Raw genomic sequence first — 57671 nt, 5'->3', positions numbered from 1 at the left:
GAAATTTTGGCTGGTCAAAAAGGCCATGTTAATTTTGATGTGATTCCGGGTGTTGTTTATACCCAGCCAGAAGTTGCGTCTGTTGGTAAAACGGAAGAAGAATTAAAAGCTGCTGGCATTGAATACAATGTCGGTAAATTTCCATTTACTGCTAATGGTCGTGCACGCTCGATGCAGCATACAGACGGTTTTGTAAAAATCCTAGCTTGCAAAAAGACCGACCGGGTTCTTGGTGGTCATATTCTTGGTTATGGTGCTGGTGAAATGATCCACGAAATTGCCGTGCTCATGGAATTTGGTGGCTCATCAGAAGATCTTGGCCGTACTTGCCACGCACATCCAACCATGTCGGAAGCAGTACGTGAAGCAGCGCTTGCTACATTTGCTAAGCCTTTGCATATGTAAATTTTAAAAATGCTTAAACAAAAGCCCCTTTGGTTTTGCCAAAGGGGCTTTTATTTTTAATAGGGATTTTTTACAAATAAGGAGTGGCTATCGGCACAATTTTACCTGAGTCAATAACGATAAACCCACCCATCAAATGCCCAATACAACCATAGTCTTGTATTTTTCAAACACCCCATTGCCCCAGAGCAAAAACTCTTCAGCAAAGTTTAAAAATTCTTTTCGCGTTTTTTCAAAATATAATTTTTGATAAAAACCATCATCCTCAAAACGATTGAGGCTAGCCATGACATCTATTATGCTTTTAGCGTTTCGCCAATCACTAACCACATCCTTCACTGCGGTGACGATGATCTCCCATTCCTCGTTATCAATTTTTGTTATGCCCCAATGGCAATAATTATCACGCACATTTTCAGCGATACATCTTTCAATAAACCCAAAGGCAGTTTCGTTTATGCATATTCCATCATCATAATAGAAATTCTCCATTTCATTTACATAGTCGACAATTCCTTGCTCAACGGGTACCAGCGGCATAGTTAAGCCACCTGTTAAGGACGAGCCGTAGTTGACTTCAAAATTAACTGCTTTTTTGTTAGACATTTTCTACCGTTTACGCATTTATGGATAAAGATTGCCGCCGCTAAATTTCATTTCTAGCTAATCATCGCCTCTCTTTTATGCATTTTTCATTAAAGCCAATTTGGGTTTTGGCACAACATGCAATTACCCAATATTTGATGAGCCAGCAATTTTAACAATATCAAATATCATTACAAATGCGGCAAAAGGGTGTATTGTAATTAAATGGGATATATGTAAAAAATTATGGTACTTTATAACGCAGTTTAACGGCTTTTAAGCCTATATTATAAAAGGGGTATTTCCTTGCGCAAAATTCGTAAAGCGGTTTTTCCTGTTGCCGGTCTTGGCACTCGTTTTCTTCCTGCAACGAAGACAGTGCCTAAAGAAATGCTGACTGTTGTTGATAAGCCCGTTATTCAATATGTGGTTGATGAAGCACGCGCCGCTGGTATTGAGCATTTGATTTTTGTTACCGGCCGTAATAAGGCGGTGATTGAGGATTATTTTGATGCGCAAGTTGAATTATACCAAAATCTTGAATCGCGTGGCAAAAAAGAAGAACTAAACCATTTGCAAGAGTTGCAACCTTTGCCGGGCACAACGTCTTTTACCCGCCAACAAGATCCCCTAGGTCTTGGTCATGCTGTATGGTGCGCGCGCGAACTTGTTGGCAATGAGCCATTTGCCCTTTTATTACCCGACATGATCATGCAATCTCAACAAGGTTGCCTATCTGAAATGGTGCGCCTTTATAATGAAACGGGTGGCAATATTATTGCGGTGCAAGAATGCGCTGCAGAAGAAGCCCATAAATACGGTATTGTTGGCAAAGGCAACAACATTGCCAATGGTTTTGAAATTACTGAAATGGTTGAAAAGCCAGCACCTGGTAGCGCCCCATCAAACTTATTTATTAATGGCCGTTATATTATTCAGCCTGAAATTTTTGATATTCTTGCCCACCAAGAACGCGGTTCAGGAAATGAAATCCAATTAACCGATGGTATGAAAAAGCTTGCAAAAAACCAAGAATTTTATGGCTATCACTTCCAAGGTAAAACCTTTGATTGCGGCTCAAAAGTTGGTTTTATTGAAGCCAATGTCGCCTTTGGTTTAGAACGTGATGACATGCGCAATAGGATTATAGGTCCGCTAACCGAATTATTGAATAATGCCCAAAAATCATAATTGTAAATCAGCCCTCTTGATTTACAATATATCGGCTTGATTTGTTAAAGTCAGGGTAGCTTTAATTTAGCTGCTTCCTGACTTTAATTTTTTAAATGGCGGCTATATTTAAATCGAAAAACTACAGCACTGAAAGCTGTTATCGATAATTTTATAGACGGCGATAGAAATTTAATTTATTTGATATTATCATGGAAAAAATTGCAGACACAACAAGCATCGACAAGCAATCTGTTATTCATTCTGCGCTCAAAACAGTGCAAAATGAAAAGGCTGGGCTTGAAGCGCTAGAGCAAGCTTTAAAAAATGGTCTTTCAGAGCCATTTTTAACCGCAGTACAAACTATTGCCGGCATAAATGGTCGCGTGGTTGTAACAGGACTTGGCAAAAGCGGCCACATTGGCGCAAAGATTGCAGCCACCCTTGCCTCAACTGGAACACCGGCATTTTTTGTTCATGCAGCAGAAGCCAATCACGGTGATCTTGGCATGATTGGCCGCAATGATGTCATTCTTGCGCTTTCTTGGTCTGGTGAAACAACAGAACTTAAAGGCATATTAAACCATTCACGTCGCTTTAAAATTCCGCTGATTGCATTGACCTCCGGTGAAGATTCAGCCCTTGGTCGGCAAGCTGATATTCTTTTGTTGCTACCAAAAGCTGAGGAAGCTTGTCCGCATGGCCTTGCGCCGACAACATCAACCGGTATGCAATTGGCGCTTGGCGATGCTTTGGCTGTGTCTCTACTTGAAGCACGACATTTTTCGGCAAGTGATTTCAAGATTTATCATCCAGGTGGTTCGCTTGGCGCAAGTTTAAGCTTTGTACGTGATATCATGCATAAAAATGACAGTATACCACTGGTAAAGTTGGGCACACCAATGCCGCTTGCTATGCAAGAGCTTGCGGCAAAGCATTTTGGCTGTGTTGCAGTTATTGATGATAATGGCAAACTCAGCGGTATCGTGACTGAGGGTGACCTTGCGCGCAACTGTAACCGCGACCTTTCACAATTAAAGGTTGATGATGTTATGACAAAATCACCGAAAACCGTAAATCCAGATGCGATTACTGCATCAGCAATGGCCTTACTTAATGAATATAAAATAAGCGCCTTATTGGTGGTGGAGAATGATAAACCGATTGGGATTTTACATTTCCACGATTTATTGCGCCTTGGCACATTGTAATTTGCCCAAAGACTTAATTCTTGTTTATTTAAACATTTTTTACATAAAACATAAAAATAGAGCTTTTAGGCAAACTTGAAAATGAGCCAAATGTTCTATTTTTTGTTTACCAATAAAAGCATATTGCCCAAAGCACAAAGAATAAGCACAAAAGCGGTAATAAAAAATACGGGCTCCATACCAAAATAGCCCCCAATATAGCCCCCCATTAACGGCCCTAAAACCTGCCCAACATATTGGCAAGAAACCGATAGACCTAGCACGGTTCCAAGCTTATCATCACTAATATTTTGCCGTAAACTAGCGGTAATGCATGGAATAAGTCCGCCTAAAGCAACACCTAAGAAAAAGCGTAAAATTGCAAGCTGCAAGGGTGAGGTAACAAAGGCCTGCGGAATAAGCAAAAGCCCCGCACAAAGCATCGCGATAATCAAAACCGGTTGATAGCCAACTTTATCGGCAAGGCCACCTAATCGTTTAGCTGATAATGCACTACCAAGGGCCGTCACCGACATAATAATACCAGCCCAAAAAGTCACGCCCTGTAAATGAGATTGTGGCAAATCACCAACATCAACAGTCATTAATTGTTGAACATAAAGAGTAATAATTGGCTCAATTGACATATTTGCAAACATCAATAACATTGCGGTGGTCAAAGCAATAATCACTGGTACAGTCATAACGCTACGCCAAGGTTTACTTTGCGCCTTATCTGGTACATCACGTTTTTGAAATAGGCTTTTATTTTCTCTTAACATGAATGTCGTTGCCAAAAAGGTAATAAATATAACCAAACCAACAACCCAAAAAGAGGCTCTGATGCCAATATAAATTGGTAAAATACCACCAATTAATGGCCCTAAGAAATTACCAGCCATAATACCTGATGAAACAAGGCCAATCGCCCATCCGGTTTGATCGCGCGGTGCTTGTGTTGCTGCTAAAATAGCTGCACCAGAGGCATAGCCGCCAGCAAGACCAGTTAAAAGCCGCAAGAAAAATAATTGCTCAATTGATGTTGCCATGCCCATTAAAGCAATGGAAATTGCCATGCCAAAGCTTGCCCTCACCAACATCAATTTGCGGCCATAAAGATCACCAAGCCGCCCCCAAAGTGGTGCGACAAGAGCTGCGGCAAAATAGGTTATGCCATAGGTAATACCTGACCATGATGCAATGGAAGATGGTTTATCAACACCAAGATCAGCAATATAGAGCGGCAATATTGGCAGCAGCAATGTCATACCGACAATGGTGGTAAAAGCACCAAGGGTGACGATAATAACATTGCTTTTCCAATAAGGGTCGGCTTGCGCGCTCATTTTTATCTCTATCTTGTTGTTGCCATGTCTTGATCGTTAAAAACTGCGATGCAGTTTTTGTAACATCTGCATTAGCAAATGTGCTGTGCCGCAAATATGATTTTTTCATTTTTACATGCAGGATAATATGACAGTTAATTTTCAAAAATCTTTTAATAGGCTTCATTGATAAGTCTATGGTTCATACATAAATATGTCATGAACTTCAAATAATTATAACTGATATGAATGTGGTTGTTTTAGCAGAGTTCCAATAAAACCATCAAGGGAGTTTTCATCATTTGGAGCAAATGGATAGCATATTTGACTTTTTAAAAATATTTTTGCTGATTGTAATTATTATTGCACTCGCGTCCATTCTTGCCGTCTATACTTATGGTCGCTTTGCTAAACAAGCACGCGGCGAACCCTCTTATGCTTTGCCTTTGGAAGAAAATGCAACCCAGATAGATCAATTGGTGCAAAAAATTGCCCATGAGCGTAATGGCCTTGGCGTAAGTTACAATGCCCTGTCGCTATTGATTAATAATCTTGATGCTTTTGCCGCCCGCGTTCTTGCAGCACGCATGGCAGAGCGCAGCCTTGATATGATGTATTATATTTGGGACGATGACGTAACGGGGCGGCTCTTGCTTAACGAAATTGTTGAAGCGGCAGATCGCGGTGTCAAAGTGCGGCTCATTCTGGATGATATTAATGCGCAAGGCCGTGATCGCGCTTATGTAGCTCTTGACCAACATCAAAATATCGAAATCCGCATGTTTAATCCTTCGCGTACCCGTCAAAATGGTTTGCAACGTGGATTAGAAATGGCCCTGCGCGCCTTAACTGTAACACGGCGTATGCATAATAAGGCTTTTATTGCCGATGGTCGCCTTGCCTTTGTTGGGGGACGCAATATTGGTGACGCCTATTTTGGTGCGGGGCAGAAGTCTAATTTTCGTGATCTTGATCTCATACTCATTGGACCAGAGGTACGCAATGCTGAAAGCATTTTTGATACATTCTGGAATAGCGAAGTGGTTTTGCCAATTCATGCCCTAACCCTACCGCGCACGCTTAAAAACCCTGATAAATGGAAAACAAAATTGCGGCTTTTCCGCAAATCGGCAAAGGCTCGCCCCTATCTTGATTATTTGCACCATCATTTGGGACTTCATCATTTTTTAGAAAAAAATGGTCGTCTCATTGCGGCTGATATGGTGAAAGTCATTTCAGACCCACCAGAAAAAGCCCTTAATAAAGGCGCAGATAATTGGCTTATGGAAATTTTAATGCCCTTTATCAATGAGGCAAGCACCAATTTACAAATAACATCGCCCTATTTTATTCCAGGTATTGCAGGCAGCGAGCATTTAACCAAAATTGCAGCTGATGGTTGTGATGTGCAAATTCTCACCAATTCCCTATCAGCAACCGATGTCGCTGTAGTGCATGGCGGCTATATGTGCTACCGCAAAAAACTATTAAAAGGCGGCGTTAAGCTTTATGAGTTAAAGGCCGATAGTGGTCATCACCATTTGCGGCTTTTTGGTTCAGGCCATGCAAGCTTACATACCAAAGCTTTTTTGATCGACCGTGAGCGTGGCTTTGTTGGCTCATTCAATTTTGATCCACGCTCGGCATCGCTTAACACCGAAATGGGCATTTTATTTGATTGCCGTGAAATCGCTATCATGATGGATCAACTTTTTTGCGAAGAAATCAATGATGATATGAGCTATGAAGTGATGCTTGATAAAAAAGACCGTTTAAATTGGCATGACATTGAAGATGATAAGCTTGAGATTTATAAACACGACCCCAAAACATCAATTTGGCGGCGACTTTTTGTGCAGCTTATTAGTTGGCTGCCGATTGAATCGCAATTATAGTATTATAATTCTAATTTTGTCGACTTGCTTAAAATATCAAGCATCTGTGTTTGATTAATGCAACAGCCATTTTTTTTATCAAAGTGCGCATTGTGAGCCGCTATTTCCTGTGATAAAATTCGCGCCATGAAACATTGGTATACTGCCGACCCGCATTTCGGCCATAAGAATATTCTTCATTATTGCGATCGCCCCTTTGAAAATACAGATGATATGGATGCCGCCTTGCTGCAAAATCTGCAAGACTGTGTCATGCAAGACGATCATCTTTGGATCATTGGCGATTTTTATTGCGGCAAAAAAAACAAAGATGCCGCATTATTAAATGCCCTTTTCAACTCTATTCCCGGGCAAAAACATCTCATCATTGGCAATCATGATCACAGCAGCGTCAAGCGCCTGCCATGGGCAAGTATTCATGATCTTTTTGAGCTGAGCGATGGTGAAACCAAATTAGTGCTTTGCCATTATCCACTTTTAAGCTGGAACGGCGACCACCATGGTAGCTTACATCTTTTTGGTCATGTCCATGATAAGTGGCAAGGCACCAATAAAAGCATCAATGTCGGTGTTGACTTATGGGATTATAAGCCAACAGATCTTGAAGCGATAAAGCAACGCACTAAAACCTTGCCGCCGTTAAAGCTTTGGGGCAAATAAGTCATTTTAGCGCGGTGGTGTGCCATTTTGGTTTAAGGCGTCACCTGCAAGATAAAGCGAGCCGCAAATCAAGATAAGGCTGCGTTTGCTTTCATCATTTATAGTTGCAATTTCCTGCAAAGCTTCATCAATCGAACCAGTTGCTGTTGCATCAAGCTTAGCAGCTTTTGCCATTGCAGCCAGATCCTTTGGATCAATACCCGCATCGGATGATTGCACCGGCACAGTAAAGACCATTGGCGATAGGCAAGCAAAATTTTCAAAATAGGATTGGCTATCCTTGGTGTTGATCATACCAGCAATGAGATAAAGCCGATCATATTGATTGCTCATAATTTTCTTTAATGCCGCAACCGTAACTGCGCCAGCTGCAGGATTATGACCGCCATCTATCCAAATATCGCAATTTTTTGCAGCATGATCGAGCAATGCACCTGATACTAATTTTTGCATTCGCCCCGGCCAATAAACATGACGTAAAGCGTTAGCAATTTGCTCATCTTGAATTGCAAAGCCGGCAACTTTTACCGCTTGAATAGCACTAGCCGCATTTTGAATTTGATAAGCACCATTTAATTGTGGCAATGGCAAATCAATCAAGCCTTGTTCATTTTGAAAAGCCATGCGCCCATGTTCTTCATAAGCGGTAAAATCTTGGCCAAAAATATAAGTCGGTGCGTGATTTTTTTGGGCAAGAGTAGTTAAAACATCTAAAGCCTCATCGCTTTGTTGCGCGCTAATCACCACCGGACAATTTTTCTTGATAATGCCAGCCTTTTCACCGGCAATGGCAGCAATTGTATCGCCCAAAAAGGCTTGATGGTCTAACGATATTGGCATGATCAGCGAGACGGCTGGGCTTGCGATGACATTAGTGGCATCAAAACGACCACCCAATCCCACTTCCAATATAATTGCGTCGGCAGGATGCTCGGCAAAAAGCAAAAAGGCAGCAGCAGTCAATATTTCAAAAACAGTAATCGCTGCACCGGCATTTGCCGTGTTAATACGCTGCAAAACATCGGCTAAAACGCCATCATCAACAAATTGGCTACTTGTTTTTTGACCATTTTGGCTAGCACGCGTATTTTGCGCAAGGCGATAACGCTCATGCCAATGGACAAGATGAGGAGACGTATGGACATGGACACCATAGCCGGCTTCTTCCAATAGCGATCTTAAATAGGCACTGGCAGAACCCTTGCCATTAGTGCCAGCAATATGGAAAATTGGCGGCAATTTATTTTGCGGTGAACCTAATTTTTCTAAAAGATCACTAATGCGCCCTAAAGACAAGTCAAAGCCTTTAGGGTGATGGCGCATAAATTCTTTGATAAGATCATCAGCCGTTTGACGCGTTGTCATATTTTATCTCTTAAGCAAGCAAAACTATAAATTTATAATGGTGAATAGAAGCCAAAATTTTCGCATTAGACATGGTTTGAAAACTGCAGATGCGCTAAACGGGCATAAAGACCCGACTTTTCAACCAGTTCTTCATGCTTTCCTTGTTCAACGATGTGACCATTTTCCATAACCATAATGCGATCAGCTTTTAAAACGGTCGCAAGGCGATGGGCAATGACCAATGTAGTGCGCCCTTCCATTAATTTTTCCAGTGCTTTTTGCACAAGCATTTCACTTTCTGCGTCAAGGGCTGAGGTTGCTTCATCTAGCAGTAATATTGGTGCATTACGCAAAATAGCACGCGCGATGGCAATGCGCTGCTTTTGCCCGCCTGACAAAGTAACACCGCGCTCGCCAACTTCAGTATCAAAACCATTGGGCAATTCATGAATAAAATCATAAGCATTGGCAGCTCGCGCTGCATTCTCAATCTCTGCCATACTGATATCAGGGCGGCCAAAGGCAATATTATCACGCATCGTACCATCAAAAATAGCAACATCTTGTGGAACATAAGCAATATGGTCGCGTATATCAGTAGGATCAGCTAGGGTAAGCTCTTGACCATTTATAAAAATCTTACCGCTTTGTGGATCATAAAAACGCAACAAAAGCGCAAAAATTGTGCTCTTACCAGACCCCGATGGCCCAACAAAGGCTACATTTTCACCCTGCTCCACTGCAAAACTCAAATGATGAGTGGCTTGGAAATCCGGTCTTGTTGGATAGGTAAAGGAAACATCATCAAAACGCACACTGTCGCCCATATCCTTAACAATGGCGCGCGCATTTTGTGGCTTGGTAATATCAGACTTTTCGTCCAATAATTCAGCAATACGTTCAGCCGCGCCCGTTGCTTGGGCAAGTTCGGCGCCAACTTCGGATAATTGCCCAAAGGAGCTTGCTGCAAAAACCGCATATAACACAAATTGACCTAAAGTGCCGCCGCTCATTTTGCCGGCAAGCACGTCATTAGAGCCAATCCATAAAACAGCAACGACGCTGCCAAAGACGAGAAAAATAGCAAATCCGGTTAAAAAAGCTCGTGATTGCACCGATTGGCGCGCCGCATTAAACGCCTTATCAACCAGTTTCTTAAATTGCGATGAAACAAAATTTTGCGCATTAAAAGCTTGTACTGTGCGGATTGCCGCAATTTGCTCACCCGCCAAAGCATTAGCCTCTGCTAGCCTATCCTGTGCTTTACGGGTTCGTACACGCACTTTACGGCCAAAAGCAATAAGCGGAATAACAATGATGGGAATGGTGATTAATACCAGTGTTGATAATTTCGGGCTAGTGATAATCATCATAATCACGGCGCCCACCGCCATAATAATATTGCGCAAGGCGACAGACACGCTAGCACCCACAGCGGATTTTATTTGGGTTGTATCGGCTGAAAGGCGCGAGACGATCTCACCAGAATGAGAGCGATCATAAAAACCCGGCGACAAATCAACCACATGAGAAAAAACATCACTACGTAAATGATTGACGACTTTTTCACCAAGGGTAATAACAAAATAATAACGCGCTGCAGAGGCAAGACCTAAAATGGCTGCTAAGGCTAGCATCATGACAAAATAGGAATTAATCATTTCGCCGCTGCTATCGGAAAAACCGTGATCCAGCATACGACGAATGGCAATAGGTAATGCCAACATAACAAGAGCTGCAACAATTAATGAAATAAGTGCGCCCAAACAAATGCCGCGATTGCGCTTGATATAGGGGAAAAGTACCTTTAACGGTCGCGTCTTTTTACCATTTTTTTGGTTTTTACTGTTTTTTTCATCTTTTTTGCCGCGAAATAATGCCATTTTACTTTGTGCCCTTGTTATCGTCGTCATGCTGATGTATAGGCAGAATCTGATTTTTGAAAGCCTGTAATGTTAGATAGGTTTTCTTTAGCAAAAGATTAGTTGGTTCGCACCCCTCAAATTGGGATTAGCGGAATAAAGTTCAGGAAACGATAATGAAAGCTGACATTCATCCAAATTATCATGCCATCAAGGTTGTTATGACCAATGGTACAGAATACATGACCCGTTCAACATGGGGCAAAGAAGGCGATACTCTTAACCTTGATATCGATCCAAATTCTCATCCAGCTTGGACTGGTGGATCACAGGGTCTTGTTGACCGTGGTGGCCGCGTATCCAAGTTCAAGAATCGTTTTGGCAATCTTGGTATTTAAGCCTTTGGCGGATTTTTCAATTAAGTTACTGATATTTAATTGAAATATTTCCCTTTCTAATTCTTCTTTTGTGTTTTATTTTTAAAATATAATAAGGATATTTTAGACAATTTAAAAAAGCCGCGCATTGCGCGGCTTTTTAATTATTATTTCGCATAATAAAATTTAAAAATTAGCTCAGTGTAAAATACAGGGCATAATTATAGGGATAAGTTTAAATAAATCGTGGTATATTTTATGTTATTTATCCACATAAAACATGAAAAAAGCAACTTTATTTTTAAGACGATTTTTTAAACATCCTCCAATAAGTCAAAATGAGGTTTGGATAAATCATGGTAAAGCTCAATAAGCCAGTATTACTAGCCCGAATCGGTGCAGCCCATGGCATTAAAGGCGAAGTGCGTATAAAAAGCTTTACAAGTGACCCACTTGCCTTGGGTGATTATGGGACACTTTATGATGCTAATGGCAACAATATCAAAATTTTGTCCCTGCGCCCGCAAAAAGATATGTTGGTTGCAAGACTTGCCGGTATTGATAGCCGTGAAAAGGCCGAAGGTCTTAATGGCAAAGAAATCTTTGTTGAGCGCGATCAGTTACCTGCAGACCTTGAGGAAGATGAATTTTATCTTGAGGATCTCATCGGTCTTGCAGTCCATGATCTTGACAATACGCCAATTGGTAAAGTGCGAAGCCTATATAATTTTGGTGCCGGCGATCTTATTGAAATGAGTGATAAAACCGGTAAGCTCGTCTTTATTCCTTTTACTCAAGCAGCGATTCCAACTATTGATATTGCTGGCGGTAAAATCATTATAGACCCCGTTCTTGCCGGATTGGTGAGCGAAAAAGAAGATGAATTTACCGATGCAGAACTTGCAGAGGCACAAAAATTAGCCAATAGCTCACTTGTTAAAAACTAACCTTCAATAGCGGATCATTTGTTATGGCCTTTAATGCGCATATTTTAACGCTTTATCCTGAAATGTTTCCGGGCTTTCTTGGTCAATCATTAGCCGGCAAAGCATTGCAGCAGGAAATTTGGTCGTGCAACCCAATACAGATTCGTGATTTTGCAACAGGCCGTCACCGTAATGTTGATGATACGCCATCGGGCGGTGGCGCAGGCATGGTAATGAAAGCGGATGTTTTAGCAAGTGCGATTGATTCGACCCCTGCCCATTTGCCGCGTTTTTTAATGAGCCCACGCGGCAAACCATTTAATCAAGCCATGGCGCATGAAATTGCCTCCCTTGATGGCGCAACCTTTATTTGCGGCCGCTTTGAAGGTGTTGACCAAAGGGTCATCGATCAGAGAAATTTACAAGAAATATCAATTGGTGATTATATATTATCGGGTGGTGAAACCGCAGCTTTGGTTATTCTTGACGCAATTATCAGGCTTTTACCCGGTGTTATGGGCAATATGGAATCAGCAAGTGTTGAAAGCTTTGAAGCCGATCTTCTTGAGCATCCCCATTATACCAGACCACAAGAGTTTGAAGGCATTGCCATTCCTGATGTTTTAACCTCTGGTAATCATAAGGCGATCAATGCTTGGCGCCAACAGCAGGCCGAAAATATTACCCGAGAGCGGCGACCTGACCTTTGGGATAAATATTGTAAAAATACGAGTAAAGCTTGATTTATCACCTTTGCTAGTGTAAGGGCTACTCACAAGTTTTAGAAATCTATTTTCTAGATCCTTAAAATCAATAACGAGATTATCCGCTCCTGCCAATTGGCATAGTTTGAAGATAAATATTTATCAAACAAGTGTTTGGGCGTTCTGGCTTGTTGAGAAGAACAAGAAGGTCTTACATTATGACAAATATTATTGCTCAGATCGAAGCTGAACAATGTGCAAAGATTGAAGCAAAGCGCGTTTTGCCTGCTTTCCAACCTGGTGACACAGTTCGCGTTCTCGTACGTATTACTGAAGGTACACGTACCCGCGTACAGGCTTATGAAGGCGTTTGTATCGCTCGTAAAGGCGGCGGCTTGCAAGAAACATTTACCGTTCGCAAAATCTCTTTTGGTGAAGGCGTTGAACGTGTATTCCCAGTTTATTCTCCACTTGTTGAAGGTGTTGAAGTTGTTCGCCGCGGTAAAGTTCGTCGTGCGAAGCTTTACTACTTGCGCGGCCTAACTGGTAAGGCTGCTCGTATTGTTGAGAAAAAAGACAATCGCAATAAAAAAGCTGCAAAATAAGCTTTTATAAAGCTGAAATAAATTAAAAAGCCGGATAGTTTCTATCCGGCTTTTTTATTGGTTGATTATAAACTGTCGAAGAATATTAAACAGATTAAGCGAAGCGCCGTGCACCAAATACGCAGCCAATAACACCAATGGACACAACAACCATCATTATATCAACATGTTCATGCAAGATAACTGCTGATAATATCATGCCCATAAAGGGCTGCAATAATTGCAATTGACCAATTTTGGCAATACCGCCTTCAGCCAGTCCCTTATACCAAAAGAAAAAGCCGATAAACATTGAAAATAGGCTAACATAGGCAAGGGCAAGCCAACCATTCATCGAAATGGCACTAAAATCACTAGGGCGAAATACAATGCTTAGAACAATCATTAATGGCAATGATATAATCAAAGCATAAGAGATAACCAAGGGGCCACCAAGGCGGCGAGACAATTTAGCCCCTTCCGCATAGCCAAGGCCGGCTGAAATAATCGCGAGGAGCATAAAAATATCGCCCATCGGCGCGGCTGAAAAACCTTGTAATAATGAGTAAGCAACAATGCACAAACTACCAATAATCGCAAACAGCCAAAATATTGACTTGGGCCGCTCGCCTGCGCGCAATACCGCAAAAATTGCCGTCATCAACGGCATGAGAGCGGTAAAAACTAAAGAATGTGCGGACGTTGTATATTGGAGTGCAAGGGCTGAAAATAAAGGAAAGCCTACAACAATGCCAAGAGCGGTCAAAATAAGACTAAAGACATCACTTCTTTGTGGTAGTTTAGCTTTAAGCAAATAAACCACTAAAATTGCACAAATACCGGCAATGGTGGCACGCGCCGTGGTTAAAAAATAGGGATTCATATCCAAAACACCAATGCGAGTGGCAGGCAAGGACCCTGCAAAAATAGCCACCCCTAAAAAGCCGCTTAAATAACCATTGGACTTCTTAGCTTTTGTAACTGTTGAACCAACATTGGTAATATGAAGTGAAGCTTCAGACATTTTCTTGCCCTTATAAATTTTATGATTTGCAATTCGCTGATGAAAATTTGCCATTTTAACAAAATATCAGCGTTATTTTCTTTGTTTTTAGTCACTATTGCGCAAAATCACTAGATACAGTACAGTACAATTTAATTAAACTGTACCGTTAAAAATATAAGTACAGTTATAAAAGATAGATCACTGAACCACAGGAAAAGGCTAGCGACGAATGAGTGTCATGGCAAATATGGTTGATAAACAAAAAACAGCGCCAATAACACGGGTTGAATTTGTGATGGCTGAGATCCGAGAGCGTATCGCGACCCGCCATTTAGCCGCAGGTGAGCGTTTGCCCTCTATCCGTGGTTTTGCAGAAAAAATGGGCGTTTCCAAATCAACCGTGGTTGAAGCTTATGAGCGGCTTTGTAATGAAGGTATTATACGCGCCAAAAAAGGTGCGGGATTTTTCGTATCTGGACATAATGAGCCGCTTGACCTTGCACAGATGGGGCCGCAGCTTGATCGTATGATTGATCCCCTATGGGTATCACGCCAGTCGCTTGAAAGTGGTACAGAATTCTTAAAACCAGGATGCGGTTGGCTGCCAAGTCACTGGTTAGCCGAAGAAATTCTAGCTAAACCCTTACGCCAAATTGCTCGCGCCAAATCAACCGCTATGACTGATTATGGACCAGCACAAGGTCATATTGGTTTGCGCACACAAATTGCTCGCCGTTTAACCGATTATGGTATTGAGGCGTCGCCCGACATGATTTTACTAACTGATTGCGCGACGGGATCACTGGATTTGCTGTGCCGGTTACTTTTAGAACCGGGTGATACGGTTCTTGTCGATGATCCATGCTATTTTAATTTTCTAGCCACCTTACGCGCCCACCGCGTAAAAACATTTGGTGTTCCCTATTTAAGTGATGGTCCTGATGAAACAGTTTTTGCCCAACTGGTGAGTGATCATAGCCCTAAATTATATATTACCAATTCTGCTATGCATAATCCAACCGGAGCGATTTTGTCACCGCTCAAAGCCCATCGCATTTTAAAGATCATTGAAAACAATCATATGATGGTCATTGAAGATGACGTTTTTGCCGATTTTGAATATGAACCGGCGCCGCGTTTTTCAGCCTTTGATGGCTTAAAACAAGTCGCATTAACCGGAAGTTTTTCTAAAACTATTTCGGCATCAATGCGCTGTGGTTATATTGTTGCACCCAAAGATTGGATGAGCAAATTATCGGATTTGCGTATTGCAACGGCCATGGGCGGTATTAATTTTGCCGGTGAAGTCATTTATCAAATATTAAAAGATGGCAGTTATCGCCGCCATTGCGATAATTTACGCGGCAATCTTGCCCGTCTTACTTCGCGACTATTACCGCGCTTTGAAAATATGGGCTTTAAAATTGCCATTAAACCGCAAGCAGGCATATTTATCTGGGCGCAATTACCCAATGGTCTTGATAGTGCCGATCTTGCTCAAGATGCTTTAAAGCAAAATATCATCCTTGCCCCCGGCAATGTATTTTCACTATCACAAACAAAATCTGATTTCATGCGCTTTAATATTGCCCAAAGCGATGACGAAAAAATTACGCACTATTTGCAAAGCTGGTTGCATAAAAATGGGCATAAGCAATAAGGGAATCATTTATCTATTGAGCATCTGGATAAGTTAGATTTAAACGGCTAAACTTTCGTGCATTTTGATGGTAAAACATTTTTTGACGAAAAATTATCGTTTAGCAGTAGAGTTTGCGTGAAGAGACTTGCGTTCATCCAAAAAAGGTATAAATCATTAGACCAATTCCAAAACAAAGCGGACATTTTGATTTATTTATGCTAGATTAGATCAAATGCATAATAAGCATGTAAAATACTGGTAACTTAAAAAAGCTGGAGAGCGAGATGGATCTACGACCTGATCTTTACCAACACCCTAAATTAATTACTGTTTTTGGTGGTTCGGGTTTTGTTGGGCGACATGTGGTTGAAGCTCTTACCAAGCGTGGCTATCGTGTGCGCGTTGCGGTACGCCGCCCAGAACAAGCCTATTATATGTTGCAAATTGGTGAAGTCGGCCAAACCCAAATGCTTAAAACCAATGTGCGCATTCGTGAATCGGTTGCTCGTGCTTTGATTGATGCTGATGCAGCTATTTTTCTGCCGGGCGTTATGTTTAATGCTGGCAAAAATAACTTTGACAATGTTCAACTTGCTGGTGCAAAAAATGTAGCCGAACTTGCTCAAAGTGCTGGTATTCCACTCATTCATTTATCAGCTTTAACAGGTAATGCGCCGCAATCATTAGATTATGTACGCACAAAGTATGAGGGCGAGAAAGCCGTTCACGAAGCGCATCGCGATGCAATTATCTTGCGCCCATCGGTTATTTTTGGGCCTGAAGATAATTTCTTCAATAAATTTGCTGATATGGCTCGCTTTTCGCCGTTCTTGCCTATTTTTGGGGGCGGCATGAATAAAATGCAACCAGTCTATGTTGGTGATGTTGCTGAAATGATTGCTCGCAGCATTGATGGTCAAATTGAAACGGGCAAAACCTATGAATTAGGTGGCCCAGAAGTCATGACGTTCCGCCAAATCATTCAAGAAGCCCTGCATGTTATTCGCCGCAAGCGTTTGCTTCTTTCAATCCCCTATAGTCTTGGCATATTAATGGGCGGTGTTTTTGGCTTGCTTGCAAAAATTCCGCTTATGCCTAAAATTGCAACGGCAGATCAAATCAAAATGTTGAAATTTGATAATATTGTTTCAAGTGAAGCAATAGCAGAAGGCCGCACCTTAGAAGGCGTGGGCATTAAACCACGCGCCATTGAAGCGATTTTAACCAGCTATTTATGGCGTTATCGGATTCATGGCCAGTTTTCTAAAGTGACCGCCCGCTAGACATTTTTATGTGCACTTTTACTATAAAAGGGAAAGGTTTATAACCTTTCCCTTTTTGCTTTTACAAATGAAATTTTACGCTTAACTATAACGGCAGGGTTATATTATCAATTGAATTAGTCATTTTACTTAAAATCTAATCTGCGTTTTAATGAAATATTAGAAATAATTCAAAATATCAAAAAGGGGCCTCAAAGTGCTGGTTGATGATCTGGTTAAAGATACAGAAATAGCCGCATTTTTTACCAAAAAGGCTGAAATTGCCGCAATGGTAAAGGTGGAATTTTCCCTTGCCACGGCGCAGGAACATTATGCGCTTATCACGAAGGAAGCCTTGGCAGTCATTGATGATGCTTGCCAAACGTTTAGCCCAGATTTAAATGGCTTTGCGGCTGCCATGGCAAAAGACGGCGTTGCTGTACCTGAATTATTGCGGCAATTGCGCCAAAATATCGCGCCGCAATTTCAAAAATTTTTGCATCTTGGCGCAACCAGCCAAGATATTATAGATACTGGCTTGATGCTGCGTCTAAGCAATATTTTGGATATTTTTGAACAGCGCATTAAAACCTTAATTGCATTGCTTGCTGATATGCAAATCCAACAGGGCGCAACGCCGCTTATGGCGCATACCCGCATGCAGGTGGCTTTGCCGTTTACGGCTTTTGACAAAATCCAGCAATGGAAGGCGCTATTGCAAGATATTTGCGCTGATTTTGGTTTTTATCGACAAAAAATCCTGCGTTTGCAGCTTGCAGGCCCAATTGGTAATGGCAAGAGCTTTGATGGCAATGTTTCGCAGATTGCTAATTTTATGGCGAAAGATTTAGGGTTGAGCTTGCCTCACTCATGGCAAAGCGACCGTAAACCGATTATTGACGCGGGTCATTTTTTAAGTCTTATCAGTGGTGCCCTTGGTAAAATTGGTCAAGATATCACTTTGCTTGCCCAAAATGAGGTGGGGGAACTCGTTTTACAAGGCGGCGGCGCGTCGTCTGCCATGGCTCATAAACATAACCCAATTGCGGCTGAAACCTTGGTGGCTATTGGACGCTTTAATGCAGGGCTTATGGGGGCGCTTCATCAATCGATGATACATGAAAATGAACGCTCTGGCGCTGCTTGGACATTAGAATGGTTGGTTTTACCACAAATATGCCAAGCAAGCGGTGCAGCGCTATTATTAGCAGCGGAGGTATTAAATGGAGCAAAGTTTATCAATACAGTAAAGTCATAATATCATTTGGGAGGAAAAATGAAAACGCAAGTTGCCATTATTGGCGCAGGTCCTGCAGGTCTTTTGCTTGGGCAATTATTGCACAAGCAAGGCATTGATACTTTAATTATTGAGCGCAAGTCGCCGCAATATGTGCTATCTCGCATCAGGGCCGGCATTTTGGAAGATGGCACAAGAAAACTTCTGCATGAAGCTGGCGCAGGTATTCGCATGGAGTTGGAGGGCCATGTGCATTTTGGTGTTGAGCTTGCCTATGATAATGATGTGCATCGGATTGACTTTAGCGAAGCAGTGCATAGCTCGGTTATGGTTTATGGCCAAACTGAAGTCACCCAAGATTTAATGAAAGAACGAAAAAATTGCGGTGCGCCTAGCATTTATGAAGCTGATGATGTCGTCATTGAAAATTATCAGGGCGAGAATTGTCGCATTAGTTTTAAAAAGGACGGCGTCACCCATCAGGTTGAAGCCGATTTTATTGCAGGTTGCGATGGTTTTCACGGTGTTAGCCGACGCACTGTACAAGAAAAAATAGTTGAATATGAACGGCTATATCCCTTTGGCTGGCTTGGATTATTGGTTGATGAGCCACCAATTGCTGAAGAATTGATTTATTCCAATAGCAAGCGTGGCTTTGCTCTTTGTTCGCAGCGCTCCCTCACAAGAAGCCGCTATTATTTGCAAGTTGCCTTAACCGATCATGTTGAGGATTGGACTGATGCTGCTTTTTATGATGAATTGCGCCAGCGCATACCACAAAAATATGCGGATAGGTTGCAAGGCGGCAAAAGCCTTGAAAAAAGTATCGCGCCCTTACGTTCTTTTGTTGCTGAACCTTTACGCTTTGACCGGCTATTTCTTGCCGGTGATGCCGGCCATATTGTACCTCCAACCGGAGCTAAGGGCTTGAATCTTGCCGCAAGCGATGTACGCTATTTATGGCAGGCTTTCACTGAATATTATATTGAAAAATCCAATGCTGGTATTAATGATTATTCAAAAAAAGCTTTGGCACGCATTTGGAAAGCTGAACGTTTTTCTTGGGCAACAACCATAATGATGCATCGTTTTCATGAATCGAGTGCCTTTGACCAAAAAATGCAACGCACCGAGTTTGATTATCTTGTGTCTTCAAAAGCGGCACAAAAGGCGTTTGCCGAAAATTATACAGGTTTACAAAGTTTAGATTGAATGAAATGCTTGTGAGAGCCAAGCAAGAAAATTCAAACAAATAATATGGCAAGTAATGAGGATCAATTACTGAAAATAAAAAAATAAAAAATTGGGAGGAAACATGAAACGCTATTTTACTGCATTACTGGCAGGCCTTGGTCTTATGGCGGGAACGGCTTATGCTGAAACGATTAAGATTGGTATTATCGGACCATTTTCTGGGCCTTTTGCGTTGCAAGGTAAAAATTTTAAAGCAGGTATTGATACTTACATTGCTGAGCATGGCAATAAGATCGGTGATGATACAATTGAAATTATCTATCGTGATGTGCCAAGTGCTGATCCAGCCAAATCAAAATCGCTTGCGCAAGAATTAATTGTGCGCGAAAAAATCCAATATATTGGCGGTTTTTTCTTTACCCCCGATGCCATGGCTGTCACCCCCTTGTTAAAACAGGGCAATGTACCCATGGTCATTATGAATGCCGCAACTTCCAGCATAACCACCCAAAGCCCCTATGTGGTGCGCACATCTTTTACCTTGCCGCAAGTGGTAACACCGCTTGGCCAAGTGGTGATGAATAAAGGCGCGAAGAAAATCATTACAGTTGTAAGTGATTATGGCCCCGGTATTGATGCAGAAAAAGCCTTTATCACCGCTTATCAAAAGGCAGGTGGCGAGGTTGTTTCGTCCTTGCGCATGCCGCTTGCTACCAATGATTTTAGTCCAATTATGCAACGCATCAAGGATTCAGGAGCCGATGGTGCCTTTGCCTTTTTACCTGCTGGTCCAACCACTCTTGGCTTTATGAAAGCCTATGCCGATAATGGTTTGAAGAATGCTAATATTGCGCTCTTTGCCCCCGGTGATTTGACGCAAGAAAGTGATCTACCTGCCTTAGGTGCAAGTGCACTTGGTATGTTTACCACTTTTCATTATGCAATTTCCCATGATTCACCGGAAAATAAACGCTTTGTTGACGGTGCACAAAAAGCAATTGGCAACCCTCAAGAATTATCTTTCACGGCTGTTGGCGCCTATGATGGTATGCATGTCATTTATAAAATGATTGAAGCGACCAATGGCAAAAAAGATGCTCAAAAGGCGGTTGATGCGGTAAAAGGCATGGCATGGATAAGCCCACGAGGGCCTGTGTCAATTGATCCTAATTCTCGCCATATTACCCAAAATATTTATCTGCGCGAAATTGCCAAGGATGATGCAGGACAGTTTTACAACAAAGAAATCGAAACCTTTGAAAAGCAGGGTGACCCCGGCTTGGAGCAGAATTAGAGAGTTTTTTGAAAAGTGTGAAGCGGTTTTCGAATAAAAACGCGGTGTAAACAATGGATTAGAGCGCCGATCTGATCCAATCAGATCGGCGCTCTACTTGTAAAGAAACAGTTTCATCATCAGTTAGAGCACGCTTACTTAAAAATGCTAAAATGGCTTGCTCTTATATTTTGTTGTGCGTGTAAAACGACTTTTATCATATAATCCATAAGGGGAAAGATGTGTTGCAAACAATAGCAAGCATCGGTGTTGATGCATTTGCCTATGGAACGGTTTTATTTATCATTTCCATTGGCCTATCACTCACTATGGGCTTAATGCGTGTGGTTAATCTTGCCCATGGTGCTTTTGCCATGATTGGCGGCTATCTTGCCGCCTATGGGGTCAGCGAACTCCATTTAAACTATTTTGCGGCAATGGCATTAGCGATTTTTGTGACAATTTTGATTGCTATTCCGCTTGAGCGTTTTTTATACCGCAGAATTTATGGTGCGCCTGAACTCACCCAAGTGTTAATGACCATTGGCATCACCTTTGTGATTATCGGTATCACCAATTATCTGGCTGGCCCGACATTAAAAACCATTGCCATACCAGAATTTTTGCAAGGTTCGGTTGATATTGGGTTTCGCGTCATTGCTGCCCAGCGACTATTTGTTATTGCCTCTGGCATGATTATTGCCCTTAGTTTGTGGTTGTTAATTGAGCGTACGCGTTTTGGCATTAAGCTGCGTGCGGCGGTGGACAATGCCAATATGGCACAAATCTTAGGCATTAAAACCCAAACTATTTATACTTTAAGCTTTGCCCTTGCCATTGGTCTTGCTGCTTTTGGTGGCATTATTGGTGCGGAATTATTGCCGCTTAACCCCTATTATGCCATGCGCTATATGGTGACGTTTTTAGTGGTGGTGTCTATTGGCGGTGCTGGATCGATACCGGGAGCTTTGATTGCCTGTCTTTTACTTGGCGCGATTGATACAACTGGCCGCTATATTGTACCTGAATATGGCGAATTTTTCTTCTATCTTGCGGTGATTATCATTGTCATGTGTTTTCCGCGTGGTCTTGTTGGAAGGATGAAAAGATGAGCGATCATAGATCAAAAGATATCCCATCGCCAATAATGCACGAGGCTAAGATATCTCGCTATAAAGTGCCAAAACGCTTAGATTTTGCAACCCCAATCGCTCTTATTCTTATCCTTAGCATAGGCCTTATTGGTTTTTATGTCTTTCCTGACAATCTTGCATTATTGACCCGCATCATATCCATTGCACTATTGGTTTTATCGCTTGATCTTATTACTGGCTATTGCGGTATTGCAACTCTAGGCCAAGCAGCTTTGTTTGGCACCGGCGCTTATGCTGCCGGCATTGCTAGCGCCCATTTTGGTATTTATGATCCCATTTTAATGACCCTTATTGGCCTTATTGCTGGCGCATGCGCTGGACTTATATCGGGTGCAATTATTCTTCGCGCCCATGGGCTTGCCCAACTCGTACTCTCTATCGCGGTGGTGCAATTATTTCATGAAATTGCCAATAAAGCATCGCAATGGACGGGCGGCAGTGATGGGCTTGGCGGCATTAGTGTTGATCCGCTTTTGGGTATTTTCGAATTTGATCTTTGGGGGCAAACAGCGTATTTATATGGCTTATTTTTGCTTGTCCTCGTTGTTTTTATACTTATTTTCATTGTGCGCTCGCCCTTTGGGTTATTATGTCAAGCCATCAAGCAAGATCCTGTAAGGGTTGAGGCTATGGGTGCATCCATCCGCTCCAATCAATTACGCATGTATATTATAGCGGGCAGCGTTGCTGGCATTGGCGGCGCTTTAAATGCTATTTCAACGCAAGTGGTTGGTCTTGATAGTTTAAGCTTTACTCTATCGGCAGAATCCTTGGTCATGTTGGTGGTTGGTGGTACCGGCTCTCTTTATGGGGCACTTATCGGCGCGGTTACATTTTTATGGTTTGAACATATCGTCTCGGCTGCCAATCCCTTTTATTGGCTTACTATCATTGGCGCAGTGTTGATTGCTGTGGTGCTTTTTGCCCCGCAAGGACTTTACGGAAGCTTGCAACAAATCTTAAAATTGGTGAGGTTAAAAAAATCATGACAGCGATTTTTGAGGTTTCTGGTCTTTTAAAAAACTTTGGCGGATTAGCCGTTACCAATAATGTCTCACTGTCCATGCAAAAGGGTGACCGCCTTGCCCTTATCGGCCCTAATGGTGCAGGTAAAACAACTTTGGTCAATTTGGTAACTGGCCATTTAAAACCAAGCGCTGGTGCGGTTATTTTGGCTGGCGAAGATATTACCAATGCTAAAATTACTAATCGAGTACGTAAAGGCTTGGTGCGGAGCTTTCAGGTAACGCGATTATTTAAAGATATGACACCAGAACAGCATATTGCTCTTGCGCTTATGCAGCATGAAGGCAAAACCAGTCGCATCTTTGGTAATTATCGCTCAATGTCGCATATAATGGACGAAACCTATGCAATTCTTGCCAAGCTACGCCTTGATAGTCTTGCTTTACAAAAGGTTGCGTTTCTTGCCTATGGTCAACAACGTTTGCTTGAAATTGCCATTAGCCTTGCTATGCATCCCAAGGTTTTACTGTTGGACGAGCCTGCCGCTGGCGTGCCGCAAAGCGAAACGGGTTTAATTGAAGATGCGCTTGCAAGCCTGCCCGATGATCTTGCGGTTTTAATGATCGAGCATGATATGGATCTGGTTTTTCGCTTTGCAAGCCGCGTTATTGTTTTGGCAGCAGGCAGCGTTATTTTTGATGGATCGCCGCAAGATGTCATTCAAGATAGCCATGTGCGAACCGCTTATTTAGGGAGTTATGCACAATGACCGCCTTATCTTTAAACGTTAATGGGCTGAATAGTGGCTATGGACAAACCCGTATCATTGAAAATGTGAGTTTTGAAGTGGCCAGCGGCTCGCGCCTTGCCATTCTTGGTCGCAATGGTGTTGGCAAAACAACACTTTTTGCAAGCCTTGCCGGTTTTACCCGCCATTATAGTGGCACAATAAAATTAGGGAACAGAGATATTAGCAAAATTAGCCCAAGTGAGCGTGCACTGGCTGGACTTGGGCTTGTGCCGCAAACTCGAGATATTTTTCCAACGCTAACCGTTGAGGAAAATTTGATTGCTGGCCTTAAACAACGGCCAAAAACCGCAATCGAAGAAGCCTATGCGCTTTTCCCAAGATTGAAAGAACGGCGTAATAATATGGGTGGGCAATTATCGGGCGGCGAACAACAAATGCTATCAACCGCAAGAACTATTTTGGGCAAACCAAAACTATTATTGCTGGATGAACCGCTTGAAGGCTTAGCGCCAGTTATTTGCGATGAATTAATGACGGCATTTAAAAAAATGGCGCAAAGTAATGATATGAGCATTTTGCTGGTTGAGCAAAGGATTGAACCAGCATTAGAATTTGCCGATCATTTACTGATTTTAGAGCGCGGCCAAATTGCTTTTAAAGGCACGCCGCAAGATTTGAAGCAAGATCCCACCATTATCGAAACCTTGCTTGGCGTTGGTGGTTTGCATTAGAGCGTCAATAAGCACCGTTATTTTTTAAAAAGCCAAATAAAAAGCCCATTGATTGCAATTTGATTATGATTGTAATCAATGGGCTTTTTTGAAAAAATATTAAATGGCACAGACCCTATGGCATGCCTAAAGCATCTTTATAAAGCTGAAGCATTGCTTCTTCTTCCTGACGCTCATTTTCTTCCTTTTTGCGCAAACGAATAATTGCCCGCACTGCCTTGGTATCAAAACCAGAACCTTTACATTCGGCATAAACATCTTTGATATCATCGCTGATGGTTTTCTTTTCTTCTTCAAGGCGTTCAATACGCTCGATAAAGGAACGAAGCTGACCAACAGCTACCGCTTGTGTTTCATCTAAAATATCACTCACGAGACTCTCCACATTGGTGAATTTCAACATAATAATCTTGCGCTAAAAAAGCACAGGAAACTTTTTATAAAGTTAATCAATCAAAGCTATGTCGATTAAATACACAGCAAATTTTCATTGCCTCATCAAAGCTTTTATCAGAAGCTGACTATTGGCAGCATTGTTAAAGCATGGTCGATTGTAGCCGCTTTGATAATGCTCAAATTTGGTTTCCTATTAGCCAAAATGCTGGCATTTGTAAAATTTTAAACGCTAAAAACTGTCATATTAAGGCTTATGCACATTTTTGAAAAATCTAACCTAGTTTATTTAATAGGCACGCGTACCAAAATGCTGGACTTCATGCATTTCTTTGCGACTATTTAAATCAATAAGCATTAGTGCTAATCGCTCCGCCCAAGCGTCAACGCCTGCTTCATCAACGATAAGGTCTTGGCGAATCTCAATCAAAATATGGGCATAGCCATTTTTTGTGCCATTTTTATAAAGCGTATCATTAATTAATGCGCCATCATAAGGTTCATTATCACCAACAACAAGATCACCTTCCTGACGCAGCATATCAAGAAGCGGCAGGGCTGCCCGCCCATCCTTATCCCATAATAAGCCAATATGCCATGGACGACTTTGACCGCGCCAATTGGGGGTAAAGGAATGAAGCGATACAATAAATGGCGCTGTTTGGCTTTCAGTGGCAATGGCGGATAATTCATGGACAATAGCGTCATGATAAGGGCGATAAAATTGATTAATGCGCTTTTGTCGCTCTTCTTCGCTTAACGGATAATTGCCAGCAATGGTCGTACCATCTGATAATTGCATGATAAGGGTTGGATCATCCTCACCGCGATTGGGGTCAATCAAGAGTCGCGAAAAACCGCTCATTAAAGCTGGAACGCCAAGTTTTTTCTGCAAAACTTTTAAAAGTGGCTCCACACCAATATCATAAGCAATGTGACGCTCAAATTCTGATTTTGGCAGACCAAGTGCGCCATATTCATCGGGTAGATCACGTCTTGCATGATCGCCTAATAAAAGCATGGCCTTCGAGCGATCAGCTTCTATTTTATGAAAGGGTGAAAAGCTCATTCTTATTCCTGCTTGTTTATTCCCAATTGTCAAAAACTGTGATGACAGTGATAGAATCTATGAAAGATTTTTATAAATAATTTCCGTCACATATTGCAAATAGTCTTCAGGGTCATGCAATTCATCTTCATGAACAAGCACTTTACCGCGCACCGAAATGCCAGCCTCATGAATGGTTTCACGGCTACCCGAAACAAGATGATGCCACCATTCAAGATCCTTACCATCGCTAATCAAGCGATAGGCGCAATTATCAGGCAGCCATTTTACCGTTTCAATAATTTCTTGGGTTAGCTGGATACAATCAGGTACAATAGATTTTCGGCTTGGATAATTATTGCAAAGGCAGGTTTGGCCATTTAATAGCTTGCAGCCAACGCTGCTATTATAAATATCACCGCTGTCTTCATCTTCAAGCTTATGCATGCAACACCGCCCGCAACCATCACAAAGCGATTCCCATTCGGCCTTGGTCATTTGGTTGAGAGTTTTATATTGCCAAAAAGGTATTTCTGTAGTGCTGTGTTTCATAAAACAACCGATGCAAAATAAAATTATGCAATAATATATAGGTAGGGCATGGCAAAAAAATAAGCCTATTAGGCCTTTTATTCATGCTCATCATGCTATTTACAACAAATATAATGTTGCAATAAGCATTTTATTAAAAGCCAAAAAGCAATTGATAATAAGGCTAATTCTGTCCCATTAAAACTAAAATGGCCCACTCAAAGAGCAGGCCATGATAATTAAAATGCTTGCTGGTCTAACCAATATCTAAATGATATTGACCAGCCACACAATTAACCCTGACGGGCTTTAAAGCGTGGTGCAGTCTTATTAATGATGTAAATACGACCCTTGCGGCGAACCATACGGTTGTCGCGGTGACGGGCCATAAGCGCTTTAAGCGAATTCTTAATCTTCATATCAATCACCGTTTTTTGCAACCCGTCGCCGGGCATAACACAAAAGCCCCAATAGGGGACTCTTAAAATCTGCTGTCTGATAAACTGTAAAGTGCCTATTTGTCAAGCCTTTCCCCGTAAAGATTTTGTTTTTACGAGGCATTTGCTTTAATAAACAGCATTTTTGCCGATAATACAAATTTGCTCATACCGTTTTAACCCTCGTTGGTTGCTGTTGAGAATCAATTCAATGATTTAGCAATCAAGAGAGCCGCCTAATGACTTAAGACATTGGCTTTAGAAATTTGGGCAAGCTCGTTTCAAATATCAAGAAACAAGCCGCGTAAAATGCCCCATTTTGCGCCCTTCACGAACTTCGCTTTTACCATAAAGGTTAATTAAAACATCCGGCTCACTCAATAATTGTGGAAGACGCTCTACATCATTGCCAATAAGGTTTTCCATCACACAATCGCTATGGCGCTTTGGGTCGCCTAACGGCAAGCCAGCAATGGCGCGGATATGTTGCTCAAACTGCGATATGACGCAGGCAGCCTCGGTCCAGTGGCCGGAATTATGAACACGCGGTGCAAATTCATTGGCAATCAAACGACCATCCGCCAACACAAAAAACTCAACCGCTATAACGCCAACATAATTTAGCGCATGGAGCAAAGTCTCAACATATTGGCGGGCTTGATTGGCTGTGTCATCAGAAATAATCGCCGGAATAGTAGAACGGCGTAAAATGCCATCGTTATGACGATTTTCAGGAATGTCGAAAAATGCCACCTTGCCATCTTGCGAACGCGCCGCAACGACTGAAATTTCGCGGCTAAAATCAACAAAACCTTCAAAAATGGCCGGTTGATTACCAATATCTGCCAAAGCGCTCTCAGCTTCTTTTTCATCTTCACTGGAGATCCGTACTTGCCCCTTACCGTCATAACCAAAACGGCGGGTTTTTAAAATGCCCTTTCCCCCGCAAGCAGCAATTGCCGCCAAAAGTGAAGAAAGATCATCGACAGGGCGCCAAGGTGCAGTAGTGATTGCACATTCATTGAGATATTTTTTTTCCAAAAACCGATCTTGAGCAATTTCAAGCGCAGCTGGGTGCGGTGCTATGGTATGATTTTGCGCCAATTTATCAATGGCTGCCACCGGAACATTTTCAAATTCATAAGTAATGATATCGCATAATTCACCAAGACGATTTAATTCAACTTCATCATCAAAGGAGCCAATAATCACATCATTGGCACATTGCGCTGCAGGGCAATCGCTTTGTGGATCAAGAATAATGGTTTTGAAACCAAGGCGCGCTGCTGCCATTGCTAACATGCGCCCAAGTTGTCCACCGCCAATAATACCAATAGTGTCGCCGAGTTGTAGTTTTTTCATCCTCACACCTCATCTACCGGAAATTCAGCAACGCTGGCGGTTTGACTGGCACGCCAAACATCAAGACGGTTAGCAAGATCCTCATCATAAACTGCCAGCATAGCAGCACATAAAAGTGCTGCATTTACGGCGCCAGCCTTACCAATAGCAAGAGTACCAACTGGAATGCCAGCAGGCATTTGCACGATCGATAAAAGCGAATCTTGTCCTGACAATGCTTTTGACTGCACTGGCACACCAAAAACCGGTAAGGGGGTGATTGCTGCTGTCATGCCGGGCAAATGCGCAGCACCGCCAGCACCAGCAATAACCGCTTTAAAGCCCGCCCCCTTTGCGCCCTTGGCAAAAGAAACCAGACGATCTGGTGTGCGATGGGCGGATACAATGCGGGCCTCATAGGAAATATCAAGCGCGTCAAGCGTATCGGCTGCGTGGCGCATTGTATCCCAATCTGATTGGCTACCCATGATAATGGCAATATCTGCATTGACCTCTGACATCGACAATTTCCTCTTTATGCGTTGTTAGGGATGGAATAAGCAAGAAGTTTAAAGTTGGGTTGCAATCTATTTAATTGCATCATGCAATAATATCAGGAATGATCTGGTCTTCCAGTTTTTGCAATTGATCCTTAATTGCCAATTTCTTCTTTTTTATACGTTGGATTTGCAGCGGATCGCAACCTTGTGCGCTCATCGCATTTATTGCAGCATCAAAATCAGCATGATCTTGTTTTAAACGGGCAACAGCGAGCTTCACTTCAACTTGTTCTTGTTCAGAGGCCATTTTTTTCCTGCTTTTTAAAAGCGACTGTTAAAGGTGGCATTACTTAAATTTCAATTAAATGATAGCCAATAAGCATTTTTCGCAATAACCGGTCACCATGTTTTCGCGCGCATGTTAGCACAATTTTACAGGCAATCAAAACATGCTTTTAGCAATCAAGGCAATATTTGCAAAAAAAGATAAATAAATAAATTTTAATGCACATCCCCCTTGATCAAAATTTAAAAATCCATAAATCTAAAGGGTAAGCAATAATTATTTATTGCAACATAGTATTTAAAGAGTTCAACAAAATGGAGGTACTATAATGACCATATCTGCACATCTTGAAGCATTAGAAAAAAAACATGATGCTTTAGAGGCTGAAATTAAGACAGCTAGTAATGCTCCATCCGTTGATGACCTTGTGGTCGCTGATTTAAAGCGCAAAAAACTCTTAATCAAAGATGAAATTGAAGCTCTGCGCAGTGAAGCTTAAAACATTTTTATCAATAAATCGAAATTATTTCTGATAATATAAATATTTGAGCGCCCTTGGTTTAATACGATCAAAGAAGCGCTCTTATTTTATAGTTCAAAATATATGAACATTATTAGTTATAGATAATATTTAGCGCATCTAATTGTTTTCGGGCGGCATCAGCTTCTATATAGGTTTCCATTAAATGCATCATTTTACCCGATGATAAGCCTTCAAAACCCAAAGCGGTTACGGCGACTCTATAGATTGATTTATCAAATAAAGTTCCTGTTATTTTTGGTTTTTTCTCCAAAAAACGTTGTTTATCTTCAAGTGTTTTTGCAATCTTAAATTCTATAATGTGTGACATGAAACTAAAGGTTGTCATATTAAGGTTTACGAGTAAATTCCAAGGAATAAATTTATTGCCCCTTGGCAAAATAAAACCTTCAGGGGTTAAGGTAATAACCGGCTTACCCTTACCCAACATATTTCTAAAACCTTTAAATAAAACAACGATACTTATAAGAAAAAGAAATATAGAAAAGCCAGCAAAGCCATATTTAGCGTTATCCTCAAGAGGTTCATCTATATAAAACATAATTATAAATATTCCAATTGAAATGGTTAGAAAAATAAGGCCTGAAAATATAGCGATAATTGGAACAATAACACGCCCGTGCCGAATAGGACGCACTTCATTTGCTTGGCGTGCAATATTCTTTAAAGCTATAATTTCTTGTAGCGTAAAGTCATTTTCTTCCAAATCACGGTTTTGCATAGGATAGGTTTCCAATTTATAAAAAAGATATTTATATAAAATATTTTAATATATGCAATTGGATTGTATATGTTTACTCAAATTTTATTTATAATTACTCTATAATAATATGTATTTCATGCTAAACCTAAAATCAATTAAGTTATAATCAAACCAATACTCATTCCTGCTCATTTTTCTAAAATATCACAAAGTACAATCACAAGGTGCTACCAATTAATTACGATGAGAATGCCTATCGGCAGCGTATGATATAACTTATTGATGATTAACAAGTAATATTTCATCTCAAAATCGTTATCTTATAAAGATGATCATCTACAAAAAACACGAAATCCTAATTTTTAGGCGGATTAAATACTTTTTGGATTTTTGTATCAGGCTCCTGATCTATGAAATCGCTTATTTGTTGCAATTTTTTAGGGTGCTGTGCAATCCATCGCTGATAGGCCTTTATATTATTAAGCAGCTTATTTTTATTTTCCTTTGATAAAGCAAGCTGTGTTAAATTATAATCTAATAAAAGGCCGCCGCCATTACCCTGCGGTTGAATGGCAACACCAATTGTGTGTTCTTCATCCAAAAAAATAGGCTCTTGGCGCCTTTTTATGAGAGTAAAAGGCCCAGCATTTCGTGCTTTATATGTTAAAGCCAAATCTAAAGAATTGGGGACGATTTTCAATACATCACTGTAACCATCGCGCTTTAAACCATAAAGGTAATAAAATGTGCCACGCCAATGTTTAACACGTCTATCAATTTTGACCGCACAAATATGTACCTTATTTCGCGTAAGCCGATGATAACAAAACCGACACCAGACACTTGCCCCCCACAAGCCAAGTAACGCCATGCTACCCATAAATATATAAATGGCCAGAAAAGCAACTAAACGTGTTTTTAATGTATCAATGCCAACTTGAATCGTAATTTTATTAGGATCATTGACACTTCTTACAACAGCAGATTTTCCGCGTAGGGCAAAATCATCAGGAATTAGAAAATCATATAAAGTAAATGGGTAGCCATCAAATTTACCTTTACTCTTCTCTACTAAAATTCCATCTTTTTCAAAGCTAAAACCACATTCAATAAGATGATAATTACCCTCCCAACATCTATAATTGGCCTGTAATTCCGGAACGACCTCATAATTTTGTGAAATTACCCAATCTGTCCAAATATGCTTGAGAGGAAGATAACTGGCAAAGACAATAGTAAATAAAAAACCGCCACCAAAAAAAACAGTCCAAAATATTGCTATGCCGGTGAAAAACCAAGTGCCAAGATATTTTAAACGAATTTCTTTCACCGGTAGCTCTATATCTAAACTATTATCTTGTAGCTCACTCATCAGTTTGTCGCTTTTCAAAATACAGTTACTTAATAACCCAAAATATATATGCTGCACAAAATATATTAATACTTATTAATCTTTAGGTGGATTAAATACTTTTTGGATTTTTGTCTCTGGTTCCTGATCTATGAAATCGCTTATTTGTCGCAATTTTTTAGGGTGCTGTGCAATCCATTGCTGATAGGCTTTTATATTATTAAGCAGCTTATTTTTATTTTCCTTTGATAAAGCAAGCTGTGTTAAATTATAATCTAATAAAAGGCCGCCGCCATTACCCTGCGGTTGAATGGCAACACCAATTGTGTGTTCTTCATTCAAAAAAATAGGCTCTTGGCGCCTTTTTATGAGAGTAAAAGGCCCAGCATTTCGTGCTTTATATGTTAAAGCCAGAGCTAAAGAATTGGGTACAATTGTCAAAACATCGCTGTAACCATCGCGCTTTAAACCATAAAGGTAATAAAATGTACCGCCCCAACGTTTATCAACCCTATCAATTTTGACCGCACAAATATGTACCTTATTTCGCGTAAGCCGATGATAACAAAACCGGCACCAGACACTTGCCCCCCACAAGCCAAGTAAAGCCATGCTACCCATAAAAATAAAAATGGCCATAACAGCGGCTAAACGTGTTTTTAACGTATCAATGCCAACTTGAATCGTAATTTTATTAGGATCATTGACACTTCTTACAACAGCAGATTTGCCCTGTAGGGCAAAATTATCAGGAGTTAGAAAATCATATAAAGTAAATGGATAATAATCAAATTTACCTTTATACTTCTCTACTAAAATTCCATCTTTTTCAAAGCTAAAACCACATTTAATAAGATGATAATTACTTTGCCTACATCCATAATCAGCCTGTAATTCCGGAACGACCTCATAATTTTGAGAAATGACCCAATCTGTCCAAATATGCTTGAGAGGAAGATACCCACTAAATACGACAATAGCTAAAAAAGTCCCGCCAAAAAATACAGTCCAAAATATTGCTATGCCGGTAAAAAACCAAGTACCGGGATATTTCAAACGAATTTCTTTAACCGGTAGCTCTATATCTAAACTATTATCTTGTAGCTCACTCATCAGTTCGTCGCTTTTATATTCTAACTATTTATTGCCCCAATATATAAGATAACTTAAAGTCACTCATTGTTTAGGTGGGTTATAGATTTTATCCTGCTCAGTTTCTGGCATATTTTCAATATAAGCATCAAATTTCTGCAATTCTTCAGGGTGCTGGGCAATCCACGTCTGATAGGTTTTAATGTTGGTCTGTAATTTTGCTTTATCCTGTTTGGATAAAGCAAGCCGCGTTAGATTATGGTCAAGAAAAAACCCACCACCCGCTTGCTTGGCTTCAATAGCTAACCCAAATTTTTGTTCTTTACTTAAAAAAATGGGTTTTTGACTTTTTCTTATCGGATTATTCGATAACTGCGTGCGTAGTGGCTTTGTAAAAACCCAAGTGTTAGGTGTCGGGTTTATTTTTAAAGCCTCAAGCACTTCAGCTTTTGTCAAACCATAATATGAGTAAACTCTACCAAGCCATCTATCGTGATATCCAACAATTTTGACGACTTTTAATCGGACATCATTAGGCACACTGCGCCAATATAAAACCCGCCACCAAATATATAGCCCCCAAAGGAAAACAGATAATATTATACCCCAAACAAGTTTTTGACCTAGAAAAGTTAAAAACCTTATTTTTATAGTCTCAACACCAAAAATAAAAGATACTTTAGTTGGGTCATTAACACTTTTTATCATTGGTGAATCGCCGGATAAAAAAAGGTTATCGGGAGTTAAAAATTGATACCAACTATAAGGATTATGTTCTCTGCGGTAATTTAATTTTTGTTCATTGCGCTGACCTAAATTAAATATCACACTACAATTTTTTATGTCACCTGCATTACCGACATCATCCCAACATTGATATCTAGCATAGCTATCTGGAATTATTTCGTAATTCTGCGAAACACGCCAATCATTCCATAAGCGTTTAATGCCAGCGTAACTACCCTCAAAAATTAAAAACCATATTGCTAACGCAGTAAAAAGCGTCCAAAAAGACAATACTAATATAATGATCCAATTCGTTGCGTATTTTAACCTAATTCTCTTTTTAGGTAACTCTATATCAACAGTATTATTTTGTATTTCACTCATTGCAACTGTCACCCTAATTACTATAGATATTTATCGAGTTTTTGGTTTGGCGTCGATAGCTGCACTTATTTGTTGCAATTTTTCAGGATGTTGAGCCAGCCATTGTTGATAGGCTTTAATATTGGTAATGAGCTTTTCCTTGTCTTTCTTTGATAAAACAAGATAGGTCAAATTATAATCCAGCAGATAGCCGCTACCAGCTTGCTGCGCTTCAATGGCAACGCCAATAGTCCGCTCTTTATCTAAAAATATAGGCTCTAACCCGCTGCGCAATTGCGTTGCAGCCAAGGCGTGCCGCATAGGGTTTGGCATAACAATCGTAACCGATGAAGGCACGTATCGAAAGCTCATTTCGGCAATAGAAGGGCTTAAACCAAAAAAATAGTAAACTTTCCCTTTACCCTTAGCCACATAAATAGAAGCAATTTTTACAGCTTTAAGCTGCACATTATTAGGAAAGCGTCGCCAATAATAAATGTCCCACCATACATAAAGCCCATAAAAACAAACCGCTACAAATGTAAGCTGGAACAATTTTGTAAATATTAAATTTAAAAGTCGTATTTTTATTGTTTCAATACCAAATAAAAAACTGGTTCTGCTTGGATCATCCACACTGCGCACCATAGGTGACAAGCCATTTAATACTAAGTCATCGGGCGTTAAAAAACTGTGCCAACTATAAGGATACTGTTCAACTCTAAAATTTAATTCTTCTTTTTCAAAACGATTATTGACATTGAATGTTACTTCACAATTATAATAATTTAACGACTTCTTATGTTCATAACAGCTATATTGGGCATCTCTATTTGGAATGACTTCATAAGTGTTTGAAATAACCCAATCATTCCATAAACGCTTTATTGGATAATAACTACCTATCAAAACAGGCCCTATAAAAAAAAGAGAAAAAAGCAAAGTCCAAAAAGTTAAAACCAGTATAAGTCCCAAATTACTCAGATAGGTAAACCGTATTTTTTTTACCGGTAGTTCAATATCCAAACTATTACCTTGTAGTTCACTTATTACTTTGCCGCCCTTGCTTTTTAAGCATTTATCTATTTTTTGGCTTTGCGTCGATTGCCTCACTTAATTGTTGCAATTTTTCAGGGTGCTGTGCAATCCATTGTTGATAGGCTTTAATATTGGTAATGAGCTTTTCCTTGTCCTTTTTTGATAAAACAAGATAGGTCAAATTATAATCCAGCAGATAGCCGCTACCAGCTTGCTGCGCTTCAATGGCAACACCAATGGTTTGTTCTTTATCTAAAAATATAGGCTCTAACCCGTTACGCAATTGGGTTGCAGCCAAGGCATGCCGCATAGGGTTTGGCATAACAATCGTAACCGATGAAGGCAAATATCTTATACCGCTAGCAGCAATAGATGGGCTTAAGCCAAAAAAGTGGTAAACTTTTCCCTTACCTTCAGCCACATAAATCGAAGCAATTTTGACAGCTTTAAGCTGCACATTATTGGGAAATCGCCGCCAATAGTAAATTTTCCACCATATATAAAGCCCATAAAACCATACGGCTATAAATGTAAATTGAAACGCTTTTGTTATCAACAGACTTAAAAAACGTATTTTTACTGTTTCAATACCAAATAAAAAACTGGTTCTACTTGGACTATCAACACTGCGAACCATTGGAGATAAGCCATGTAATTCTAAATTATCCGGCAATAGAAAAACATACCAACTATAAGGGTACTCTTCATGGAAGTAATTTAATTTTTCTTCCTTATAACCCTCACCAGCATTAAATGTAACTTTACAATTTATATATTCAGGCGTTCCACCATAATTGTAACATTCATATCTAGCATAAGCATCTGGAATAAATTCATAATTTTTGGAAATAACCCAATCATTCCATAAGCGTTTTATTGGATGAATCGAACTAACTCCAAGAACAAAAAAAGTAAAAAGCGTCCAAAACAAAGTCCAAAAAGTTAAAACAAGTATAATTCCTAAATTGCTTCGATAGGTGAGCCGAATTTTTTTAACCGGCAATTCTATATCTAAACTATTGTCTTTTAGCTCACTCATTACTTTGCCGCCCTTGCTTTTTAAGCATTTATCTATTTTTTGGCTTTGCGTCGATTGCCTCACTTAATTGTTGCAATTTTTCAGGGTGTTGTGCAATCCATTGCTGATAGGCTTTAATATTTGCAACAAGTTTTTGTTTGTCTTGTGGCGATAGTTTTAGCCAAGTTAAATCATGATCAAGTATGTAACCGCCACCTGCTTGCTTTGCTTCAATCGCAACAGCAATTGTTTGCTCTTTATCTAAATAGAAGGGCTGTTTATCTTTTTTAAAAGAAGTAAATGAAGTATTAAAAGCAGCACGATTTATTAAAATACCAGTTGAAGAGGAGGGTAAAGTCCGCATATTCATAGCAAGTATTGATGGGCTTAAGCCATAATAATGATATAATATTTCTTTTCGTCTGTTCTGCGTTACGTCAACAACTTTTACTGCTTTTAAACATACATCATTGGCAACACTGCGCCAATAATATATACGCCAGTAAAAATACAAGCCGAAAAACCAAGCAACGAGAATCAAAAATAGTAAGTATTTGCCAAGCAAGAAAGCTTAATAAACGTATTTTAATCGTCTCAACGCCAAAAAGAAACGTTGTTCTATTGAGGTTATAAACACTACGGATCATTGGTGATTGTCCCTCTAAAACCAAATCATCCGGTGTTAAAAAATTAAACCAGCTATAAGGATAATTCTCAAACCTAATATTGAGCTTTTGTTTAAGTGAGTAAATATTTACATAATATGTAACGCCGCAAGTTGTGTATCTTGGACCCCCTCCGTTATCCCAACAAGAATAATCAGCATAAGCATTAGGAATGGTTTCATAATTTCTAGAAACAACCCAATCATTCCATAAGTGTTTCATAGGGTGATAATTAGCCCACAAAAGCCCTATAACAAACATTAACAAAAAAAACAACGTCCAAGGTAAAACGGCTAAAACAATACCCCAATTGGTAAGATAAACCAGTTGAATTCTTTTTGCGGGTAACTCTATAGGTAAAATATTCCCTTGTATTTCACTCATTGACCATCACCCTTATTTTGATTTTTTGAATCGTTTAAGCGGCAAGCTTTCCGATAATATGGTCAAGCAAAATGCGTCCCTTTTCGCTAGCGCGTAAGCGGTTATTGCCAACCATTTCAATAAGGCCATATTCTTGTAATTCAGCCATCACCTTATTATCAAGCGGCTTTCCGCGCAAGGTTTCAAGCGAATGGATATCTAGCCCCTCATAAAGGCGAAGCCCCATAAGCAGCATTTCATCGGCTTGATTATCTTTGGTTAAATATTCTTCCTCAATAATACCGTGGCCTTTTTCTTCAACCAAATCGCACCATTTTTCTGGCAGTTTTTCGGTTATTGTAACCGTGCGCTTATCACCTTCAATAAAACGACCATGCGCACCAGGGCCAATGCCTAAATATTGCTGATAGCGCCAATAAAGTAAATTATGCTGCGATTCAGCTCCCGGCACCGCATGATTGGATATTTCATAAGCGGGCAAACCACGCTTGGCCGTGACATTTTGGGTAATGTCATAAAGCAATGCCGCATCTTCAGGCTCTGGCAGTTTTAATTTTCCTGCTTCATAAAGGCGCTGAAAGGCAGTGCCTTCTTCAATAGTTAATTGATAAAGCGATAAATGATCGGCAGCAAGGTCAATTGCTTGATTTAACTCACTCTCCCATGATTGCGGTGTTTGATTGGGACGAGCATAGATAAGGTCAAAAGACAGGCGCGGAAAAATATCACGCGCGAGGCCAATTGCATAAATGGCTTGTTTAACATCATGAATACGACCAAGACGTTTTAGCTCTGCATCATCAAGCGCTTGCACACCAAGCGATAAACGGTTAACCCCAGCGCTTTTATAAGCACGGAAACGATCTGCCTCGACACTTGAGGGATTGGCTTCCATCGTAATTTCTGCGCCATTTTCAATTGTCCAATGGCGGGCAACTTCATTTAATAAATGGGCAACGGTTTGCGGCTCCATTAAGGATGGCGTGCCGCCACCAAGAAAAATACTGGTAATGATTTTATGGCCAATACGCTCGCGCAATATTGCCATTTCACGCGAAAAAGCCGCACGAAAGCGCGGCTCATCAATACCGCGCATCCGTACATGGCTATTAAAATCGCAATAGGGGCATTTGGCCGCGCAAAACGGCCAATGGATATAAATGCCAAAAGGCTCACGCATTAATCTTCCAGCATATTTTCAGCAAAAAGCTTAAAGGCACGGGCGCGGTGTGATAGCGCTTCACTATCACCCTTTTTCCAACCGTGTTTTTGGGTGGCCGACATTTCACCAAAAGTGGTATCAAAACCTTCGGGCTGAAAAATTGGATCATAGCCAAAACCTTGATCACCGCGCGGTGGCCAAACAATTATGCCTTCAATTTCCCCACGGAAATATTCAGCATGACCATCAGGCCAAGCAAGGCAAAGTACACTAACAAAGCGGCCATGACGCTGCTCATCACGCACTGCGCTTTTTTCTTGCAAGGCAGTTTCCACCTTTTGCATAGCATTAGCAAAATCACGGCTACCATCGGCTTGAATAGCCCAATCAGCCGTATAAACACCCGGCTCTTTATTAAGGCTATCAACTTCTAAACCAGAATCATCCGACAAGGCTGGCAAGCCAGTTGCTTTTGCGGCAGCAAATGCTTTGATATAGGCATTTTGCTCAAAAGTAGTGCCTGTCTCAACAGGCTCAGGCAAACCAAGCTCACCGGCTGATTTGGTATGAAAGCCAAATGGGCCAATAAGCTCGGCAATTTCCTTTACCTTGCCCGCATTATGCGTGGCAACAATAATGTCTTTTGTATCTAATGTACGCATTTTTAAGCCACACATTTTTAAACTTTAGCAATTGCCTGTTTTTGCAATTCAACCAATTGGTTGATGCCATTACGGGCAAGCTTTAAAAGACTGTCGAACTGGTCTTGTGAGAAAGGCTCACCTTCAGCAGTGCCTTGAATTTCAACAATACCGCCCTTGCCAGTCATAACAAAATTGGCATCTGTTCCAGCAGTTGAATCTTCATTATAATCAAGATCAATCATTGGCTCGCCGCCAATAATACCACAGCTAATCGCCGCAACATGATCTTTCAATACGCGCTCAACGCGAACGATCTGGCGTTTTTCCATCAAAGCAAAACAATCATAAAGTGCGATAAAGCCACCAGTAATAGCAGCGGTACGAGTGCCGCCATCAGCCTGCAATACATCGCAATCAACGGTAATTTGCATTTCACCCAAGGCTTGCAAATCAACAACAGCGCGCAATGAGCGGCCAATAAGACGCTGAATTTCAAGCGTGCGACCACCTTGCTTACCTGATGACGCTTCACGGCGCATACGGTCGTTGGTTGAACGTGGCAACATGCCATATTCAGCTGTTATCCAACCTTTACCTGTATTGCGCATCCAACCAGGAACGCGCTCTTCCAAGCTTGCCGTACATAAAACATGGGTATCGCCAAATTTAACCAAACATGAGCCTTCAGCGTGCTTATTGACCCCCCGTTCAAAAGAAATTGGTCGCATTTGATCATTGGAACGGTTGGAATGACGCATGTAAAAGGCCTTTCTAATTTTATGCCACGAAAGATATTAAAAGATGCAATTCTTAAGAACTTGATCTTTCAACGGGCACAGGGACAATATAAGATGTAGCTGCTTTCATAAAATACCAAAAGCAGATTTTCACGTTTAAACTATTAGACTTTGAAATTAAATAAACAAATACGTATTTTGATTTTTTTTTCAATTTTTATCATGAATTGACTATATTGGTGTGGACAATTGTAATCGTTTGCTTTTGCTTTTTATAAATACATGACTCTATCAATAATTTATAATTATTGATCCTATATTTTAAAATAGCTATATATAAAGCAATGTATTTATGCGCTGCTTTTAACCGCGCTTAAAGCGAACAAAAAGGTTTTAGGTTTAATATCATGTCATCGGTTTTTGATACAATGGGATTGGGTGAAATGGATGAGCGCTCTCGCGAGATTTTTCGCCGCATTGTTGAAAGCTATTTAACCGATGGCGAACCGGTAGGCTCACGTAATTTATCCCGCAATTTAACATCGTCTTTATCGCCTGCTACTATTCGCAATGTTATGAGCGATTTGGAACAATCGGGTCTTATTTATGCGCCGCATATTTCCGCCGGTCGCATGCCAACCGAACTTGGCTTACGTTTTTTTGTTGATGCTTTTATGGAAGTTGGTGATTTACCGGCTAATGAACGCAAACAGATTGAAGAGCAAGTGCATGCTGCGGGTTCCAGCCAGTCAGTTGAACAATTTTTAACCGAGGCAAGCCAAGTACTTTCTGGTTTATCGCGCGGTGCGGGGCTTGTTTTAGCAACTAAATCCGATGGATCATTAAAGCATATTGAATTTGTGCGCCTTGATCCGCGCCGCGCTTTAGTTGTACTGGTTAATCAAAATGGCGAAGTTGAAAACCGTATTGTAGAATTGCCAGAAGGCGTTACCCATTCACAATTAGCGGAAGCCAGTAATTACCTTAATGCCCACATTAAGGGACGAAGCTTAAACGAAGTGCGTGATGATATTGCCCGTGAACGTGATGAAACACGTGCCAATCTCGATACGCTTTCCCAACAATTGGTCGATAATGGCCTTGCCGTTTGGGGCGGCGTCAGTGCTGATATGCCAGCGCGCCTTATTGTGCGCGGCCGCGCAAATTTATTAGAAGATATTCACGCCAAGGAAGATATCGAGCGTTTACGCAATTTGTTTGATGATTTGGAAACCCGCGATGGCATGGTGCAATTGCTTGACCTTGCCGAGGAAGCATCGGGCGTGCGTATTTTTATCGGCTCTGAAAATAAATTATTTTCCCTATCAGGTTCATCGGTGGTGGTTGCGCCTTTTCGTGATAGCAATGAAAAGGTCATTGGTGCTTTAGGCGTTATTGGCCCAACACGACTTAATTATGCGCGTATCGTGCCGATGGTTGATTATACTGCACAACTTGTCTCACGCTTATTGCGTTAAGTTAGCCAACAAAAACAATTAGCGGCAGGACATATTAATTTGAACGAAATGGTATGAGTAAATTTTTGTAAGAACCTAAGGATTAAATGCAAGAAGAGCCGCCGAGACGAAAATTTTCAAGGGGCTGTTTTTTTCTAGAAGGTGCAACCTTTTGCATTGATGCAAATAGCGCCCTTGCGCAACAAGCGAGGAATAACCACCATGGGGCAGGCGGTTGCGATTAATCTTGGGGCCAATAATTAAACGATGATTAGACAGATGTTTTGCAATCACATTCAGATTACAACCCCAAATATGCAAATACTGAATTTGTGATCTTTCTTCACCCCCCATGCGAATAAGATGTCATGACAACACTCTGGGTCGGTAAAGTGAGCAATACCATATTGCTCAGGAGTATTGTACTTCAACTTGGAACTCGCCTTTTTCATTAAGAACTTTATCGTTATAATAGAAACTTTAGACAATCTGAAAATACTTTTGATAAATAGCAATATCACTATCAAAAACTAAAAATAGTTTAAATTCAGATAGATCTGATTGTAATTAATTTTCAATCGTCAATATATTATTTACAAAAGCTAATATCAAACCCCTTACAAAACAGCATTATCCTCCTGTCCTTCTTGACATATTTCTACTTTCCTTATAATTGTAATTTTGTAAAGTTAAGAAAGTTTATACGTATGGAGGTGCGATACCTGCTTTGCAAATCTCACTTTCAAAAGCCATATTGGGAGATAGGTTATGAATCGGAGAACAATACTTAAATTACTCACCAGCATCACACTTGCTGGCATTATCGGCACTTCCTCAGTAGCACTGGCATCAGAAACAAAAACCATGGTTGTTGTTGTCAAAGAAGCCGGCATTCCGTGGTTTAATATTTTGAACCAAGGCCTACAAGAAGGCGGGAAGGAATTTAATATCCATGCCTCAATGGTTGGACCTGCACAGGCTGATCCTGCCCAACAGGTCAAATTAATTGATGATTTGGTTGCTAAAAAAGTTGATGTTATCGGTCTTATACCCCTTGATGTAAATGTGACCGCTCAAGCAATCCAACGCGCGCGTGATGCTGGTATTGCTGTTATTACCCAAGAAGGTGACACACAAAAAAACAAAACTTGGGATCTTGAATTGATGAGCGCCAAGTCATTTGGTGAAGCGCAAATGAAGGCCCTTGCCCGCGAAATGGGTGAAGAAGGTGAGTATGTTGTTTATGTAGGCACTCTCACCACAACCGGCCATAATCAATGGGCTGACGCAGCTATTGCTTATCAAAAAGCGAATTATCCTAAAATGAAGTTGGCAGCAGATAGGTTTCCCGGCGCTGATCGCATTGATGAAGCCGCTAAAGTTACCCAAGCCGTTATCCAAACCTATCCAAATTTAAAAGGCATTCTTTCAATGGGTTCAAATGGGCCTATTGGTGCTGGTAATGTTATCCGCCAAAAGAAGCTACAAAAGAAAATCGCCATTGTTGGTACGGTCATTCCCTCACAAGCGCAACAAATGATCATGACTGGCGTGATTAGAGAAGGCTTTTTATGGAATCCCAAAGATGCCGGCTATGGCATGGTAGCTCTTGCCCGTATGGTGTTGGACGGCAAAAAAATTGAAACAGGCATTTCGATCCCTCGACTAGGCGATGCGGTTGTCGATGAAAGCAATAATACTGTTCAAGTAGAACAAATTCTATCTATCAACAAGGAAAATATCGCTGATCTCGTTAAACTGGGTCTTTAATCAACCTGGATTAGAAACTCGTTTTAAACTGTAGTCATCGCAGCGATGACAGGGAGATAGTGATGGTAAATTTTCTTGAGTTGCAAAATCTAAGCAAAACATTTGGTGGAGTTAAAGCGCTTTCAAATGTCGATTTTGATCTTGCAAAAGGTGAGATCCATAGCTTGGTTGGGGGTAATGGATCTGGAAAATCTACAATGATCAAGATTATTTCAGGTGTGCAATCTCCCGATTATGGCAGCCGACTGATTATTGAAGGAAAGGAGTATTCTCATTTAACTACTGTTGAAAGTAGTAATTTGGGAATACAGGTTATCTATCAAGATTTATCGCTATTTCCCAATCTTACTGTTGCAGAAAACATCGCCATTGGTCAGCATCGTGGTAAATTACATACGATAAGCTGGTCTAAAATTAGACAAACAGCGTTAGCGGCAATAAAGAATATTAATGCTGACCTTGACCTTGATGAATTGGTGATCGAACTACCTATTGCCAAACGCCAATTGGTCGCCATATGCAGAGCTATTGCCGCCGATGCAAAATTGCTGATTATGGATGAACCAACCGCGTCCTTGACTCGTCATGAGGTCGATGCACTTTTAGCCTTAACCGTCGAGTTAAAAAATCGCGGCATCAGCATTGTCTTTGTTAGTCATCGCTTTGATGAAGTACTCGAAATAGCCGATCGTGTCACGGTTGTACGTGATGGCGTAAAGCTTGGTACTTATGATGCCAAGGATATGACTGAAAATCAGCTTGTTTATCTCATGTCCGGCAAGGAATTCCATTACGAGACGGCTGAACGCGCTATTGATCGAGCAAAGCCGATTTTAAAGGTCAACGAACTTAGCCGTAGCCATGAATATGATGATATTAATTTAAGCCTATATAAAGGTGAAATCCTCGGCATTACCGGTCTATTAGGTTCTGGTCGCACCGAGTTGGCCTTATCTTTATTTGGCATGAATAAGCCTGACAAGGGTACAATCGAAATTGAGGGAAAAGCGGTAAGATTTTCTTCCAATACCCAAGCAATACATAATGGCATTGCTTATGTTCCTGAAGATCGATTAAACCTATCGCTTAATCTTGACCAACCGATTAGTACCAATATTGTTGTTACTGTCCTTAATGCGATTAAAAGCAAATTTGGCATTATTAAAAAAAGCACCTGCAATGACATTGCCCGTCAATGGATCAGTGATCTTAAAATAAAGGTAGCTGATCCAGAGCTTGCGGTACAAACCTTGTCGGGCGGCAATCAACAACGCGTTGTCATTGCAAAATGGCTGGCAACCAACCCTAAAATTTTGATCCTTGACAGCCCAACGGTTGGCGTTGACTTCCATGGCAAGGATGGAATTTATAATGTTATTAAAAACTTAGCTTCAAGTGGATTATCTGTGATCCTCATTTCAGATGAAATATCAGAGGTTCTTTACCATAGCGACCGCATTTTGGTGATGCATGATGGAAAAATCACCGCAGAATATTTATCCCACCAGACCAGTGAAGCTGAGCTAAAGGAGGCCGTTTATGTTTGATCGACTTTGGAAATTACGTAAAAGTCAAGAATTTTGGCTCGCCATTGTAATCATAATATTTGTGGTCGTATTGTCGATATTAAGGCCAAATTTTACCAGTCTACAAAATATAATGGATCTTTTAAGTTCGTTTTCCTATATGGGCATATTGGTTGCCGCATTGCTAGTAGTTCTCATCGCTGGTGGGATCGATATTTCTTTTGCCGCTGTTGCGACCGTTGCGCAATATGTTGCTTTAACCATCGCCAATAATTATGGCATTGGCTGGCTTGGCGTTACACTAATCGCATGCGCTGTGGGTTTAAGCCTTGGTGTCATCAATGGGATTCTTGTTAGCACTTTGCGTATTCCAAGCATTATCGTGACTATTGCAACCCAAAGTGTCATATTTGGTCTACTCTTAACCATCACCAAAGGGCAAGATATATTTATGCTGCCTGAATGGTTTACTAACGGTGTTGACCTTGTTTTCTATACTGATAATGACGGTATGGAATATGCTATCAACTTACAAATAATTGCATTGGTGTTAACTCTCGCAGTTACATGGATATTATTAAATAAAACTAATATTGGTCGGCAAATTTATGCTTTTGGAAGTAATCCAGATGCTGCACAGCGTGTTGGCTTTAACGTCTTTCGTCTTAATCTTTTTGTCTATGGCTATATGGGATTTGCTGCGGGTATTGCCTCTCTTGTTCTTGCTCAATATACCCAATCAGTTTCGCCAACCGCATTGGTTGGAAAAGAACTTGATGTCATAGCCGCCGCATTTTTAGGCGGGGCAAGCGTGACAGGCGGCGCAGGTACCGTTGGCGGCGCAGTGCTTGGCATTGCCCTTATCGCAATTATGGAAAACGGTTTGACCTTGCTTGGCGTATCCTCTTATTGGTCACAATTTTTCACAGGCTTAGTCATTATTGCTGCGGTGATTAGTATGGCACGCGATGCCCGCCGGCGTTGGCGCGAAGCTCCAGGAGTTGCATGATGAAAGCCAAATCTTCAATTTTTCAAATCTTTAATAACAATAATACGCGCCTTTGCACATTATTATTGGCATTGATCCTTGTCCTTGGACTTTTTATTGGCGATCGTCTATTTTCTGAAGATGGCTTGCGCTCAATGGCTCTTCAGCTTCCAGAACTTGGTCTTTTATCGCTTGCAATGATGGTGCCACTGCTTTCTGGTGGCATCAATTTATCTATTATTGCAACGGCTAATTTATCAGCCCTCACCATTGCTTATGTCCTAACACTTATGCCGATAGATGCCAGTAATTCGGTTGTTATTTTTTGGCAACTAGGGGCAGTAGCGACGGGGTTTATAGTTGCGGTGATTATCGGCTTATTAAATGGCATATTAATCGGCTATTTGCGAGTTTCGCCCATTTTGGCAACATTAGCAACCATGACACTTGTCAAAGGGCTTGCCGTTGGATTAAGCCATGGCACTGTCATATCAGGCTTCCCATCGGGAATTGTTTTTATTGGCAACGGATCGGTCTTTGGAATTCCAATGCCGTTGGCTTTATTCATCGTAACTGCAATTCCAATGGCTATATTGCTTGGCTTCACACCACTAGGCATTAAAATTGCTTTATTCGGCTCTAATGAGCGGGCGGTACGGTTCTCTGGCATCAATACCCGAAAAGTTGTTGTCCAAATCTATGTCATCAGTTCAATTTTAGCTTTTTTAGCAGGGTTATTAATGATGGCGCGCTTTAACTCAGCCAATGCATCCTATGGAGAAAGTTATCTCTTGGTCACTATATTAGCCTGCGTTCTTGGCGGTGTACATCCCTTAGGTGGATTTGGCAAAGTAAGCGGCGTTGTTTTGGCACTTATCATCTTGCAAATTATCTCTACTGCTTGCGTCGTACTTAGTGTTAGCCAATTCCTCACATTTGCAATTTGGGGAGGGATTCTTATTGCAGCCAGCATGTATGAGGCGGCTTCACTACGAGAATTTTTTTACTATCTATGGCGCTCAAACTCAATAAAGCCGCCAATGCCAGTATCTTCTAATGATAATACAACCCATTAGCTTGCGTGATGCGATAAATTCATTTTTAAAAAAATGCCTTCAGTTAAACATGGCAATGAAAGAGTGAGAAACAAATGTTAAAAGGTTTAGATGTTGCTCTAAGTGCAGAGCTATTAAATGTATTGATGGCAATGGGGCATGGCGACGAGATTGTCATTTGTGATGCCAATTACCCTTCTACAAGCATGGCAAAATATACAACCCATGGCAAAATTATCAATATGGCTGGTTGCGAACTACCAAGGGCTGTTGAAGCCATTCTTTCAGTCATGCCATTAGATACCTTTGTTGACGTACCAATTTTTAGAATGGAAGTGGTGGGCGAAGCAGAAAAAATTATGCCTATCCATACCACCATTCAAGCGGTTATAGATAAGGCGGAAGGGAAAGCAATCAAGATTGGCTCGCTGGAAAGGTTTGAGTTCTACGAAGCATCAAAGAAAGCTTTTGCAATTGTGCGCACTTCAGACCTTAGTCCATATGGCTGCTTCATCTTGAAGATGGGGGTAATTTAGGCTTTTTCAAAAAATTACGCTCCACTTAAACAACCGCAGCATATTTGCTTAACCATACTTCACAACATTACTAAATTTTGTAAATATTTAATTCTGGAGAATTATTATGTCCCTCACTCGTTTTGCAACCCGCCTTAACTCTTTTGCTTCCGCGCCTCATCTTGCATGGCCAGACCAAACAAGCAAGCCAACCCTTTTGCAAATGGTTGAACGAGCGTCCAAGGCCAATGGTCTCACCGATGTAGATTTAAACTATCCCGATCATGTCCTTGATGATCCAGCAACAGTACGTCAGCGCATTAATGATCTTGGCTTAAATATTAGCGGGCTTGCTATGCGCTATTATACAAATCCAAGCTTCAAAATGGGTGCGTTTACCAATCCTAACAAGGATGTAAGGCGCGCAGCGATTGATCTAACCAAGCGTGGTATTGATGCGGCGCGGGCGATGGACGCCAATATGATGACTCTTTGGCTAGGACAAGATGGCTTTGATTATAATTTCCAACTAGATTATGGGCAAGTTTGGGATTGGGAAATTGAAGGCATTCGCGAGGTTGCAGAACATGACCCTGAATGTATGATCAGCATCGAATATAAACCAGATGAGCCAAGAGCACAGGCCCTATTGCGCGATGCTGCAACAACCTTACTTGCCATCCAAAATGTTGGCGCTCCTAATCTAGGGGTTACTGTTGACTTTGCCCACTCGCTTTATTGCGGCGAACAACCCGCATTTGCAGCATCCCTAATCCACCGTTTCAGCCGCTTATTAGGCGTGCATCTTAATGATGGTTACGCCAAACGTGATGATGGTTTAATGGTGGGGGCGGTGCATATGCGGTCCACCCTTGAACTTTTACGGCAAATTCGTAATGATGGTTATAACGGTGTTCTTTACTTTGACACATTTCCCGATGCAAGCGGTCTTGACCCTGTAGCCGAATGCGAAGCAAATATTGCAACAGTAACGCGATTACTTACCATTGCCGATCAGCTAAACGCCGATAATCGCCTTGGAGAAGCTATTGCACAGCAAGATGCGGTGAGCGCTATGCGCATTGTTAATGAAGCATTGATTGGCGCATAGAGCAATTTTTGCAAAAGCCAAATTAGAGCATTTTTAAAAAGTCATTTTACACTTTTGATAAAAATGCTCTAATATTAGAAATATTGAAATATCTTATCAAAAATTTCGATCTCAAGTGAGAGGTTAAGCCCAATTACACACATAAATTTTATGATCCATATGCCTATTTTTATACTTATTTATAATGGTAAGATTACCCAACTGGTTTAAATTGCAATCTATAATTTTTAACATTCATTTGAGAAAGCAACGTCAATGAAATTTAACAAAAACTTCAAAGCCGTCGGGCCTCATATTCGAATGATGATGCCGCTCCTTACCCCTCTTGAAACAAGAGTGGTTGAAACGGTTTTTTCGCTTAGAAGATTTGACGATGAAACACCGCTTAAAGAACTTTCTGAAGAAGCTGGCGTATCCGAAGCTATGGTAGTTAAAATTGCAAAGAAGCTAGGCTTCGCCGGCTATAGGGATTTTCGCAGTGCCGTTAGCGAATATAACCGCTTGCCTACTGCCGAAATGCATCAAGAACTTTCGCCCGAAGATACATCACAGCAAATCGTGCAAAAAGTCTTTCGCACCTCTATTCAAGCTTTAGAAGAAACCTTGGCGATTATAGACATTGAAGCTTTTGATCGCGCTGCAGATCTCATTTATAATGCACGGCAACGTGATTTTTATGGTGCAGGCGGATCAGCCCAAATTGCGCGTGATGTCGCGCATAAATTTCTTCGTATCGGGGTTAGATCCAGCGTTTATGATGACTCTCACATTATGTTGATGTCGGCATCGCTACTTGGGCATGAGGATATCGCCATCGGTTTTTCTCATTCAGGCAATACAGTTGCCGTCATCGAGGCATTACAATTGGCACGCCGCAATGGTGCACGCACAATTGCTATTACCAATTATAAATCCTCTCCACTTGCCCAACAAGCTGATGTTGTTTTATGTTCCACAGCACAAGGCTCGCCATTAATGGGCGAAAACGCTGCGGCTCGCATTGCGCAGCTCAATATTCTCGATGCTATTTTCGTAGCTGTCGCACAACGTGACTATGATGCCGCCGAACGTGGTCTTAACAAGACCAGAGCTGCGGTTGCCTCCAAGCGCAAGGATAAATTCATATGACCATCACCCCTGCCGTTGTTATATTTGGTAGTATTCACTACGACATCATTGTTAAAAGCCCAGACCGCCCAAAAAAAGGTGAAACCGTTGCTGGTACGGCATGGCACCCTAAATGTGGCGGGAAAGGCGGTAATCAAGCTGTGTCGGCGGCAAATCATGGCGTAAAATCCGTTATGATCGGCGTGGTAGCATCAGACACATTTGGACAGGTTTTAAAAGATAATTTCAATCATAATGGCGTTGACACCCGTTGGCTGCGCACTATTGAAGGTGAAGGCTCTGGCATGAGTGTTGCTATATTCGATGCAGAAGGCGATTATGGTGCAGTTATTGTTTCGGGTAGTAATCTTGCCTTATGTGAAGACGACGTAATCGCAGCCCAAGACGTATTTTGTAACGGTTCAATTCTTGTATTACAAAATGAAATACAAGACACAGCAAATGTTCATGCGGCGCAAGCCATGCACAAGGCTGGGGGAACAGTTATTTTAAATGCAGCACCAGCGCGCCCATTATCTTCACAACTCGTAAAACTTATTGATATTTTGGTTGTCAACACAGTTGAAGCCGAAGCATTAGCCAAGTGTGCACCAATCAACTCGCTTACAGCTGCGCTGGAAGCCGCAAAAATTTTGGTTAAAGATTATCCCACCGTTGTTGTTACGGCTGGTGGCGATGGCGTTGCATTTGCCTGCCAAAACGGTGAGACAGGGCAAATTCCAGCCCAAAAGGTTAAACTTGTGAGCACTCATGGTGCAGGCGATAAATTTATTGGGGTACTTGCAGCAGAGATATTCAAAGGCGCTTCACTCGCAGAAGCCATCAGCGTGGGAAACAGTGCTGCGGCGCTTCACGTAAGCCAAGCTGAAAAATAGCCTATATCATATTATAGTTGCTAAATGGGAGGATAAATAAAAAGTAATTGTCCTCATGCGAGGGAAACATAACCTGCTTTTAAGTTCACTTATCTAAGGTATCCTATAAGCTAACAAGCTTAAAGACTAAACTTTTTCACCCCATATGGGATGTTTTAAAAGGAACGATTTTGATAAGTTATCACAAATAAAATCTTAATCCACCTATTACAAAAAAGTGCTTAGTTTACATACAATATTTTCTTAAAAATATTTGTTAATCAAAAGGCTAAAAGAAAAGCCTGTATATTAAGTAATATACAGGCTTTCAATTTTTATAAGTAGAATTAAGTGGTATATATTTATGTCATTACCTTATAACATAAGCATTTCATATTAATGCTTAAAACTGGTATTTAATTTTTACGCCGCCGCCGCCGCCTTGACGTTGACCAACGTAACCTTGCCCATTAACATCTAAACTTAAAGCCTTATTAGTAGTTATCGGTTGAATATTAAAGCCAGCTTCAAATATGCCAGTACTGCCACCAAGTGAAGGTTTATCAAGGTTAAACTCATAGGCTTTAGCTGCAATTTCACCATCAAATTCATATTCATAGGTGGCGCCAAAATAAGGTTTAAATTGCTCGTTATAAGCATAGCCATAGCGACCACCTAGTTGCATGCGTGAACTGGTTGCACTATCAAAACGTAGCTTTTCATAGCCTATATTGACTGTATCACCATCCATATGTGTCCATAAATAGCGACCATATGCATCAAGGGATTGCTTTTCATCAAAGTTAAATACATAGCCACCAGCAACATGGCCACCATAATAGCTGCTCTTACTATCATAAGAACCACTGTAAGCGCCTTCAAGTATACCAAAGGGTGTCATATTATTGCCGACATCAAATTTACTACTGGTACGACCGGCACGGATTGATGCTTCAAGGTAGATACCATCAGCTTGGTCTGTAGCAAGGTTAGTCACACGTCCAAGCCCCGTATTGGCGAAGTCGATACGACCCAAAATACCGCCGCCCTTATAATTGCTATCACCATCACCATAAACCGAGGCAAAATTGGTGAAGCTATTATAGGTATCATAGGTACCGCGGCCATATTCAAAGAAAGCCCCAACGGTTGTCTTGTGACCTATACCAAACTCAAAACCCGTTGCAATACCAAGTGCCATATTAAAGCCTTTAATATCGACATGGCTGCCTGTATTGTTGCGTTGTGACGAACCATTCATAATTATGAAAGGTACGATTGAAGTGTCCGAATCATGGGCAAAAGCTTGTGCGCGAATACCGTTAACACTTGTGCCTATTAGATCACTGCCTTGACTAGTAAAAGCTAGGGCCGCCGCACGTCCTTCAGAATAAGATTTTGATTGTGGGTTAAGGCGTGCAGCTGATTGCTCACCTGCCGTATTGGGGGCTGTTGGGTCCACAGCAGTTGTTGGCGGTGTGGGATCCACAGGTGTTGTTGGTGTTGTGGGATCTACTGGAGTTGTTGGCGGTGTGGGATCCACAGGTGTTGTTGGCGGTGTGGGATCTACAGGTGTTGATCCAATTGTCAAGATAAGCGGCTTATCACCGTTGCTTTGCTGGGTAAGAGTGGCGTTATAAACAATAAACTCACCTTGATTGATGACATAAGGTCCGCTCGCTACCCAGCTTCCTTGTGTCTTGTTGATCATGGTGACTTTATCACCGTTAGATAAGCGGCTACCATCATTATACATATTTATTGTATGCCGAGTATTCGTAAGATCAACCGCGTTACGACCTGTAATTGTCACAAGCGTATCACCGTTGACGACATCTGTTGGTAATATCCAATTATAATTTTCAAAATTATAAATACCAGAAACAGTTCCACGATATCCATTAAGGTTTAATGTGTTACCAGCTGCATGAGTTTCAAACCCACTAAAACGCCCGTCGCCTCCATAAATACTACCCGAAATTTTAACGTTTGTACCATTAAGTGTTACTGTATTTTGCGTTGCTGTGCCAATATCACTATATCCACCATAAACATTTCCAGTTATAGATGAATCGGTAATTGAAACTTTATTTTCAGTGACAGCTCCAGTTCTGCTAAAACCGCCATATACATTTTTGCTTATAATAGTGTTCCCGTTAAGCGTTAGTTCATTGCGTGTAGTTACGTCACTGCCAGCATTATATCCCGCGTAAATATTGTTAGCAATATTTGCGCCAGTTATAGAAACCTTATTATCCGTTGCAGCTGCACCACTTGTATAGCCACCGATGATTGTACCTTTATATTGACCACCATTAATGGAAACGGTATTATTTGTTGCATCTGCGCTACTTGTAAAGCCGCCTATAACACTCCCATCAACTGTACCATTATTAATTATAACACTGTTATCTGATGTAATCTGCCCGGATGCACTGCCGCCCTGAACGCTACCAATAACTTTAGCATTTTCAATAATAACAGTATTTTTTGATGTAATACCTTTATTTGCATTCCCACCCGCAATATTACCATTAACCTCGGTCGCTTCGCCTGAAATGTTTACACTATTATTAACTGCGTTGCCGTTTATTGACTGTCCACCAAAAATATCTCTTCCAATTAAAGCATTCGTAATGGTAACTTTATTATTTGTTGATTGTCCATCATTGGAATAACCACCCATTACATCTTGCAATATTTTCCCACTAGATATGGTAACAGTGTTACTATCGACATTGCCCTCAACTGATAGTCCCCCTATAATACCACTTTCAACAATTCCACCAGTCATATTTACAGTATTATTGCTTACATTGCTATTTTGAGACCATCCGCCGTAAACTCGATTGGGAGCATTATAATTTGCTCCTAAAGAGGTGGTATCGGAAATTGTTACAGTATTATTATTTAAAGAAGAGGTTTTAACAGCTTTATTATTATTTTGTAACTGTCCCGGGAAATAAAAACTATCATTATTTAATGCTTCAAATTCCGTTGTGGTACCATTATATGTAATTGTATCAGCAATTGCAGATTGTAGATAAACTGTACATGCTACACTTGAACCAAGAGCTATAGTAACTGCTATTGATGATATTGAATATTTAAATTTCAAAGCACTAAATAAATTCATAATTATATCCCGATTTAACCCTCTATTAATGCTAAATAATTATGCATAATATGCAAATTTAATTTGTCTTATAACTTAAAAAATTTCAAAATTGAAGTATTAATTAGAAATAATATGTGGTCTTGTCGCAAGTTCTAAGTTAGGTGAATTTAATAGAGACCTACCTTGTTCATTTTTCATATCTCTAGGGTCAGGACTCATTAATTGATATAATATATGACGGCTGCAGCGATACTGATTGCTGAAAAGAAAGTATGTGCGCATCGATCGTATCTTGTTGCAATACGTCGCCAAGTTTAAAGTTTTGCAAACAAGTTCTCAATTTTACGACGTAATTTATAGGTTGCCTTGTCAAAGTAGATGTTCGATGTCCTACCTTTTCAGGGGGAATGCAAGGCTTGATTTTTCTGTCAAATAAGGCTTGCCTGAACCAGTCAGTGTCAATACCTTTGTCAGCAATAAGTTCTTGCGCTTCAAGCAAAACTGGTAACAGAAGAGCCGCGCCTTTATAGTCGCTCATCTCACCTTCTGACAATAACAGGCATAGCGGCTTTCCATCTTGATCAACGACTGTATGCAGTTTTGAGTTCAAGCCACCTTTTGTGCGTCCAATACGACGGAGAACATCCCCTTTTTAAGCAGGTTTGCTGCTGTGCGGTGTGCCTTAAGATGGATTGCATCAATCATGTTACGCTGAGGTTTTGGACCTTCCCCAGCGAGCTCTGCAAAAATGCGAATAATCACACCCAATCGGCTCCAGCGAAAAAGGGAGTTATAAAGGGTTTTGTGCGGACCATAATTATTAAGAGCATCTTTCCATTGCAGGCCATGATTAATAACATAAACAATCCTACTGATAACGCGCATATCACCAACACGTGCCACCCCATGCGATAATGGAAAATAAGGTGATATCCGCGCCATCTGACTTTCACTCATTGGCTACCTCCGTCACACCAACGAATCATAAATCAACTAAAATGTGAATCAATAAAATTAAAAGGTTCTGACCCTAGACATTTCTTTCAATATCAACATTTCTTGTTAGAAACCAGCCCATTTCAAGTAAAGAATTTAACTCATTTTGCGAAAGATTATATTTAAAACCTTTTATGATCTCTATCATTTACTTTGTTTACTCCTATTTGGGCTTTACCGCTTTAGAGTCAAACTCCATTAATTTGAACGAAATAGTCCAGCCCCTAGTGATTGACTATTTATAAAACTCACTTTTGTATAATTTACTACTAGTTTTGAAATCTTGACTCTTTTTGCTTTATCCCGCATAAAGAACAAAACAGGAACATATTAAATGTGAGTCGAGCATGGATAAAGCTAATTTAAACAAATTGCGTCAGCAAATTGCCAAAATGGAAGGCCGTCCAGCTGCGCAAATTTTATCAAATAATCAAATAGACCATTTCCATAAAGCTGATAAAAATTATAATCATCAAAGCCTAAATAATGTTGAATTTACCCATTTTTGCTTAGGTTTAAGTGAAGCAGATGAGATTATAAAGCCAATTTTGCGTGGATCATTACATGAAATTGTCCCTGCCCCATCGCATTGGCAAGCCGCTTATGGTTTTGTGTTAGCTTTAATTTTACGTGCCAATAAAGGTCCAAGCTTACAACCGCTTATCTGGATTGAAGATGATGGCATTTTGTTTGAATATGGTGGTTTAAATCCCTATGGTATTATTGCTATGGGGCTTGACCCTTCGCAATTAATCCTTATCCGCTGCGCCCATTTAACCGATGTTTTAAAAGCTGGTGATGACGCATTACAATTAAAAAATATTAGCGGTGTTGTTTTAAGCCTATCGGATAGTTGCAAAGCATTGGATTTCACCACCAGCCGCCGTCTGCATCTTGCCAGTGAAAAAAACAATATTCCAGCTTTCATGCTTATGGCCAAAAACGCCCCCAAAACCAGCAGTGCTTTTACACGTTGGCGCATAGCAAGTGGCCAATCAATCTCATCGGGTGCAATGGCACCCGGCGCGCCTTTTTTTGATGTTGAACTTATTCGTAACCGCTCAGGCGGCATTGGCCATTGGTCTATGGAATGGAACTTTCATGACAAAACCTTTAATGAACCGACTTTATCTCGCCCTTTATTTTCCATACCTACCAACCAATTGGATCATGCGTTTAAGGCAAAAAAACACGCCAGTTAAAAGTGAAAACAATGCCTTGGCTTTAATTAGCCGTCAGGCATCGGGGTTGGTTATCACTGCTATTAACCGGCAGGCAGCAGCAAAAGGACTTTATATTGGCCAAAGCATGAGCGAAGCTAAAGCCATTTTTCCAGAATTTGAAGTACAAATGAGCGAGCCGCATAAGGATAATGCTTGTTTAAAATGGCTGGCTGAAGCGGCTGAGCGTTTTACGCCGCTTATTGCCTATAATCTTCCCTTTGGTTTAATGCTTGATATTACCGGTTGCGATCATCTTTTTGGTGGTGCAAAAAATATGCTTGATAGGGTTATAGAATTTTATCAAAATTTGGGGTTTGAAACCAAAGCCGCCATCACGACGACACCCCATGCGGCACGTATTTTTGCGCGTTTTGGCAAGGGTGGAATTGTTGAAAAGCAAAATTTAGCTCCTACACTTGATATAATGCCACTTAAAGCCTTAGAGCTTGAGGGGGCAATTTATCATGGCTTGACCAAGGCTGGCTTTAAAACAATTGGTGCAATACGCAATTTAAAACCCGCTGCATTAAATGCCCGATTTGGCGCAGTACCAGTTACTAAATTACAATTACTCTATGGGCAGAAACATCACCCCATTTCACCAATTACGCCTAAACCTTTATGCTATAAAATTGGCCGCCTTAATGATCCAGTAATGAACGAAGATCAGATGATTGTCGTATTAGAACCTTTAGCACAAGATTTTTGTAAAAAATTGCGTGATCGCGGTGAAGGTGCAAAACTTATCCATATTGCATTTTTCAGAGTTGATGGCGCACGGCAAATCATTGCCATTGAAACAAGTAAGCCCTTAAACGAAGCGGCACAATTGATGCGGCTGATTAAAGAGCGTCTTACATCTTTGACAACGCCACTGGATATTGGTTATGGTTTTGATGCTTTTGCTTTTGCAGCTCTTGAATGTGAAAAAATTGTTGCGGTAGAGCAAAATCTATTTGTAAAATCCCAAGATAATAGTGAAATTACTAGCTTTATTGACAGGCTTTCCACCCGTTTAGGACATGATCGGGTTTTACGCCTTGAGCTTCACCAAAGCCATATCCCCGAAAAAGCCTTTGCATGGCAACCTGCGCTTTATGCCGGCAAGGTAAAAACAGATCGTTTTGATGAGGCGATGTTTTTTGCTCAAAATCAAGAGGCCGCAGAACGCCCCTGCCGCATTTTTGTGCCGCCGCAACCGATTGATGTGGTGGCTGCCGTTCCCGACAGCCCACCTGCCTCTTTTCGTTGGCGACGTGTTTTACACCGTATCCGCCTTGCTGAAGGGCCGGAGCGTATTGGTGCAGAATGGTGGAAAAATTCTGCACCCACCCGCGATTATTATCGGGTGGAAGATGAAATTGGCCGGCGTTTTTGGATTTTTCGCTATGGACTTTACAGCGAAAAAGCTTCGCCAAAATGGTTTTTGCATGGCCTATTTGCTTAAAAATTCAAGGTAGCCCAAAATGGTTGCAATTTTTGAAATGGTAACACGCAGCAATTATTCATTTTTGCAAGGCGCATCCCACCCCCATGAGCTGATTGAGGAAGCCGCGAAGCTTGGATATAGCGGCATTGGCCTTGCCGATATTAATAGTCTTGCCGGCATTATTCGTGGCTTAACCGCAGCCCGTAAAATACAGCAAGAAAATCCAGATTTTCGCTATTTTGTCGGCTGCCGCTTACAATTTACCGATAATATGCCTGATTTAATTGTTTATCCGCGTGACCGTGCAGCCTATGGCCAGCTTTGCCGCCTATTAAGCGAAGGAAAAATGCGCTCACAAATCAAAGGGCAGTGCCATATTAGCTGGGCAGATTTTTGCTTTCGCGCGCGGTTTTTCCAAATTATTACAATTGCACCAGCAACCATTCCCACTATTAAAGAGATTGAAACTTTAAAAAGCCAATTATTGCAAATTGTCAATGCTGCACCAAGGCAAGTTTGGCTTGCTCTTGATATGGCCTATATGGGCAGCGATCAAAGGCGGGCGGCCAAATTACTGACCCTTAGTCAACAGGTAAATATTCCGCTCATTGCCACGACAGATATTCTTTATCATCGTAGCGAGCGCAGACCATTGCAAGATGTTCTTACCGCAATTTGCTTACATACAAGTCTTGATGAAGCTGGCTATCAGCTTGCTAAAAATGCTGAAAGACATATGAAGCCGATAATCGAATTACAGCGAATTTACCGCAATTACGCCGATAGTCTTTTAGCGCAACAAGACTTTGTTGCTCCCATTCACTTTTCACTTGATGAAATTTCCTATAGCTATCCTGATGAGCCAGTGCCACAAGGCAAGGATCCGCAAAACTATTTAAGCGATCTTACTTGGCAAGGCGCAAATGAGCGTTATAAAAATGCAATTCCAGATAAAATCACTGCCATCATTCAAAAAGAACTTACTTTAATTGATGAACTTAATTACGCACCTTATTTTTTAACTGTTTATGATATTGTTTCTTTTGCAAAAGAACAGGGCATTTTATGCCAAGGGCGCGGATCAGCCGCCAATTCTGCCATCTGCTATTGCCTTGGTATAACCAATGTTAATCCCAATGAAATAGATCTCTTGTTTGAACGGTTTATCTCAAAAGCACGCGATGAACCGCCCGATATTGATGTTGATTTTGAGCATGAGCGGCGTGAAGAGGTGATGCAATATATTTACCGCCGTTATGGTTTAGAAAAAGCAGCCATAGTTGCAACTGTTATTA

55 protein-coding genes and 1 pseudogene (2 of these 56 cut by a window edge) are annotated in these 57671 nt (G+C 40.9%); 31 read left to right on the top strand and 25 right to left on the bottom strand.

Annotation, left to right across the window (positions count from 1 at the left end; translation table 11 throughout):
• A protein-coding gene (gene lpdA / locus N6A79_RS00485) for a dihydrolipoyl dehydrogenase (RefSeq protein WP_268546557.1) crosses the window boundary here: on the top strand, positions 1–405 show its 3' portion. 1002 nt of this gene lie to the left of the window's left edge; 405 of the gene's 1407 nt are visible here — the last part of the coding sequence; the start codon falls outside the window, past its left edge; its stop codon occupies positions 403–405.
• A 132-nt stretch (positions 406–537) separates the two neighbouring features.
• On the opposite strand, the gene N6A79_RS00480 is transcribed toward lpdA, so the two are convergent.
• Positions 538–1011: a hypothetical protein gene (locus N6A79_RS00480; protein ID WP_268546556.1), complete on the bottom strand. Its 474-nt coding sequence runs from the start codon at positions 1009–1011 to the stop codon at positions 538–540.
• Positions 1012–1296: 285 nt separating this feature from the next.
• On the opposite strand from N6A79_RS00480, the gene galU reads away from it, so the two are divergent.
• Together galU and N6A79_RS00470 are read left to right on the top strand one after the other, a co-directional pair.
• Positions 1297–2181, top strand: a complete 885-nt coding sequence (gene galU, locus N6A79_RS00475) for a UTP--glucose-1-phosphate uridylyltransferase GalU (protein ID WP_442784239.1) — start codon at positions 1297–1299, stop codon at positions 2179–2181.
• Between the two features lie 191 nt (positions 2182–2372).
• Entirely contained in the window at positions 2373–3371 is a 999-nt protein-coding gene (locus N6A79_RS00470) for a KpsF/GutQ family sugar-phosphate isomerase (RefSeq protein ID WP_268546555.1), read from the top strand.
• A 95-nt stretch (positions 3372–3466) separates the two neighbouring features.
• Here the strand turns inward: N6A79_RS00470 and N6A79_RS00465 are convergent, their stop codons facing one another.
• Entirely contained in the window at positions 3467–4696 is a 1230-nt protein-coding gene (locus N6A79_RS00465) for an MFS transporter (protein ID WP_268546554.1), read from the bottom strand.
• 290 nt (positions 4697–4986) lie between these two features.
• Here N6A79_RS00465 and N6A79_RS00460 point away from each other — a divergent pair, with 290 nt between their 5' ends.
• Positions 4987–6570, top strand: coding sequence for a phospholipase D family protein (locus N6A79_RS00460; RefSeq protein WP_268546552.1), 1584 nt, complete (start codon positions 4987–4989; stop codon positions 6568–6570).
• Positions 6571–6696: 126 nt separating this feature from the next.
• Positions 6697–7230 (top strand): metallophosphoesterase, encoded by a 534-nt coding sequence (locus N6A79_RS00455; RefSeq protein WP_268546551.1) that lies wholly within the window; start codon positions 6697–6699, stop codon positions 7228–7230.
• Between the two features lie 6 nt (positions 7231–7236).
• Here N6A79_RS00455 and N6A79_RS00450 read toward each other — a convergent pair whose 3' ends face one another.
• On the bottom strand, positions 7237–8553 hold the full coding sequence (locus tag N6A79_RS00450) for a bifunctional folylpolyglutamate synthase/dihydrofolate synthase (RefSeq protein WP_442784290.1): 1317 nt from the start codon (positions 8551–8553) through the stop codon (positions 7237–7239).
• 107 nt (positions 8554–8660) lie between these two features.
• A complete protein-coding gene (locus tag N6A79_RS00445) occupies positions 8661–10460 on the bottom strand; it encodes an ABC transporter transmembrane domain-containing protein (protein WP_268546549.1) in 1800 nt (599 codons plus the stop codon).
• A gap of 155 nt (positions 10461–10615) precedes the next feature.
• Between N6A79_RS00445 and rpmE the strand changes: the two genes are divergently transcribed.
• From rpmE to rplS, 4 genes are all read left to right on the top strand, one after another.
• Positions 10616–10837 carry a 50S ribosomal protein L31 gene (gene rpmE / locus N6A79_RS00440; RefSeq protein WP_182418387.1) on the top strand — a complete coding sequence of 74 codons (222 nt, stop codon included), beginning with the start codon at positions 10616–10618 and terminating at the stop codon, positions 10835–10837.
• 335 nt (positions 10838–11172) lie between these two features.
• Positions 11173–11763, top strand: a complete 591-nt coding sequence (gene rimM, locus N6A79_RS00435) for a ribosome maturation factor RimM (RefSeq protein WP_268546548.1) — start codon at positions 11173–11175, stop codon at positions 11761–11763.
• A gap of 23 nt (positions 11764–11786) precedes the next feature.
• On the top strand, positions 11787–12485 hold the full coding sequence (gene trmD, locus N6A79_RS00430) for a tRNA (guanosine(37)-N1)-methyltransferase TrmD (RefSeq protein ID WP_268546547.1): 699 nt from the start codon (positions 11787–11789) through the stop codon (positions 12483–12485).
• Positions 12486–12664: 179 nt separating this feature from the next.
• Positions 12665–13051, top strand: coding sequence for a 50S ribosomal protein L19 (gene rplS / locus N6A79_RS00425; RefSeq protein ID WP_182418384.1), 387 nt, complete (start codon positions 12665–12667; stop codon positions 13049–13051).
• Between the two features lie 94 nt (positions 13052–13145).
• Here rplS and N6A79_RS00420 read toward each other — a convergent pair whose 3' ends face one another.
• Complete coding sequence (locus tag N6A79_RS00420) at positions 13146–14054, bottom strand: DMT family transporter (RefSeq protein WP_268546546.1); 909 nt, start codon at positions 14052–14054, stop codon at positions 13146–13148.
• A 220-nt stretch (positions 14055–14274) separates the two neighbouring features.
• Here N6A79_RS00420 and N6A79_RS00415 point away from each other — a divergent pair, with 220 nt between their 5' ends.
• From N6A79_RS00415 to N6A79_RS00375, 9 genes are all read left to right on the top strand, one after another.
• A complete protein-coding gene (locus N6A79_RS00415) occupies positions 14275–15696 on the top strand; it encodes an aminotransferase-like domain-containing protein (protein ID WP_442784289.1) in 1422 nt (473 codons plus the stop codon).
• A 266-nt stretch (positions 15697–15962) separates the two neighbouring features.
• Positions 15963–16961, top strand: a complete 999-nt coding sequence (locus N6A79_RS00410; RefSeq protein WP_268546544.1) for a complex I NDUFA9 subunit family protein — start codon at positions 15963–15965, stop codon at positions 16959–16961.
• Between the two features lie 196 nt (positions 16962–17157).
• Complete coding sequence (locus tag N6A79_RS00405) at positions 17158–18198, top strand: 3-carboxy-cis,cis-muconate cycloisomerase (protein ID WP_268546543.1); 1041 nt, start codon at positions 17158–17160, stop codon at positions 18196–18198.
• A gap of 18 nt (positions 18199–18216) precedes the next feature.
• Positions 18217–19389, top strand: coding sequence for a 4-hydroxybenzoate 3-monooxygenase (pobA, locus tag N6A79_RS00400; RefSeq protein WP_268546542.1), 1173 nt, complete (start codon positions 18217–18219; stop codon positions 19387–19389).
• A gap of 103 nt (positions 19390–19492) precedes the next feature.
• Positions 19493–20665 (top strand): ABC transporter substrate-binding protein, encoded by a 1173-nt coding sequence (locus tag N6A79_RS00395; protein WP_268546541.1) that lies wholly within the window; start codon positions 19493–19495, stop codon positions 20663–20665.
• A gap of 224 nt (positions 20666–20889) precedes the next feature.
• Positions 20890–21756: a branched-chain amino acid ABC transporter permease gene (locus N6A79_RS00390; RefSeq protein WP_268547606.1), complete on the top strand. Its 867-nt coding sequence runs from the start codon at positions 20890–20892 to the stop codon at positions 21754–21756.
• A gap of 35 nt (positions 21757–21791) precedes the next feature.
• Positions 21792–22787, top strand: coding sequence for a branched-chain amino acid ABC transporter permease (locus tag N6A79_RS00385; RefSeq protein WP_268547604.1), 996 nt, complete (start codon positions 21792–21794; stop codon positions 22785–22787).
• Positions 22784–23533, top strand: a complete 750-nt coding sequence (locus N6A79_RS00380; RefSeq protein WP_268546540.1) for an ABC transporter ATP-binding protein — start codon at positions 22784–22786, stop codon at positions 23531–23533. The genes N6A79_RS00385 and N6A79_RS00380 overlap by 4 nt, the downstream gene beginning before the upstream one ends.
• Positions 23530–24246 carry an ABC transporter ATP-binding protein gene (locus tag N6A79_RS00375; protein WP_268546539.1) on the top strand — a complete coding sequence of 239 codons (717 nt, stop codon included), beginning with the start codon at positions 23530–23532 and terminating at the stop codon, positions 24244–24246. Before N6A79_RS00380 ends, N6A79_RS00375 begins: the two co-directional genes overlap by 4 nt.
• Before the next feature lie 115 nt (positions 24247–24361).
• Here the strand turns inward: N6A79_RS00375 and N6A79_RS00370 are convergent, their stop codons facing one another.
• The 7 genes from N6A79_RS00370 to N6A79_RS00340 form a co-directional block, all read right to left on the bottom strand.
• The gene (locus N6A79_RS00370; protein WP_182418376.1) at positions 24362–24649 is read right to left on the bottom strand and encodes a DUF2312 domain-containing protein; all 288 of its coding nucleotides are present in this window, start codon (positions 24647–24649) and stop codon (positions 24362–24364) included.
• Between the two features lie 279 nt (positions 24650–24928).
• Complete coding sequence (locus N6A79_RS00365) at positions 24929–25708, bottom strand: N-formylglutamate amidohydrolase (RefSeq protein WP_268546538.1); 780 nt, start codon at positions 25706–25708, stop codon at positions 24929–24931.
• A 57-nt stretch (positions 25709–25765) separates the two neighbouring features.
• A complete protein-coding gene (locus tag N6A79_RS00360) occupies positions 25766–26239 on the bottom strand; it encodes a YcgN family cysteine cluster protein (RefSeq protein ID WP_268546537.1) in 474 nt (157 codons plus the stop codon).
• Positions 26240–26511: 272 nt separating this feature from the next.
• Positions 26512–26637, bottom strand: coding sequence for a type B 50S ribosomal protein L36 (gene ykgO, locus N6A79_RS00355; RefSeq protein ID WP_182419567.1), 126 nt, complete (start codon positions 26635–26637; stop codon positions 26512–26514).
• 306 nt (positions 26638–26943) lie between these two features.
• Positions 26944–28017, bottom strand: a complete 1074-nt coding sequence (locus N6A79_RS00350; protein WP_268546536.1) for a 5-(carboxyamino)imidazole ribonucleotide synthase — start codon at positions 28015–28017, stop codon at positions 26944–26946.
• Positions 28018–28019: 2 nt separating this feature from the next.
• A complete protein-coding gene (gene purE / locus N6A79_RS00345; RefSeq protein ID WP_268546535.1) occupies positions 28020–28517 on the bottom strand; it encodes a 5-(carboxyamino)imidazole ribonucleotide mutase in 498 nt (165 codons plus the stop codon).
• A gap of 79 nt (positions 28518–28596) precedes the next feature.
• Positions 28597–28803 carry a YdcH family protein gene (locus tag N6A79_RS00340; RefSeq protein WP_182418371.1) on the bottom strand — a complete coding sequence of 69 codons (207 nt, stop codon included), beginning with the start codon at positions 28801–28803 and terminating at the stop codon, positions 28597–28599.
• Positions 28804–29110: 307 nt separating this feature from the next.
• Here N6A79_RS00340 and N6A79_RS00335 point away from each other — a divergent pair, with 307 nt between their 5' ends.
• Positions 29111–29281, top strand: coding sequence for a YdcH family protein (locus tag N6A79_RS00335; protein WP_371739635.1), 171 nt, complete (start codon positions 29111–29113; stop codon positions 29279–29281).
• Positions 29282–29396: 115 nt separating this feature from the next.
• Here the strand turns inward: N6A79_RS00335 and N6A79_RS00330 are convergent, their stop codons facing one another.
• The 11 genes from N6A79_RS00330 to rph form a co-directional block, all read right to left on the bottom strand.
• Positions 29397–30044, bottom strand: a complete 648-nt coding sequence (locus N6A79_RS00330) for a hypothetical protein (RefSeq protein WP_268546534.1) — start codon at positions 30042–30044, stop codon at positions 29397–29399.
• A 337-nt stretch (positions 30045–30381) separates the two neighbouring features.
• Complete coding sequence (locus tag N6A79_RS00325) at positions 30382–31416, bottom strand: hypothetical protein (RefSeq protein WP_268546533.1); 1035 nt, start codon at positions 31414–31416, stop codon at positions 30382–30384.
• A 57-nt stretch (positions 31417–31473) separates the two neighbouring features.
• Positions 31474–32490: a hypothetical protein gene (locus N6A79_RS00320; protein ID WP_268546532.1), complete on the bottom strand. Its 1017-nt coding sequence runs from the start codon at positions 32488–32490 to the stop codon at positions 31474–31476.
• A 63-nt stretch (positions 32491–32553) separates the two neighbouring features.
• Positions 32554–33579: a hypothetical protein gene (locus tag N6A79_RS00315; protein WP_268546531.1), complete on the bottom strand. Its 1026-nt coding sequence runs from the start codon at positions 33577–33579 to the stop codon at positions 32554–32556.
• A 30-nt stretch (positions 33580–33609) separates the two neighbouring features.
• Positions 33610–34467 (bottom strand): hypothetical protein, encoded by an 858-nt coding sequence (locus N6A79_RS00310; protein ID WP_268546530.1) that lies wholly within the window; start codon positions 34465–34467, stop codon positions 33610–33612.
• Positions 34468–34636: 169 nt separating this feature from the next.
• Entirely contained in the window at positions 34637–35635 is a 999-nt protein-coding gene (locus N6A79_RS00305) for a hypothetical protein (RefSeq protein ID WP_268546529.1), read from the bottom strand.
• A gap of 28 nt (positions 35636–35663) precedes the next feature.
• Positions 35664–36155: a hypothetical protein gene (locus N6A79_RS00300; RefSeq protein WP_268546528.1), complete on the bottom strand. Its 492-nt coding sequence runs from the start codon at positions 36153–36155 to the stop codon at positions 35664–35666.
• A complete protein-coding gene (locus N6A79_RS00295) occupies positions 36082–36663 on the bottom strand; it encodes a hypothetical protein (RefSeq protein WP_268546527.1) in 582 nt (193 codons plus the stop codon). The genes N6A79_RS00300 and N6A79_RS00295 overlap by 74 nt, the downstream gene beginning before the upstream one ends.
• A 34-nt stretch (positions 36664–36697) precedes the next feature.
• Positions 36698–37843: a radical SAM family heme chaperone HemW gene (gene hemW, locus N6A79_RS00290; protein ID WP_268546526.1), complete on the bottom strand. Its 1146-nt coding sequence runs from the start codon at positions 37841–37843 to the stop codon at positions 36698–36700.
• A complete protein-coding gene (rdgB, locus tag N6A79_RS00285; protein WP_268546525.1) occupies positions 37843–38487 on the bottom strand; it encodes an RdgB/HAM1 family non-canonical purine NTP pyrophosphatase in 645 nt (214 codons plus the stop codon). The genes hemW and rdgB overlap by 1 nt, the downstream gene beginning before the upstream one ends.
• A gap of 17 nt (positions 38488–38504) precedes the next feature.
• On the bottom strand, positions 38505–39227 hold the full coding sequence (gene rph / locus N6A79_RS00280; protein ID WP_262098750.1) for a ribonuclease PH: 723 nt from the start codon (positions 39225–39227) through the stop codon (positions 38505–38507).
• A gap of 386 nt (positions 39228–39613) precedes the next feature.
• Between rph and hrcA the strand changes: the two genes are divergently transcribed.
• From hrcA to N6A79_RS00235, 9 genes are all read left to right on the top strand, one after another.
• Complete coding sequence (gene hrcA, locus N6A79_RS00275) at positions 39614–40684, top strand: heat-inducible transcriptional repressor HrcA (RefSeq protein WP_182418359.1); 1071 nt, start codon at positions 39614–39616, stop codon at positions 40682–40684.
• A gap of 747 nt (positions 40685–41431) precedes the next feature.
• A complete protein-coding gene (locus tag N6A79_RS00270) occupies positions 41432–42433 on the top strand; it encodes a substrate-binding domain-containing protein (protein WP_268546524.1) in 1002 nt (333 codons plus the stop codon).
• Positions 42434–42495: 62 nt separating this feature from the next.
• Positions 42496–43980: a sugar ABC transporter ATP-binding protein gene (locus tag N6A79_RS00265; protein WP_268546523.1), complete on the top strand. Its 1485-nt coding sequence runs from the start codon at positions 42496–42498 to the stop codon at positions 43978–43980.
• Positions 43973–44968 carry an ABC transporter permease gene (locus tag N6A79_RS00260; RefSeq protein ID WP_262079354.1) on the top strand — a complete coding sequence of 332 codons (996 nt, stop codon included), beginning with the start codon at positions 43973–43975 and terminating at the stop codon, positions 44966–44968. Before N6A79_RS00265 ends, N6A79_RS00260 begins: the two co-directional genes overlap by 8 nt.
• Entirely contained in the window at positions 44965–46023 is a 1059-nt protein-coding gene (locus tag N6A79_RS00255; RefSeq protein ID WP_268546521.1) for an ABC transporter permease, read from the top strand. The genes N6A79_RS00260 and N6A79_RS00255 overlap by 4 nt, the downstream gene beginning before the upstream one ends.
• Positions 46024–46097: 74 nt before the next feature.
• Positions 46098–46538: an RbsD/FucU family protein gene (locus N6A79_RS00250; RefSeq protein ID WP_262079351.1), complete on the top strand. Its 441-nt coding sequence runs from the start codon at positions 46098–46100 to the stop codon at positions 46536–46538.
• 106 nt (positions 46539–46644) lie between these two features.
• Entirely contained in the window at positions 46645–47628 is a 984-nt protein-coding gene (locus N6A79_RS00245) for a sugar phosphate isomerase/epimerase family protein (protein ID WP_268546519.1), read from the top strand.
• Positions 47629–47883: 255 nt separating this feature from the next.
• Positions 47884–48756: a MurR/RpiR family transcriptional regulator gene (locus N6A79_RS00240; RefSeq protein WP_268546518.1), complete on the top strand. Its 873-nt coding sequence runs from the start codon at positions 47884–47886 to the stop codon at positions 48754–48756.
• Positions 48753–49631, top strand: coding sequence for a ribokinase (locus N6A79_RS00235; protein WP_268546517.1), 879 nt, complete (start codon positions 48753–48755; stop codon positions 49629–49631). The genes N6A79_RS00240 and N6A79_RS00235 overlap by 4 nt, the downstream gene beginning before the upstream one ends.
• Positions 49632–50013: 382 nt before the next feature.
• Here the strand turns inward: N6A79_RS00235 and N6A79_RS00230 are convergent, their stop codons facing one another.
• Positions 50014–52746 carry an autotransporter outer membrane beta-barrel domain-containing protein gene (locus N6A79_RS00230; RefSeq protein WP_268546516.1) on the bottom strand — a complete coding sequence of 911 codons (2733 nt, stop codon included), beginning with the start codon at positions 52744–52746 and terminating at the stop codon, positions 50014–50016.
• A gap of 200 nt (positions 52747–52946) precedes the next feature.
• Positions 52947–53685, bottom strand: a pseudogene (locus N6A79_RS00225) (IS5 family transposase).
• 386 nt (positions 53686–54071) lie between these two features.
• Here N6A79_RS00225 and N6A79_RS00220 point away from each other — a divergent pair.
• The 3 genes in view from N6A79_RS00220 to N6A79_RS00210 are tightly spaced (at most 19 nt apart) and all read left to right on the top strand, a layout consistent with a single transcriptional unit that may run on beyond the window.
• Positions 54072–54926 carry an ImuA family protein gene (locus N6A79_RS00220; RefSeq protein WP_268546515.1) on the top strand — a complete coding sequence of 285 codons (855 nt, stop codon included), beginning with the start codon at positions 54072–54074 and terminating at the stop codon, positions 54924–54926.
• Entirely contained in the window at positions 54826–56394 is a 1569-nt protein-coding gene (locus N6A79_RS00215; RefSeq protein ID WP_268546514.1) for a Y-family DNA polymerase, read from the top strand. The genes N6A79_RS00220 and N6A79_RS00215 overlap by 101 nt, the downstream gene beginning before the upstream one ends.
• 19 nt (positions 56395–56413) lie before the next feature.
• A protein-coding gene (locus N6A79_RS00210) for an error-prone DNA polymerase (protein WP_268546512.1) crosses the window boundary here: on the top strand, positions 56414–57671 show its beginning. It continues 2003 nt past the right edge of the window; only the first 1258 of its 3261 coding nucleotides appear in the window; its start codon is at positions 56414–56416; the stop codon falls past the right edge of the window.

Origin of the sequence: Bartonella sp. HY761, from assembly GCF_026743145.1 — a bacterium.
Taxonomy (GTDB): domain Bacteria; phylum Pseudomonadota; class Alphaproteobacteria; order Rhizobiales; family Rhizobiaceae; genus HY038.
Note: the sequence above shows the minus strand (reverse complement) of the source record. Positions and strands in the feature narration are given on the sequence as shown.

Excerpts from the sequence above, each read along its gene's own strand:
- N6A79_RS00480 (WP_268546556.1), bottom strand. The coding sequence starts at position 1,011 with ATGTCTAACAAAAAAGCAGTTAATTTTGAAGTCAACTACGGCTCGTCC.
- N6A79_RS00470 (WP_268546555.1), top strand. The coding sequence starts at position 2,373 with ATGGAAAAAATTGCAGACACAACAAGCATCGACAAGCAATCTGTTATT.
- N6A79_RS00465 (WP_268546554.1), bottom strand. The coding sequence starts at position 4,696 with ATGAGCGCGCAAGCCGACCCTTATTGGAAAAGCAATGTTATTATCGTC.
- N6A79_RS00460 (WP_268546552.1), top strand. The coding sequence starts at position 4,987 with ATGGATAGCATATTTGACTTTTTAAAAATATTTTTGCTGATTGTAATT.
- N6A79_RS00455 (WP_268546551.1), top strand. The coding sequence starts at position 6,697 with ATGAAACATTGGTATACTGCCGACCCGCATTTCGGCCATAAGAATATT.
- N6A79_RS00450 (WP_442784290.1), bottom strand. The coding sequence starts at position 8,553 with ATGCGCCATCACCCTAAAGGCTTTGACTTGTCTTTAGGGCGCATTAGT.
- N6A79_RS00445 (WP_268546549.1), bottom strand. The coding sequence starts at position 10,460 with ATGGCATTATTTCGCGGCAAAAAAGATGAAAAAAACAGTAAAAACCAA.
- rpmE (WP_182418387.1), top strand. The coding sequence starts at position 10,616 with ATGAAAGCTGACATTCATCCAAATTATCATGCCATCAAGGTTGTTATG.
- rimM (WP_268546548.1), top strand. The coding sequence starts at position 11,173 with ATGGTAAAGCTCAATAAGCCAGTATTACTAGCCCGAATCGGTGCAGCC.
- trmD (WP_268546547.1), top strand. The coding sequence starts at position 11,787 with ATGGCCTTTAATGCGCATATTTTAACGCTTTATCCTGAAATGTTTCCG.
- rplS (WP_182418384.1), top strand. The coding sequence starts at position 12,665 with ATGACAAATATTATTGCTCAGATCGAAGCTGAACAATGTGCAAAGATT.
- N6A79_RS00420 (WP_268546546.1), bottom strand. The coding sequence starts at position 14,054 with ATGTCTGAAGCTTCACTTCATATTACCAATGTTGGTTCAACAGTTACA.
- N6A79_RS00415 (WP_442784289.1), top strand. The coding sequence starts at position 14,275 with ATGGCAAATATGGTTGATAAACAAAAAACAGCGCCAATAACACGGGTT.
- N6A79_RS00410 (WP_268546544.1), top strand. The coding sequence starts at position 15,963 with ATGGATCTACGACCTGATCTTTACCAACACCCTAAATTAATTACTGTT.
- pobA (WP_268546542.1), top strand. The coding sequence starts at position 18,217 with ATGAAAACGCAAGTTGCCATTATTGGCGCAGGTCCTGCAGGTCTTTTG.
- N6A79_RS00395 (WP_268546541.1), top strand. The coding sequence starts at position 19,493 with ATGAAACGCTATTTTACTGCATTACTGGCAGGCCTTGGTCTTATGGCG.
- N6A79_RS00385 (WP_268547604.1), top strand. The coding sequence starts at position 21,792 with ATGCACGAGGCTAAGATATCTCGCTATAAAGTGCCAAAACGCTTAGAT.
- N6A79_RS00380 (WP_268546540.1), top strand. The coding sequence starts at position 22,784 with ATGACAGCGATTTTTGAGGTTTCTGGTCTTTTAAAAAACTTTGGCGGA.
- N6A79_RS00375 (WP_268546539.1), top strand. The coding sequence starts at position 23,530 with ATGACCGCCTTATCTTTAAACGTTAATGGGCTGAATAGTGGCTATGGA.
- N6A79_RS00370 (WP_182418376.1), bottom strand. The coding sequence starts at position 24,649 with ATGTTGAAATTCACCAATGTGGAGAGTCTCGTGAGTGATATTTTAGAT.
- N6A79_RS00365 (WP_268546538.1), bottom strand. The coding sequence starts at position 25,708 with ATGAGCTTTTCACCCTTTCATAAAATAGAAGCTGATCGCTCGAAGGCC.
- N6A79_RS00360 (WP_268546537.1), bottom strand. The coding sequence starts at position 26,239 with ATGAAACACAGCACTACAGAAATACCTTTTTGGCAATATAAAACTCTC.
- ykgO (WP_182419567.1), bottom strand. The coding sequence starts at position 26,637 with ATGAAGATTAAGAATTCGCTTAAAGCGCTTATGGCCCGTCACCGCGAC.
- N6A79_RS00350 (WP_268546536.1), bottom strand. The coding sequence starts at position 28,017 with ATGAAAAAACTACAACTCGGCGACACTATTGGTATTATTGGCGGTGGA.
- purE (WP_268546535.1), bottom strand. The coding sequence starts at position 28,517 with ATGTCAGAGGTCAATGCAGATATTGCCATTATCATGGGTAGCCAATCA.
- N6A79_RS00340 (WP_182418371.1), bottom strand. The coding sequence starts at position 28,803 with ATGGCCTCTGAACAAGAACAAGTTGAAGTGAAGCTCGCTGTTGCCCGT.
- N6A79_RS00335 (WP_371739635.1), top strand. The coding sequence starts at position 29,111 with ATGACCATATCTGCACATCTTGAAGCATTAGAAAAAAAACATGATGCT.
- N6A79_RS00330 (WP_268546534.1), bottom strand. The coding sequence starts at position 30,044 with ATGCAAAACCGTGATTTGGAAGAAAATGACTTTACGCTACAAGAAATT.
- N6A79_RS00320 (WP_268546532.1), bottom strand. The coding sequence starts at position 32,490 with ATGAGTGAGCTACAAGATAATAGTTTAGATATAGAGCTACCGGTTAAA.
- N6A79_RS00315 (WP_268546531.1), bottom strand. The coding sequence starts at position 33,579 with ATGAGTGAAATACAAAATAATACTGTTGATATAGAGTTACCTAAAAAG.
- N6A79_RS00305 (WP_268546529.1), bottom strand. The coding sequence starts at position 35,635 with ATGAGTGAGCTAAAAGACAATAGTTTAGATATAGAATTGCCGGTTAAA.
- N6A79_RS00295 (WP_268546527.1), bottom strand. The coding sequence starts at position 36,663 with ATGAGTGAAATACAAGGGAATATTTTACCTATAGAGTTACCCGCAAAA.
- hemW (WP_268546526.1), bottom strand. The coding sequence starts at position 37,843 with ATGCGTGAGCCTTTTGGCATTTATATCCATTGGCCGTTTTGCGCGGCC.
- rdgB (WP_268546525.1), bottom strand. The coding sequence starts at position 38,487 with ATGCGTACATTAGATACAAAAGACATTATTGTTGCCACGCATAATGCG.
- rph (WP_262098750.1), bottom strand. The coding sequence starts at position 39,227 with ATGCGTCATTCCAACCGTTCCAATGATCAAATGCGACCAATTTCTTTT.
- hrcA (WP_182418359.1), top strand. The coding sequence starts at position 39,614 with ATGTCATCGGTTTTTGATACAATGGGATTGGGTGAAATGGATGAGCGC.
- N6A79_RS00270 (WP_268546524.1), top strand. The coding sequence starts at position 41,432 with ATGAATCGGAGAACAATACTTAAATTACTCACCAGCATCACACTTGCT.
- N6A79_RS00265 (WP_268546523.1), top strand. The coding sequence starts at position 42,496 with ATGGTAAATTTTCTTGAGTTGCAAAATCTAAGCAAAACATTTGGTGGA.
- N6A79_RS00260 (WP_262079354.1), top strand. The coding sequence starts at position 43,973 with ATGTTTGATCGACTTTGGAAATTACGTAAAAGTCAAGAATTTTGGCTC.
- N6A79_RS00255 (WP_268546521.1), top strand. The coding sequence starts at position 44,965 with ATGATGAAAGCCAAATCTTCAATTTTTCAAATCTTTAATAACAATAAT.
- N6A79_RS00250 (WP_262079351.1), top strand. The coding sequence starts at position 46,098 with ATGTTAAAAGGTTTAGATGTTGCTCTAAGTGCAGAGCTATTAAATGTA.
- N6A79_RS00245 (WP_268546519.1), top strand. The coding sequence starts at position 46,645 with ATGTCCCTCACTCGTTTTGCAACCCGCCTTAACTCTTTTGCTTCCGCG.
- N6A79_RS00240 (WP_268546518.1), top strand. The coding sequence starts at position 47,884 with ATGAAATTTAACAAAAACTTCAAAGCCGTCGGGCCTCATATTCGAATG.
- N6A79_RS00235 (WP_268546517.1), top strand. The coding sequence starts at position 48,753 with ATGACCATCACCCCTGCCGTTGTTATATTTGGTAGTATTCACTACGAC.
- N6A79_RS00230 (WP_268546516.1), bottom strand. The coding sequence starts at position 52,746 with ATGAATTTATTTAGTGCTTTGAAATTTAAATATTCAATATCATCAATA.
- N6A79_RS00220 (WP_268546515.1), top strand. The coding sequence starts at position 54,072 with ATGGATAAAGCTAATTTAAACAAATTGCGTCAGCAAATTGCCAAAATG.
- N6A79_RS00215 (WP_268546514.1), top strand. The coding sequence starts at position 54,826 with ATGACAAAACCTTTAATGAACCGACTTTATCTCGCCCTTTATTTTCCA.